Consider the following 57,671-nt stretch of genomic DNA (forward strand, 5'->3'; position numbering starts at 1 on the left):
GCCTTGTAGTATTCCAATTCTTCTTCCATACTATCGAACTTCGTACGAGGACGACCTTTTAAGAGGTTTTTTAAGCCGTTATTACCACCATTTTGCCCCCGCAAGTCTGAAATATCACCTGTTTTTTGATATTTCCGGACCCAATTCATTAACTGTGTTCTACTTCTAAGCTTATATTTCTTCGCTATAGCTGATTGGCTACCCTCACCATTTAAATAACTTTTTACAACTTGTATCTTTAATTTATCTGAATAAGTTTGAAATTTATCCCTTTTTTAACCATAATAAAATCCCCTCCAAGTAAAAGTGTAACATCCATGTGTATTCATGGTCTTTTTACACTGTCTACCTTAAGGGGATAATATCAAGGATAAGTTAACCCTTTTCCAGCTTCTTTATAAGTATCATTCCAAAGAGCAAGAAAATGGTTAAATACAAAGCGACTGCAACCGATTGTTTTAGCAATTAATATTTCTTGTTTCTTATTCGGGTAGATACGAAATTTATATGCTTTATTTACTAACATAGGTTGCACCTCACTTTTTCATTGTATATCTACAGTATACAAAAAAACGTAGTCTTACGCCTACTGACATTCATCTCCTACCTAAAATTGGTGTTTCACACCTTCACATTTTTTGAAGAAGGAGTCTTCTGTCAGAAAACGATAAAAAACCGAACCAATGATACAGTTCATTTTCTACCATGCTAATCCTGATAATGCTTCATTAACATTTTCTTCAATTTTTTGGTGATAAGCTTTTTTTACATCTGTAATCATAGCTTCATAACCTTGTTTGAATCGATAGATGAAACAAAGACAAAGCATTATGAGGTGCTAGAGGCATTTGATTTGAATTACACAATTCATAAGTATTATTGGCACAGTGATTACAAAGGACTCATTCAGTACTTTTATATAAGAACAGACGACGATACAATTATTGATTTGTGTATCTCTGAATTTCCGGAAGTATTTGCGATACACAAGGGGCTTAATAGCAATGCAATTAAAAATATATTTAAAGGGAATTTGTAGCGAAGTATACAATCAAATAAATGGGGGAATTTAAAATGAAAATTGCTGTATCGGAAGGGAAAGCGTTAAAAAGAGAAACAAGCCTGAAATTATTACGTTATGCGATGCTGGAAAGCAAGTATAAGTACGCAAAATAAAAGCTCTTCATTTGTAAAAGCAAACAAAGAGCAAAGTCATGAGTGACCGTCTGGGAAAGAAATTGGCACATTTCTTTCCTCTTTATTTTAACATATAAAAAAATGTAGAGAAAAGGGGCATGTAGAATGGAAGAAGGTCGTATTTCCTTTCAGCAAAGGTTTAAAGAAATTCTTGTTATGTTCGTCAGTTTTTGGATCATTATGTTTCTCATGTATGGTGAAAGCCTGCTACAATAGAACTAAGTCAAATATGAAATACCCTTAGGCAGCTCTCATAGGTATAAGATCTATGGGGGCTTTTTCATTACAATACAAAATAATTTCACGTACCGTAATGATTACTAAAAACAACACCCTACATCAATAGTCTACATTTATTTTTATGCCGAATTTATCTGCTAAGTGGATCATGTATTATTTGTTTTAGATATTACCTCATGTTAAATGGACTTTTTATCTATATTTTGGATAGATTTCTTGCGAAATATGTCCCTAAAGCAGTATTTTAATTTAAACGTGATAAGATAGTTATATATGCATTCAGATGGTAAAAGGGGATGAGTGCTGGTTAAAAACCATATAAAAGTAAATGGAAAACTCCTTCAAACAAATAAAAAGTGGTCACATCTCAAGCAAATGTGGATTTGAAATAAAGTTTAATCGTTTATAACAAAGTTTAACCTTTTTATCCCTAATGTGCTAATATAGTGATAAAAAGGAGGGAAAAGGAAAGAAAAGGAATACATCTCCATATCTGCTTTCAATATTTGGATTGTTTTTTTCAGTTAGGCACGGTTTATTAATATTTTTAGCATATTGGAAAGATGAAGTAATTTTGTCAAATAACCTAATTTTATTTGCAATAGGAGTATTATTATTAATTGTTTCAATGTTTTTTAATAAGCAACGTAGTAAAGCAAAACAAGTATAAATTTATTTAGAATCTAAAAACCTACTTGTTTAAAGGAAAGGAAACAGGGGTAAAGGATTTGTCATCTACCTTATTCAATGTTTTATAATTACAGTTCTTCTTACTTGTTTTTTTATAAAAAATCCAGTTTCAAATCATATTGGAAATAAAAGTAAGTCTATGACCTGTTTTTACACGTATCTCGGCTGTACCCCAGCATGATATAAAATATAGGGATTTGGTTATTTCGTTTTATCATGAAAAAATGATGGAGGAAATTCTGGAGTATCTTGTTAAAATGTAATTGCCTTTCAATAATGATCTTTTCTATGTGTTTTTTTGTTTTACTTAAATGTAAATGACACTATTGTTTCATCTATCAGCGAAAAATACATAGGTTCTGGTGCAAAATTATTCTATAAAGTGATTATTATCCACCACCACATAGTAACAACTCCTCTCATTGCTTATTAAAAAATAATAATAAGAGAAAGGTAATTTTTTTGAATGTGTAGCGTAATAAGTGATTTTTATAAAAATACGACACATATTAGTCGGATAAGAATCATTCGGAAGGGCGAGATGTTTTATGGAGATCGGAGAACTTATTGATTATACGAGAAAACAAAAGGGACTAACTATTAAAGATGTTTGTGGTGATTTTGTTAGTAGATCTGTTTACAACAGATTTGTAAATAATCGTGCAGATACTAGTGTCACAAATCTAACTTATATGCTTTCTAGAATTAATGTATACTTTGATGAATTAAAAGCTTTTGATTACCCAAAGGATGTAAATGTAATCAGTCAGATTATGGGTGAAATAAGAAATGCTTTTATGAAGAAAGATGTAGAAGAGTTAATAAGACTAGAAAGTCTTTGTAATCTAGTTAAAGGGCGAGATGGAATTAAGTATGAACATCTTTCGAGTTTATGTCAGTTGCTCATTGCTAGATTAAAAAATGAAACTCTTGAAACAAGAGAAACTAAAATTTATCAATATTTAATAAACATGCAGACATGGACTCGCTATGAACTAGTTTTATTCAACAACTGTATGTTTGCATTTACGCCTGAATTTATAGAAATCACCCTTGAAAAAGCACTTTTGGGAATCAATCATTACAAAGAATTTAGAGATGGAAAAAGTGAATGCTTTAGGATGTTAACAAATGCAATTATTTTCTTTATCCAGCACGATAGGATGAACCTTATATGGAAATATATGGATAAAATAAATTCATTTTCACTCGAAGAAGAAATGTTTTTTGAAAAAAACCTAAAATTGGTGATTAATGGTATTTGGGAGTGTTTGAGAGGAAATAAAGAAGGTGAAGAAATGCTAAAAAAGGCACAGTTGGTCTGTAAATATATAGGTGCCGATAATTATTACAAGATGAATGAAGAATTAATTGAATTTATAAAACAGAAGTACGAAATTAAAATTTCTACATAAGGTTTATATTTTTGGGGAGGTTGTAATTATTAAATTATGACCTTCCTTTTTCTATTTTCTATTTCATTTATTTTTTTATGTTTATAATATTGCTCCTTCTTTCGGTGTGTCATATAAGACACGTGTGTATATAATGAGAGGCAAAGAAAGAAGCTCGCTTGCTCCAAGATTTAAAATAATTTTGAATTATATTATATTATCCGTAAGGATAGTTAGAAAACAAGGAGATGATATTATGGCAGGAGCTATTACGGTCACACCCGAACAACTGAAATCTCAGGCGAAAATATATCAAACGGCCTCTTCACAAATTGAAGACGCTATTCGCAAAGTGAATTCTATGAATTCAACGATTGCCCAAGAATGGCAGGGGGAAGCTTTTCGAGCTTACTTGGAGCAATACAAACAGCTTGAAGGTAATGTGAAACAAATGGAAAATTTATTACAAAGTATTCATATGCAGTTGACCAAATATGCAGATACAGTCGCAGACCGTGACCGTCAGGATGCAGGTTCGTTTGGCTTAAATTAAGTGTTTAAAAAAGGGGTCAGTGCAACTCATTGTGCTGACACCTTTTTTAATTTATCTGAAAGGAAGAAATGTATTTTGATAAAAAAATATCAGAGTTATTTTCCATTACTCATCATTATACTTGGTGGATTATTTCTTATTTTGACTTTCACTTATTTTGGTTTTAAAGATGATAATGTGTACCGGTCTACAAATCAAAAAGTATCCAAGGTTCAATATGTTCTAGTGAATGAAGATAAAGGGGCTGTTTTTGAGGGGAGGAAGTATGAACTAGGTGCAGACTTTGTTACTCTGATTAATCAAGATTCCAAAAATAGTTGGCAGACGGTCAGTAGGAATATTGCTAATGCAGGAATTGAGAATGGTCAATTTGATGCAGAAATTATTATTCCTCAAGATTTCTCTGAACGTCTTTTGTCCCTTCAAAGTATAGCACCAGAACAGGCGACCATTAATTATCGTGTACGTAAAGGGCAAAATGAGATATCCAATCAAGCCGTTCAAACACAAGTAAATGATATTTTGAAAAATTTCAATCAACGAGTTGTACAGATGTATTTCTCAAGTATTGTAGGAAATTTATCAGAAGCCCAACTAAATGTTAATAAAATTGTTGGAGCAGAAACTGATGCTAAGAAATATCTGATGACAAATATTCAAGATCCATTTAAGGAGTTGTCGGGAGGATTTAATAATTTATCAAATGTTTCGAGTATTCTTGATGAAGATAATAAAGGTTTTCTCTCGGAACAACAAGCATTTGTATCATCCGTAAAAACTCTAATGGATGATAATAATAAGAGCTTAGAAGCAGGCAGTACCTCGACAAAAGAAGCCAAAAAATCAGTTAACGAAAATATCGATAAAACAAATGAAAAGTTAAAAGATTCCTTAAAGCAATTTGAGGATCAATTTAACCTACAAAAAAAGCAATTTGAGGATCAATTTAACCTACAGAAAACGCAATTAGAAAACCAACGGCAATCTGATTTATCGGGATATAAAGCAAAATATGATGGTTTGAACCAATCAATGTTTAAACAACTAGGAAACTTTTATACATCGGCAGCAGGTGAAGTGAATTCATCTGGGGTTTATACGGAATTCTTGCTAAATGCCAAGCTATTTCAAGAAACACAAACTGCTCGAATTGATGAACTAAATGATGAAATTAAGCAATTGCAATCGCAAGTTGAAACTCTTACTGATTTAAGAAAACAGATTGCACAAACTTATTATGGAAGTGCAGAAAAAAATCCGGATACAGCTTCTGAGGAGGATATTAAACAGGCGATTGTGAAACTAATGGCTGATTCAAAAGAAAATAAAGTTAATTTAGATAATCGTTATCGTCAAATGATAGAAGAAAGTCTACCACAAATTCCAGCAGACACTTTAGAAAATCTTTTACAAAAGTTAATTGCTGAGAATATTATAACTGATTCTCAATCTAAAAAATTCCAAGATGAGCTAACTATAGTTCGGCGTTATGCGAAAAATTTTGAAAAAGAAATAGGAAAGGAAGGAAACTTTTCCTATCTAGAAGGTAATTCTGAACATAACTCTATAATTCCTATAAATGGTAGGGAGGTCACTATATCTATTGATCCAACAAAAGATAATAGAATCTCTTTGAAGACAGACCATACAGAACAAGGAAGTTTAGGAATAAGAAATTTGACGGATCTTTTACCGGTGTTAAAAACAGAATTGGATCAAAAACTCAAATCATATGGGTACATTTCTGAGTGGAGTGAAGTTTCTAATCATGAATTCAGTATTTCATTGAAAAAGAACCCCACAGAACCAGAGAAACCAAAACCGCCGGTAGATCCGCCAACGGATCCAGARAAACCAAAACCGCCGGTAGATCCGCCAACGGAWCCAGARAARCCRAAACCGCCRGTAGATCCGCCAACGGATCCAGARAARCCRAAACCGCCRGTAGATCCGCTTAATATCTGACTTACCTGAGTTATTGAAACAATTTCAAATGCTTGATAGCACTGCACAGCAAATTGTTACCTTATTTGGAAATCCAGAAGATTCCATATCTATTGATAGCTATACAGATATGATTAACAAAACTGAAAATCAAGAGAAGACTCTCGAAGAGTTGGCAAACTCAAACTCTGTTTATCGTATGTATAACAATATCACAGGTGAACAAAAGATAGATGCTATTACAGAGAAAATTTATGAAGAATTTAAGAATAAAGGAAATCAACTCTATACAGATATTGAAGGCCAAATAAAAAATTTACAAGAAACAATTGGATCAACAACGGATAAAAATCATGATGGAACAAAAAATACATTATATGGAACTTTAAATCTAATGACTGAACCTCAGAAGTTTCTGAATGAAGCAGAAAAGTTAAATAATTGGTTTGTACAAGCCAATCAACAGATTAATGAAACGTATCAATCATGGAAAGAAAATGAAAAAATCCAAGAAGAATCTGTAAAAAGTGCAGAAAATCAACATCCTGCAGAAAATCAACATCCTGTAGAAAATCAACATCCTGCAGAGAACGATACAATACCAATTACTTCAGAAACAGATAGCTTAGTAAAAGAAATGGAAGATTTAGTTCAGAGTTCAAAGAGCTCGGCTGAAAGTATAGAAAAATCTGCAGCGAAAGCTCATGACATTTCTCCAAAAATTCAGGAGTTGAAAGAAAATACAGATAATGTTCAGAAAAATGCAGATACTGTTTTGAATAATTTAAATACTTCAGTCACTAAAATTCAAAAGAATACAAGTAAAAATGAAAAATACTCAGAAGAGTTTAGCAAAGTGCTTTCTAATACCAAACGAGGTGGAGCAGATAATTATAAAGTATTCAATTTTCTATCAGCCCCAATTGCTACAAAAGGAAGTTTTGAAGCTACTCGCCAAACGTCTATTATTCCTTACTATATGACGCTTGTTGGTGCTGTTCTTTCAGTGATTACCGGCATTTCCTTATGTCGTACTATTCAACGTAGAGAAATTACGAAAGATATGGTTTTTATTACACCTACAAGGGCATGGCTAAATGTTCCTAATGTTATGAAGGTAACAGGTGTCAGTCTATTTATCTCACTATTCTTTGCTGGAATAACTACTTTTAGTATTTGGAGAGTGTTTAATATCTCTTGGTTTAGTTACACGTTCCTAACTATTTTAGGTGGAACTTTATTAATAACAGGTTTTTCTCGTCAGTTTAAAAATATAACACTCTATGTTTGTGCTTCAATTTTAGGATTATATCTCATGTTAACACCATTATTAGGAATGCATACTCGTCCGGGTAGTATTGTCGATTTATTTTATCGTTTTTCACCGCTTCAAAACATAGAAAATGGTTATACAGCACTAAGCAATGCTATTCATGTTGGATGGGAAAGTTACTTGTTATTGGTAATTATTATTGTTGTGGGAATTGGTACGAATTTCATTGCTTTTCCAGGTGTGAAAAAGTCAGAGAAAGCTGAACAAAAGCAATAGCTTATGTTGTTAGGAGAAAGGATGTACGAATTTGGAAAAAATGATAAAACCAAAATTTCTCGTTTTTTCTCTTCTAATTTCTTTTTGTGTGACAAATCTTTTTACTAGTTTTAGCAGTCTAGCTTACGCTGAAGATGGAAAACTAACGATTCATAACGACGTGATTTATGAAAAAGAAAATCATAAAAATAATTATTCTGTTACAGGGATAGAAGATTTGTTTTTAAAAGACAAAAACACAAAAAATAAGGAACTTGAGAAAGAAAATAGAAAGAGTACTTCAGGTATAAAAGAAAAATTATTTCTTACCGCTGAGAGTGTAGAAAAAAAACCACAGGATACAATTACCAAGCAGCTGTTTTCTAAAGACTACCAAGCTTCTAATGAAAATGAAGCAACTGTGGAAGATACCAATTATGAAATTCCTAGATGGACCTTCTGGATACTGTTAAGCATGGGTGTGATTGGAATATTAATTTTAGGCTGGTTATTAGGTAAAAGATTTTCAAACCTATTTATACGGAAAAAGGAGTAAACAATGGCAGAAAGAACAATGATTAATATCGAACTTCATGTTAATGAGCAAATACTTGATTTAACAATACCTAATCAGGTTTCTTCTAATAGATTGAAAGAACTATTGGTTGATTCATTATCTTTAGTAAATATAGAATTGCCCACTCATTTTTCATTGGAAGTAAAAAATAAGCCAATTCATTTAGATGAAAATGTTATATTGGCGAAATATCCATTGGCGGATGGTGATCAATTAGCCGTAAAAGAAATTATAGGGAGTTTGGAGGAACACTAGAGTATGGGGGAAATGAAAAATAGTTTGATAGTTATTAAAGAGGAAACTACATCTACTTTTATTAAAGTGCACTTAACAGCTAATCAATATTCTTTGTCAGGTGTAAAGCAATTCCAGTTATTTTTAAATAAAGCACCACACTTTTTGACTGGAAAGATAGAAGTGGCGAATGAAGAAAAGGTCATTATCACTTATGAAAAAGATGAATTATCTTTTTCGCTTGAACAATATGTTAAAAAATTAGATGCATTTGATCGCCTTCTTTTAGCACAAAAAGTAAATTTCTTAAAAGAATATCTTAACCAACCAGTAACGCCATTTATCCATCCTAAAAATATCTTTATTTTTGGGGAAGAGTTGTTTATTGGTCATCGTGGCGTAATGAATACCGTTATTCCTTATCTTTCAAAAGAAGAAGTATATCTAAAACAATACAAGGCATTACTTCTTTATATTTTAAATCCAAAACTGGATTTTGAGAATCTTATTGATGGGGCCGGTGCAGTCCGAGATCCTTTTTCCGAAAAAATTCAAGAATCTTCTTCGTTTGAAGAGATAGACAAGTTACTAATGGAAACAGTTGCGATTCAAAAGGAAAAAAGAAATGCTACAAGTATACTGGTGAAAAGTAGAAATCACACTGTTTTTAAGTGGGGAACAATTATTCTTGGTCTTGCAACATTAGGTCTTTCAATAGGGGTAGGGATATATTCATTAAATATTGTACCTCAGCAAAAACGAATCATAAGTGCCGAATCAAAGTTTATTTCAAATAATTATTCAGATGTTCTAGATACTTTAAAGGAAGACAAACCAGAGAATCTTCCTAAAAGCGCACAATATGTGTTAGCAGTGAGCTCGATTCAACTAGATAGCTTGTCTAAAGAGCAGAAAGAATCTGTATTAGGGACTATCTCCCAAAAATCTAATGATAACTCATTACTTTATTGGATCTATATAGGAAAAGGAGACTTTGAAAAGGCCTTAAATATTGCTAAAAATATTGGAGATAATCAATATATTCTTCACGCCTATACAAAAGTTTATGATGTAACAAATGCAGATAACAAGATGAATGGTTCGAAGAAACAAGAATTACTTTCGAAATATAAGGAAGAGATGGAAAAGTACATGAAGTTATTGGAGGGGAAGACGGATGATCAGAAACCTAAACAATAGATTATCTAGTGAAGGTGTACCAATTGATGATCAAATTGTAAATAAAGCGTCTGTACTCTATGATATTTTTTCATTTGGTCATATATTTTCGCATCACGAACTAACAATGTCAAAGCCATCAATTAAGATTGGTAACCATGAAATTTCTTTTGATGGCACGCATTTGTTCTTAGATCAAGATCCATGGACAGGTGATATGAAGGACGGAATTCTCGCGTTACCTCATGAAAAATTAGAGGTTTTAACAACTATCAAGCCGAAAACAAATTTGGTGATTTCTTCTTCAAAGGACTCAGGAATCACCATTCCGACTAAGGCTTTTGCTCTGGTCACATTTAATGAAAAGAATGAAACTTACCAGTTAAATCTGTTTTCAAATGGGGTGTTAGTTTACTTTAATGGAGAGAAAGTAGCTCGATTAGAAAAAGTTTTGTCTGTAGGGGATCAACTTGTTATTGATGGTGTGCTTATTGAATTGAGAGAAAAACAATTTAAGTTGTGTAAGATAACCAATGAATTTTCACTAAATTCTTGGGAGATTATTAACGAGATATTTATTCCAGAATACCCAAAAAATTTCCCTGAATTTAGACGTAGTCCAAGAATTCATTTACGAGAGCCTAAAGAAGAGATAGCAATTCAACCTCCAAGAGCTGAGGAAACTGATGGGAGAAATGAATTATTGCGTACAATTGTTCCGCCATTGGCAATGGTTGTTTTAAGTGGTGCAACGAGCGTATTAAGTAATGGAAACCCTATTATGATGTTAAGCATGGGAGGAGTAAGTTTACTCACGGCAGGGTTCTCTGTTTCAAGTTATATTACGAATAAGAAAGAAGTGAAACAAAAGAATCTTAAGCGAAGTGAGTACTATGAAAAGTATCTTATTCAAAAGGAAAAAGAATTGTCGTTGCTCTCTCAAAAGCAATTTGAAGCTTTAACGTATAACTTCCCTGATATGGATTCATTGTCTTTGATGACAAAAGAATACAGTCCACGAATTTATGAAAAAACTATGACAAATGCTGATTTTATAAGTATTCGTTTGGGTCATGGAGAGATTCAAAGTAGTTATAAAGTCAGTTATCATTCAAGAGAAGAAGATGATGCTTTAAGTAAATTTGCAGAAGAAAAAATTGTTTGGCCACATCAAACGTTAAAAGATGCACCTATTGCCATCTCGATGTTAAATCAAACGTTAGGACTTGCAGGAACAAAAACAGTACTACGAATAGCTGTACAGACCATATTATTTCAGCTTTCCGTTTTACACTCTTATAGAGATGTAGAATTTGTAGCATTAGTTCCAGAAGAAGATTATCAAGATTGTTGGCATGCATGGCGTTGGTTGCCACATTTTCAAATACGGAGCTTAAATTTACGAGGAATTATTCATAATTCACAGACACGTGACATGGTTTTAAATTCGTTCTATCAGTTGTTAACAAAACGCCGGCAACAAGTCAAAGAGGCGGGCAATGAGAAAGTAACCTTTGCTCCGCATTATATGTTTACGATTTTAGACGAGAGCTGGCTCTCTGGGCATGGATTAAATGAATTTTTAGCTGAAGATATGAGTCAATACGGTGTTACGGTCATTTGGGGGAAAGACGCGTTAAACATGTTGCCAGAGACAGCAACCACAGTTATTGATTATCAAAGTAACGAATCCGCGGTATTAATTAATAATAATAATGAGTACGTGAATCAACTTTTTGTTCCCAACCATTTACCTAAAAGTTATCCAATTGAGCAAGCAATACAACGCTTAGCTAATTTAGAACATGTTGAGGTAGAGAAAAATGCGATTCCAGAATCGATTGACTTTCTAGAATTATATGATGTAAAAAATGTTGGAGAGTTAAATATTAGTACTCGTTGGCAAAAAGCAGACACTTCAAAGTCATTAGCAGTTCCCTTGGGTGTTCGAGGAAAAGATGACATTGTTTATTTAAATTTACACGAACGAGCACATGGCCCACATGGACTCGTGGCAGGTACAACTGGATCTGGTAAATCAGAAATTGTCCAAAGTTATATTTTATCTTTAGCAGTAAATTTTGCACCAGAAGACGTTGGCTTTTTACCGATTGATTTTAAGGGTGGAGGTATGGCGAATTTATTTAAGAATTTACCACATCTTTTAGGATCGATTACAAACTTAGACGGTGCAAGTTCTGCAAGAGCATTACAAAGTATTCGAGCAGAATTGCAAAAGAGACAACGGAAATTTGGTGAATTTGGTGTTAATCATATTAATGGGTATACCAAGTTGTACAAACAGGGAAAAGAAATTACTGATCCTGTAGAAAAGAAAAAATATCCATCAGAACCATTGCCGCACCTTTTCTTAATCAGTGATGAATTTGCAGAATTAAAAGCAAATGAACCAGACTTTATGGCTGAGCTAGTATCAACTGCACGTATTGGTCGTTCGTTAGGAGTTCATTTGATTTTAGCTACTCAAAAGCCAAGTGGAGTAGTGGACGACCAGATTTGGTCAAACTCACGATTCAAATTAGCATTAAAAGTAGCCGATCCAAGTGATTCAAATGAAATTATTAAAACACCTGATGCAGCAACGATTACTCAACCAGGACGAGCGTATTTACAGGTCGGAAACAATGAAATTTATGAACTGTTTCAATCTGCGTGGAGTGGAGCGTATTATAATCCAGATGCACAATATGAAGAAAAAGTAGATGAAAGAATTTGGCTAATTAATCAATTGGGTCAGCATGAATTGTTAACTACAGATTTATCTCAAGATGATGAAGTGTCCATGAAAAAGGAAGAAAAACAAACACAATTGGACGCGATTGTAGAAGCTATTGTGATTCATGCTGAAAAAACAAATGCAGTTCTTCCTGAAAAACCTTGGTTACCTCCATTACAAACAGAAATTGATAGTCCAAAGATTAATGTAGTAACTTCAGGGGATTCGAAAAGAAATCTTTCAGTTCCATTTGGTTTGATGGATATTCCATCAAGACAAGAACAAATTGACTTTTTACTTGATTTAGAAGAGTTGAGTCACCTTGCAATCTATGGATCTCCAGGCTTTGGGAAATCCACTGCATTACAAACTCTTGTAATGAATTTATCAAGAATTAACAATCCTGAACAGGTCCAGTTTAACCTATTTGATTTTGGTACGAATGGTTTACTTCCAATAAAAGATTTACCGCATGTGGTGGATATTGTTCGGTTAGAGGAAGAAGAAAAACTGATGAAGTTCCTCAAACGAATTCGCAAAGAAATTCAAAGTCGAAAAGACGCATTTACAGAGTATGGTGTCGCAAGTCTGTCTCAATATGAAGAGAAATCAGGAAAGCAGTTGCCAGGGATTGTTACCATTGTTGATGGTTTTGACTCAATTAAGGAGAGTCCTTTAGAGGAAGCTATAGAATCTGTGTTAAATCAGCTTTTACGAGAAGGAGCAAGTTTGGGACTCTATGTAGTTATGACGGTTCTTCGTACGAACAGCTTCAGAATGAGTATGGCGAGTAATATTCCATCACATATTGGGCTATTCCTTGTGGAAGAAGGTGCAATTCGAGATGTTGTAGGACGCGATGCTTTGATTTCGCAAGAAATTGTTGGACGAGCGCAAATCAAACTAGACGAGCCACATGAAGTTCAAATTTATTTACCAACTCATGGAAAAAATGATATTGATCGATTGAATAATTTAGAGCAAGAGATTGCACAGATGAATCAGCAATGGAAGGGCACACGTCCTACCAAGATTCCGATGTTATCTAAAACGATCTCTATGCATGATTTTTATACAAATCCACAGGTACAAGAGATGTTGGATAATCTACAACTACCACTTGCTCTAAGTAAAGAAACCACAAATGTCGTTGGTTTTGTACCAGAAAAACATGGTTACTTTGTGATTGGAGACGATACGCCACAGCAAACGGAATATATTGAGCGTATAATCGTTCAAAACTTTAAACATTTTGAAGGGAAAGCACAAAGAATTGTGTTTAATGGGAGCGAACGATTTGGCAGATTCAAAGAAAGCTTCGATGTGATTGTATCAGATATGGAGTACAGTACTTTTGTTAATGATCTAATGAGTGAAATTGAAGAAAGAGAGACACAAAGTGAAAATCAACCGATGTTTGTGTATATTCCAGATGCGCAAATATTTGGAGATAAAACATTTATTTCGGATGAAACATTCAATAAATACTTAAAAAATGGTTCTAAAGTAGGTGTTTATTTCATTTTCCACGGCAATCAAAAACAAATTGAGAACAGTTATGATGAATTTAATAAACGATTACGAGCAAATATTCCAGCAGGGATGATTGGAACGCGTTTAGCTGATCAAGGATTTATAAATGTGAAATCTAGTTATAGTGAACCAACAGTGGAATTAGATGAGTCTCATTTCTTTGTTGGACGAAATGCAGGACGAGTGAAATTAGTTAGTGAGTAGATCAATTTTATGAGCGATGATAAACGCAAGCAAAGGCTGCAGCAAAGCTATCAGAAGCAAGTGAAATGAATAGAAATTGGACAAGAATTACATTTTTAAAATGTAGTAAGTCGTTACTACTAGACTAATTAAAAAGAAATTAGTAGTTGCTTTGAAGATGCGTTAGTAACAGTCCTTGCAGTTAATTATTTCTATACTGATAGTTTCTTTTATTCGATGAACTCTGATGTAAAACAAAAAGATAGTCTTGATGGGGAAACTAGATTTTGAGGAGGGAAAACATTATGGCTCAAGAGGAAGATAAAGCCAAAGAAGCTGCACGAAAAGCGGATATCCATGCACGTGTTGATCGATTTAACGCAAGTTATGATAGTAAAATGGCTAGTCACAGGGCAAATGCCCAAAAGTTAGAGCGCTTAAAGGCCGCAAAGAGATCTTTACAGGGAGAACTTCATCATTTTGATTCTTATAAGAAAGAGTTTACCAATTTAGGCAGGAGTCTAACAACAAGCCAGTTTAAAGGAACACGTCGTGATAAATTCGATAAAAAATTAGAAGAAATCACAAGAGCGCTTGATGCAGATAAAGAGAAGCACAATGAAAAGCTAAACGCGATGAATAATAAAATCATTCTATTAGAAATGGATCAGTCTATAATAGGTGACGCTATTGCGAGCATTTCAGCAAGTATTAGCGGTTTGCGTGCTATGTTATAGAAAAAGGAGAAAATACCAATGGGGAAAATAGGTATAGATAAAGGGAAATTTAAAAGTGCAGTCACAAATGCAGAGAGCGCAGTTAGTCAGATAGAGAAAGTTCCCTCACCGAACATTACCAAGAATAATCTATCTCGGTTGACGGGTTTTCAAAATTTAGTAGAGAAAGCCGGAACAACTTTAGAAGCATTTAAAGGAGTATCTTCTGCTGACACAGGCAAAATGAAAGCCGTCGCGGACAAAATTGTCGATGAAGATGCTAAAATGGCGAATGTAATCCAACAAAACACAGTGAGGTTCAAATAATATGGTCGAATATAACAAACGAGAACTTTTAGAAGTTGTTTTACAAAATGACAAAACATTAGATTTAGAGATTACTGACGAACTATTACAAATGGGTAACTTGCTGGGGAATCAGCCTTCCCTTTTTCGTGAGGTTTACAAGGCGTTTCGAAATCAAGAAGATGTCTTTGAGAACAAACCAAAAATCGGTGCAAAATTCTCAGTGACATTTGATTATCCGAATGAGACAATTCGTTTTGAACGATTAGAAACGCAATTAGTCATTCCATTTTCTCAATTTTTACGTTTGATGGGTTTGATTGATGCGTGTTATAGCGAAATTTTACCGCTGGGTACCGTTGTGGAATTGGACGTAGACATGATGCCAGAAGTAATTCAAAATATGTTCAAGAATAGTGAACTCGGAGAACTCGTGATTTTAACAGGGCGCAAAGTACCGTTAAGAGAGGGATTTAACGATTATGTGGTAGATTATCTTGGTTACTTGTGGCCGTTTGGTGAAATGAGCAACACACCAGCGATTTATGTGTCCAATATGATGATTAAGCGAGTTGTTTCACCTGGGATGACGAATGAATGGGAAGAACAATTTGCTTTTACTTTCTTACGAAGTATGCAAGTAGCAAATGGCAAGTTATCCAGTGCCTTTTTACCACTAGATAAAGCGCTCGCTTTCTATGAAGCTGTTCATACTTCAACAGAAAGCGAGGCCGATTAAATGGGCTTTCAAGTAGATTTAAAGGAATTCAATGAAATACTGGCAAAACTCCAAAAAGACACCAGTAAAACCAATGAACAACTTGAACAAGCCAAAAACGCATTGAATGGCATTATCCAGGCCGATGCCATGCAGGGTGCAACAGGAAATGCGATAGTCAACGACATCAACAATAACCAAAATACAGTTGTGATTGGGTTGAAAAATACCAATGAATTACTCATTGCGGAAATGTCGACAACTTTACAAGATTTTCAGTCAACAACGGGAGAAAGTGATGAGAATGCGGTTATTCTAGAAGATGCATTGCTTCAAGCGCAGAACAAACTTTCCAATCTTCAACCCAAGAAACATGAAATGGATAGTCGCATCTCTAATATTTACAACAGCGTAAGTGATTTGATTTCACTGAGTATGCCGAACAGCCAGTTTGATGAAAAACTGGTTGCAGCCAGCAAAGAACTAGAGGATACGATTCAAAAAGTACAGCAATTTGAAAGCAAAAAAGAAAAAAGCGATGCGGAAAACATCCTCAATGCCTTAAACAACCAAGTTCAAATTGCAGGGAAGATGGGTAGTTTATCTTATACTGATCCGCATCTGCAAGCTTTCTTTGCGCTAGATGATTTGGCAAAAGGCATTCATGAAATGGATACACAAATCACGAAGGCGAAAAAAGAAGCGCAACTGCAAGCTGAAAGAGAAATGAAGAAAAAGCAAGAGGAATGGGCGGACAATCATCCAGTGGAGGCTTGGCTTCAAAACTTTTCCAAGAGTGCTGGTGAGAAATGGGATGTATTGAGAAAAGGCACAGAATGGGTAGGGGAGAACATTCCTTTCCTGAAAGGACTTGCTGATGATGCCTTGGTGTTGGAAGGTTTTTTAGGGGCGGCAGGTTCCGCTATTAGTGGGATTGCGATAGGTGCGACGAAATTAGTTCACCTAGCCTGGGAGCTTGGTGAGTGGGGCTTTAACTCGATACGTGGCGTAGAAACAGAACAATGGAAACTGGACGATATATATGGAGCAGGTAATACGATAAAAAGTCTTGGACAAGCCATCATCAGCTGGCAAGATTATCCTAAGTATGGTAAGGCACTAGTTAACTCCGTAAAAGGTTATGTAGAAAAAGCATTGACCGATCCTTATGCTCTTGGTGGCGCGATATTTGATATTGGCAGTTGTTTTGTCGGCGTTGGTGAAGTAACCGCCGCAGTGAAAGGAACAGCTGCATTCGGAAAATTCGCAGAGGGTACAAAAGTCTTTCAGGTAGCCGCGAAAAATAGTAAAATAGTTGGTAAGTTGGAAGAAGTAACTGCATTAATGAATAAGTTGCCGGATAGTATCGTGGAGAAGATTAAAAATATTGAGATCCCGAATTTATTCCCTGAACCTGTGCTAGCAGGTGGAGGGAATATAGGAGAAAGAAAGACACTTGGAGAGTTATTTTCTGCTGGAACTGAGGGTACGGTAAATAGGACAGTAAATAGGACAGTAAATGGTACTGATGGAGCAAGTGGCGTTAAAACATTAGTTGGAGCAGGAGAACATTTTACAAACGGAAGAAAAAATAGATTAAAGCCTGATATTAGGTATAAAACAGGAGAGTTTGACTATTTTTATGAAACCGATAGTCTTGGAAGAATTGAAAAATTTGAAACAGATAAGCTACAATTAACTGAAAGAGAGAAGAGATTATCACATAGTAAAAATACACTAGGAAAAGTAAAGGGAGAAGATAATGCGGGGCACGTAGCAGGTGATAGATTTGGTGGTTCACCTAAACTTGATAATTTAGTTTCTCAATTAGAGAAAGTTAACAAAAGTATATATAAGAGAATAGAAAATCAATGGGCAACAGCGTTAGAAGAAGGGAAGCATGTCAAAGTAAATGTTGAAATTAAATATGATGGAGTTAATTTACGACCATCAGAATTTAATATACAATACGAAATAGATGGAAAATATTTTGAGCGTGATATTTTAAATTCAAAAGGAGATTATGATGAATAAAGTATTTGAAGATTATTTTAGTGAATTACAGGCAGATATGGTTTCTATATGTTTAGAATACGTAGAGGATAGAGCAAATAAAATATATATTTATTGCTCTTTTGAAGATAATGTTATAGCAAGTGACTATTTCTATAATATAAATGGAGAAATAGTAGAGCGCCATAAAATAAATGACATTATAAGTAGTAATGAAGAAAAATATGATACCTCTATAGAACGACAAAAAGGTGTTGTTAGAATATTAAATAATGACATGAAGAATATGATTAGGCTATGTAAAGAATATAAAAGAGAAATGCCAACAGAAATGAAATTAGTATATGATGTATTAAAAACTAGCTTGAAAGCAGAATATAAATATGATTTGGTATATTCTAATGATCCAATTAAAGAAGCAGATGATATAGCTATGGAATGGTTTAATGAGTTAAAAAAAGGAAATTAGATATTATTTAAAAAGTAAAGGATGCTTAATTCAAGAGTATAAAGTCTTGAATAGCATCTTTTTATTTTTTTGTTACTAGGGGTTTGAAAATGTTAGTCTATTTGAATAGTATAGTTAATTTGAGTCAATATCGTGGACACAAAAAAGTTAAATCTAAGCGATTTCTTTAACCAAATTTTTTATTGCTTGAGAAGTTTTATAACGGGTGTTAATATAGCTTCGCTTACAGTTATAAAATCTCTCAATGTATTGCAATAATGCTAGAGTTGCTTGCTTAAACGTGACATATTGTGTGAAGTGTACTTCTTTTTTAGAATGGCGTGAAACGACTTGATACAAGTGTTATCATACGGACACTTCCTCTTTGAAATCTATTGTAAAAGGTAAGAACTTCATGAAATTGCGTCCATATAATCATACGAATATACATGAACTTAAAACGCTTGATTGTCTACAATAGACGATGAGTGATTTTTTGCGTTTTAGCATAGAAATGATATATTATATTTTTATAAATTCATGAAGTGATTTATAGATTATAATGGCTATGTATAAAGTAAGACCGTAGTAGAGAAATATTATAAAAAGTGTCAAAGCAACAACCAACCATGGATTAGTAGCAAAATTGCAATTGGTAAGCAAGACTCTTCAGTTCTAAAGAATTAATCTAAGGAGTGAAAAAGTAGTATGAGAGAATTTGAAGATAAATTTAGTGAATTGCAAGCAGATATGATATCTATATGTATGGAATATATTGAGGATAGAGCAGATAAATTATATGTTTATGCTTCTTGTGAAGGAAATATTATTTCGAGTAAGTTCTTTTATTTAATTAACAATAAGTACGTAAAATGTCATAAAGTGAATGATGTATTGAAGGATGGAGACGAAAGATACGATGTGTCTCCGAACAGAATGCTCATGGTTTTGAACATAATAAATGAAGATATTGAAAAAGTAGAAGCATTATGTAAAGAATATGAGAGAGAGATGCCGACCGAGATGAAATTAATCTATAATGTTCAAAGCGGCAACTTTAAAGCTGAATACAATTATGATTTGGTATATACGAATGATGATGTTAAAACAGCGAATCATATTGCTGATGAGTGGTTTGAAGAAGTGAAAAATAATAACCTTTAAAAGGTTTACAGTAATAGTTATATCTAAGTTGAATGGATAACTCATGGTGGTTGTACCATCATGGGGTACTATATGCAATTCTAGAATAGAAAACGAAGTACGAGATTAAGCGAGATGACATTTTAAGCACATGGAATGTATATGAAACTAATGAACTCGTACAAACTCGTAAGTTTTAACGTAGTAGTTGTTATGGCATATAAAAGGTGTCATACTTTCATTATAAAACTTACAAATGTAATATTACTTAAAAACATATGAACTTAAAGCACTTGATTGTCAACTAAAGACAACAAGTGCTTTTTATTTTGGGATTATAACATAGGGTACGGGTAAAAGTAGTGCTGAAGTAAGTGAAGTTAAAACATTAGTGGACAAAGGAAACATTTTACAAACGGAAGAAAAAATAGGTTAAAATCGAATATTAGGTATAAAACAGGGGAGTACGACTATTTTTATGAAACCGATAGTCTTGGAAGAATTGAAAAATTTGAAACAGATAAGCTAGAATTAACTGAAAGAGAAAAGAGATTATCACATAGTAAAAATACACCCGGTAAAGTAAAAGGGCAAGACCATGCAGGGCTTTTAGCAGGTGATAGATTTGGAGGATCACCTAAAATTGATAATTTGGTTTCGCAATTATCTGATGTTAATTTGAAGCAATATAAGAAGATTGAAGAAGAATGGGCTGCAGCTTTGAAAGCAGAACCCCCTAAAGAAGTAACAGTTAATGTTGATATAATTTACTCTGGAAGCGATATGCGTCCTGAGAAATTTAAAGTTCTGTATACCATTGATGGTAAAAGAAACTTAAGAGTTCTTGAAAATTAATTTAAGGAGTGAAAAAGTAATATGAAAGAATTTGAAGATAAGTTTAGTGAATTACAAGCAGATATGATATCCATATGTATGGAATATGTTGAAAATAGGGCTGATAAAGTGTATGTTTATGCTTCACGTGAAGAAGGAGTTACTGCAAGCGACTTTTTTTATTTGATTAATAATAAGTACGTAGAGCCTCATAAATTGAATGATGCGTTGGAAGATGGGGATGAAAGATATGATACATCAGCAGAACGAAATTTTATGGTACTAGATATCCTGAGTGAGGATATCGGAAAAATTAAAGCATTGTGCCAAGAATATAAAAGAGATATGCCTACTGAGATGAAATTAATATATGATGTTAAGAGTGGCAAGTTTAAAGCTGAGTATAAGTATGATTTAGTATATACAAATGACGATGTTAAAACGGCTGGGCATATTGCTAATGAGTGGTTTGAGGAAGTGAAAAATAATAACCTTTAAAAGGTTTACAGTAATAGTTATATCTAAGTTGAATGGATAACTCATGGTGGTTGTACCATCATGGGGCACTATGTGTAATGATAGAATAGAAAACGAGGTTCGAGATTAGGTAAGATGACGAATTACTAGGCGATGAATATAAACGGATGGAATGAACATAAAACCAACGAACTCGTACAAACTCGTAAGTTTTAATGCAATACTTGTCCCGATATATATAAGGTGTCATACTGTTACTACAAGACTTACAAAATTAACAATACTTAAAAACAAATGAACTTAAAGCACTTGATTGTCTATGATAGGCAACAAGTGCTTTTTTAATTGATTGGTATGCTTTAACTTCATAAATAGTTGGTAAGTTGGAAGAAGTAGCGACATTCATGAATAAGTTGCCGGGTAGTATGAAGAATGTCGTGGAGGAGATTAAAAATATTGAGATCCCGAATTTATTCCATGAACCTTCCCTAGCAGGCATTGGGAATGGAGGAGAAAGAAACGTACTTGGTGGATAGTTATTTTCTGTTGCTAAGAGTGAAACTAAGGGTACGGGAAAAGTGTATCCAACAAGACAAATAGATTCAGTAGCGGAAGCACATATAATTGATAGAGTGAAAGAGCTAAGAGGGAATTTATCAAGTAAATATAAAAAAGCTGGTAATTTTGCCCTTGCAGAAGTGGATGTTAATAGTTTAAACAAAAAGGAGTTTTATGCTTCAAGTAAAATAGATGAATTTAAAGGGAATTTAGAAGAAAAAGTTCCTGAAATTTCATTAAAACCAAATGAGCCAATTTTTGAGGCATCTCTAGCACCTGGTAAAGATGGAAAACCTTATATGCGAGATTCTGACACTGAGTATAAGATTTTGAATGAAATTGCTTTAAAACTGGGTGATGATGCAAATGCCACTGGTAAAATTAAGTTATTCACAGAACTAGATACGTGTGATAGTTGTAGCAAAGTAATAGCTGAATTTGCTAATAAATATAAGAATATTGAATTGGAAGTTATTCACAATAACGGTGAAAGACTTAAACCATAAAAGAGGAGTGATATCATGGAAGACTGGGAATATAATGAAATATTTGAGGCGATTAACGAAGACTATAATGATTATTTAAAATTAAATAGGGGACATGAATATGCAATAGCAAGAACTGTTAATGAATATATAAATCTTGGAAAGGTAGAAGACTTTATTGTTGATACTGCTGTAGGTGAAACGTTGTTATCCAAAAATAAGGTCTTTATTGGATATGTTGAAGGGATAACAAAGAGATTAAGTATGTTTAAAAATTTAGATGTTACAAACGAACTGACACAAGAAGAAATAGCAGACTTGACTAATAGGATAGAGAAAGTATTAGATGGTCTTAGTAAGGTTGAGATAGATTATAACCCTTATTCCGAGTAGTTATTTGCGAAATTGAATAAGAATATTTTTAAATTATGAATTGATGATGTAATTAACTAAAAAGCACTTGATTTCCTTTTAGGGCATTAGGTGCTTTTTATGAGATATTTATGCTTTGGACAACATGAATGATGATATGCTGAAATTCAGAGCCCATGAAGGTAGTACCATCATGGAGTAAAATGTGCAATGATAGAATAGAAAACAAAGTACGAGCTTAGGCGAGATGACACTTTACCGGGCGATAAATATAAACACATGGAATGCATATTAAACTAACGAACTCGTACAAACTCGTAAGTTTTAACATAGTATTTGTCATGGTGTACAAAAGGTGTCATACTGTTACTACAAAACTTATAAATTTATGCTACTTAAAAACATATGAACTCAAAGCACTTGATTGTCTACGATAGGCAAAGAGTGCTTTTTGTGTTTTAGCATGAAGAGTGAAAAGAGCGTTATAATTTTATAAGTGCACTAAGGGTACGGGTAATATTGGTAAGGGATCCAGTGGGGCTAATGAATTCGATGATATCTTAGTTGATTCATACAAAAATCTGAGGAAAAATAAAGAAAATTCAGGTCAAGCACATCATTTGAATCAAGATGCTGCTTTTAGGGACTATATTCTAAGAAATGACGGACTTTCTGTAAAATTGGAAGGAAATATATTTAAAAATATAGATAGCCCCCATTACAATGCTCATAAAAGTTTAGAAGATTTTTGGAATATTTACAGGAAAAATGGAGATCTAGCAGGGCTTAAACCTAATTTAACAGACTATAACAATGCATTGAGAGATTCTTTAATTAATGCAGGGTTATCAGAAGCACAAGTAAACAAAGCAGTTTCAGAACCGATCAAGCAACAAATAAATGCTGGTCTTTTGGCTGATGATTTCGTACCTAGAATACCGGGGAGAATTAATTTACCAAAACCAAAACCTTGATGGAGGAAGTAAAGTGAGATTAGAAAATGAAGTCGTGAAGTCTTTATGTAGAATTGATTTTTTATCACACACTAGAAAATTAGAAATTGATTTTGAGATAGTACCAACTTTAAAATTGGCTAGTAAAAGTATTAATCAATTAAAGTGGGAGAACCTTTGTTTAGATAGAATAGGAGATGTTACTTCACATTTATCAAAGAATTATAAAGAAATGTATAATAAAAATTGGAATAATTTAGCGATGGATATAAAAAAAGAAATTATTCCCATTGTTGATGAAAAATTGTCTGTTCTGATTAGTGAAGGACAACTTTTAGAAAACATGAAAAGTCAAATTTTATTTGATATAATGAATATCGCACTATATAAAAGTTATTCTTTAGTATGCGAGTCTGAATTTTATAATTGTTTATACGAAATATATATAAATGGTTATATTCCATGTGGGTGGACTAGAGAATATCCTAAAGGAAATATAAAAGTTATATGATAAGGAGTGAAGTTTTTTGGAAGAAAATAAAGATTTCCTTAATGAATGTATGAATATTATAAATACTACCATATATAAGGTTTTTAAAATAGACATCAATGATGAACAAGAAAAGCAAATCTTAGGTGCATACCTTTTTGGAATGTTTAATGGATTAGGACACGAAAAAAATATTAAACCTGTTGACATACAAGGTGCTATGATTCAGATTTTAAACGAAAAACTAAATTATTCTTTAGAGTCTTCTGTTCAATTTAGCCAGTTTCTTATTAATTCCACAGATAAAAATTTCCATCCTACTATGTTTGCTATTATTCATAGAGGATTGGAAGGATATTTCATGTATAAAGATGGTAGAAATGAAGAATTATCACGAGATTTTCATGATATTATTGAAGTTGTTAAAACAGCAACTTAAATTAGAATTAAGATAGTATGTGCGATTTCACTAGATTCTATGAGCGAAGGAGAAAGATTTTTAAAGAATAAAGTGAAATGGCTAAAGCAAGTGATGGGCATGTTAAACTAGAAAGAGGTCGAGATAATTCAAAGCCAATTATTATAGTGAAAGTTTCTTGAGAACTTATTCGGAAACAGGGTACGATGCACATGAAAATAAAAATGACATTTATAGTGGTTACTGGAGTTTTGAAAGTGAAGCAATCGTAAAAATTTTAAAATTAGATGACTCAACTTTGAAAGATACTTCGTACTACCCTTATGATATGGTGCATTACCAAGAAAAATAAGTGTAAGAATCCACAGTGATAAACTTTTACACTGTGGATTTTTTTGTCCATTTAATCGTTTTATTAAGGGTGAAAAAAGTTCATTTTGTTAATCCAATAGGTAAACATGGTGTCAATCACTTAGGTGGAAATAAATTATGGGGAGATGGTATTAGATGAGTCATATAGAATGGGATAATCCAGATAAACTTGTTAGTCGGGACTATGTACTAGAGGTAGCCCAAAAAATGAGTGTTCATTTTCCGCAAGACTATATTGAATGTGTACTTGAAAATAATGGCGCAAGTGTGGAGCCAGAAGCTTTTGATGTAAAAGGAATAGAGAGGGTATTTGGTTCATTTCTTTCTTATGATGAAAACCGAATTGAGAATATATTAAAGGTTTATGAAAATTATAAAGGAACGATTCCTAGTAATGTTATTCCTTTTGCAATTGACCCTTCAGGAAATTTAATCTGTTTTGATTATCAAAATCATGAAGAAAATCCAATTGTTGTCTTTTGGGAACATGAAGATGCATGGGAAAAGGAAGCGCTGATGGAGAGCGAAGGGATTACGGCAGAAGAAGCAGAGGAAGTCGCAAGAGAAAATGTATTTTTTGTTGCTAATACTTTCACAGAGTTCTTAAGTAAATTACATGATTAATAGAGAGTTAAAATTAAAGGGCTATCTCATAAGTGGTGGGTTTCACTTGCTTATGAGGTACCCCTTTTTATTTTAGAATAGAAGGATTATTTTCACAGAGAGGTTCAACATACTACCTATACTTTTGCAAATTTGTATGTTTAAGTATGAAGAAATCCAGAATTTATAAGGGGATAAGCTCGGCGGAAAAATAGCAAAAAGCATAGATGATATGACAGCCAAATCGAAAAGCTTTGAAGGTGACGACTAAGGTTTAATAACATCTAAACAATGCTGTACAGATTTACATAGCTGGGTGAATAAGCATCATACAGCAAGTAGTAAGATTATAGATGATGAGATAAAGGGTGTAGAGGCTTCTCTTGCTAGTAAGGGTACGGGGAATGCCGTAAGTGATTATCTTGATGATATAATTGTGAACGGGAATGTCGATGCCGCTAAGATGAATAAGCTTAAAAATGCCATTCAAAATAATACTTTTAGTGTAGATGAGCTGTCTGAGATTAGTAAAAAGATGTCTAATTTAGGCATTACTAAAGAATATAATGAAGCATTAATTAAAATTGATTTTGGTAAGTATCTTAGAGGACTAATAGGTGACCCACCTGCTGCTATGAAAAATCCACATGCACATCATATTCTATTTAAAAAAGTTCTTGGTCAGAAGCAACAAGAACTGGTTCGAGAAGGTCAAGAAATATTAAGAAGGTATGGGATAGACCCAATAATTGGTGAAGAAAACCTTGTTTGGGCACCAAATGCTGTAATAGGACAACATAGTCTTGATGCTTTGGAGGAAGTAGTGAATCGGTTAAGAGCTGTTGAAGAAATGGACGGTGACTTTGATGATATTGTTGAAGCTCTTGAAGATTTAGGAGACATAGCTAGTACAAGATAGTAGAGATACAGGAGGTAATGTTATGGATGAAAAAAGTCTAAATAAAACAATAAGAAATGCTATTAAGCTTGGTGATATTAACGAAGTAAAACGTTTAATAGGAGATAATCCAGAATCTTTACATTCAATGACACCATTTGGTACGTGGTTACATGTTGCAGCAAAGAAAGGGCATTTTGGAATAGTGGAATATTTAATCCATAAAGGAATTGATGTTAATACAAAAGGTGATATATTTGATGCTTCCCCTTTAAGATTGGCAGCAGGAGCGGGGCATTTGGAGCTGGTAAAGTATTTAATTGAAGCTGGCACAGAATTAGATGTGAGCTTAGCAAAAAGAAATCCATTATTTGGTGCGATTTATGGTGGACATAAAGAAGTAGCTGAGTTTCTAGTTGAAAAAGGAATAGATATTTCAATTAGATACACTGGAGAAAATATTAAGAATATGGATGCTTATGAATATGCTAGAGAATTTGGGCAAACAGAAATTGCTGAATATTTAAAGCAGAAGATGGATGAAAAAGAATAGGCTGTTAAAAAGTACATACTCCATGATGGTTGTACCATCATAGAGTATTATGTGTAATGATAGAATAGAAAAAGAGGTACGACCTTAGGTGAGATGACATTTTATTGGGCGATGAATAAAACACATAGAATGTATATGAAACTAACGAACTCGTACAAAATTGTAAGGTTTAACGTAGTAGTTGTCACGATATATTAAAGGTGTCATACTGTTACTACAAAACTTACAAATTTATGCTACTTAAAAACAAATGAACTTAAAGCACTTGATTGTCTATGACAGGCAACAAGTGCTTTTTTTATTGATTGGTATGCTTTAACTTCATAAATAGTTGGTAAGTTGGAAGAAGTAGCGGCATTCATGAATAAGTTGCCGGGTAGTATGAAGAATGCCTTGGAGAAGATTAAAAATATTGAGATCCCGAATTTATTCCCTGAACCTGCGCTAGCAGGTGGAGGGAAAGTCGGAGAAAGAAAGACACTTGGAGAGTTATTTTCTACTGGAACTCAGGGTACGGTAAATAGGACAGTAAATGGTACTGCTGGAGCAAGTGGCGTTAAAACAGTAGTTGGAGCAGGAGAACACTTTACAAACGGAAGAAAAAATAGATTAAAGCCTGATATTAGGTATAAAACAGGAGAGTATGACTATTTTTATGAAACCGATAGTCTTGGAAGAATTGAAAAATTTGAAACAGACAAGTTACAATTAACTGAAAGAGAGAAGAGATTATCACATAGTAAAAATACACTTGGTAAAGTAAAAGGACAAGACCATGCAGGACATTTGATAGGTGATAGATTTGGAGGATCACCTAAAATTGATAATTTGGTTTCGCAATTATCTGATGTTAATTTGAAGGAATATAAGAAGATTGAAGAAGAATGGGCTAAAGCTTTGAAAGCAGAACCCCCTAAAGAAGTAACAGTTGATGTTGAAATAATTTATTCTGGAAATGATATGCGCCCAGATAAATTTATAGTTAATTACTCTATTGATGGTATGGCGGACTTCCGAGTTATTAAAAATTAATTTAAGGAGTGAAAAAGTAGTATGAGAGAATTTGAAGATAAATTTAGTGATTTGCAAGCAGATATGATATCTATATGTATGGAATATGTTGAAGATAGGGCCGATAAAGTGTATGTTTATGCTTCACGTGAGGCAGGAATTATTTCGGGAGGTTTCTTTTATTGCATTAACAATAAGTATGTAAAACGTCATAAAGTAAATGATGCATTGGAAGATGGAGACGAAAGATACGATGTGTCCACAAAACGACAGTCTATGGTATTGCGTATCATATGTGAAGATATTGAAAAAATTGAAGAATTATGCAAAGAATATGAAAGAGACATGCCAACGGAGATGAAATTAATATATGATGTTCATAGTGGCAACTTTAAAGCTAAATATAAGTATGATTTAGTATATACGAATGATGATGTTAAAACAGCTAGCCATATTGCTGATGAGTGGTTTGAGGAAGTGAAAAATAATAACCTTTAAAAGGTTCATAGTAATAGTTATATCTAAGTTGAATGAATAACTTATGATGGTTGTACCATCATAGAGTACTATGTGCAATAATAGAATAGAAAACGAAGTACAAGCTTAGGCGAGATGATATTTTATTGTGCGGCGGGTACAAAGACATGGAGTGTATAGTAAACTAACGAACTCGTACAAACTCGTAAATTCTAACGTATTACTTGTCATGACATATGAAGGGTTTCATACTGTTACTAGAAAAATTACAAAGTTATGCTACATAAAACCAGTTGAATTTAAAGCACTTGATTGTCGATTAAAGACAACAAGTGCTTTTTTATTAATAGGGGGCCTATAGATTCATAAAAGTATTTTTTATAAATTAAGGAAAATACAAATTGCTAGTATAATTAAAATAGTAAAAGCAGCAGACAACGTATCCGCCACCTTTAAAGGTGTGGATTTATTTTTTAGTATTAAGGGAGGATATAAATGAAACCTAATTATTTTTCAATTTCAATGTACCCCACAGTATCTTTTAACGAGGAAGAGATACTAGGGCGTCTTTTGGATGTGTTTGAGTCAAATGAGAAATTTGCTCCTACTCATTGGGGCAACTGTGAAACGGTACGGGTAGAATATAACCGTCAGGAAATTCTAGAAAAAGTAATTTCGGAGCGTAGGGTATCTGAAGTTCACCTGTATCGTGATAAATCTGTGAACTATAGAGGGAGTTTTCAAGTTAATTGGAGCCATCGTTCATTTTTGAAGTTTGAGTTTCATAAATCTATACCACAAAAATTATGGCCAGATTTTTTTGCATTATCTGATCAAATCTCGGAAATTGCGAAACCTCGTTTTGGAGTAGCTCAAATTTGTTGGCCAGTACCCAATCCTTGGAACACCGAACGTGAACGCTTACAGAAGTGGATGAATATTTCGTCTCTACCTATACCGGTTAGATTTCTTCCTAACGGTCCCTTAGGACTAGGGGCTAGAACATATTTTAGTGGTAATATTTTAGAAATGTTTGATAAGGAATTATTACTAAATAGTCCAGCTGTCGTATCAGAACTGGATTGGGGTGGGATTTGTATAGATCTTTTACAAAATCCATTAGAAGCTGATAATGATACATTGCTTGATAGTTGGTTACATGTAATGAAATATTTGGAACCAGCTCAAGTAATGGCTATACCGAGTTTTCATGAAAGTCGGATGGTTGTAACCTATTCTCCAAATGTCGTTTGGAAGGACTATCTGGAAAGTTAAATGAAAGGAATTCGTAATCATGAATGAGAAAAGTAATGATAGAATAAGAGTCATGGAAATATTAAATCGATCTCAATACAATGATGAGGTTATAGATGGGCTAGATATGAGTGATTTGGACCTTACTTTTTCAGACCTGTCAGAGGTAATGGGAGATCGTATTATGGCAAAACGGGTTATGTTAAGGGCTTCTTCATTAATGAGAGCATCGTTTCATGATTGTGATTTTGAGTTGGCTGATTTCAGAAGTTGTAATTTAGAGGAAATACACATTGCAGATTGTAGGTTTGGTGAAGCGAATTTCTCTAAAGCGAATATGAAATATGCGAAATTGAATATAAGTAGTTGTTTTGAAACATGTTTTGACGAAGTTGATTTTTCATATGGAGAACTAGTTGGAACAATTTTAAATCATGCTACTTTTCGCCATGCGAATTTATCTGGAATTGATGCTACACAGGCGTATTGCACTGGAACGGATTTTAGCAGTGCCAATCTTACAAATGGTAAATTTGAAAAGACGGATTTGGAAAATGCAAATTTATCAGAAGTAGATGCTAGAAATGCAGATTTTACAAATGCAGATTTAACAGGAGCAATCCTTTTAAATGGGAATTTTACGGAAGCGGATTTTACCGGTGCTAAACTTGACAATGTGGTTTGGACAGGAGCAAATGTAGAAGGAGCTAAGTTTGACGAAAATGTGAAGGAACAAGTGTTGAAAATGATATAGAAGTTGATTTTGAATCGTATGTAAACTTGGCAAATAAGTTTTAATGTATTATTTGTCACAACATGTAAAGGGTGTCACACTGTCACTATAAAACTTGCAAACATTCATAGGGAGGATACAATGATAAACCAAAAAAAGTTAGAAATGGCTTTTAAAAGTTATAGCAAAAATTTTGTGGATGGAATCAAATTTGAAGATGTGAAAGATAAATATAATGTCAGTAGAAGAAAGATTGAGAAAATCGTTGAGCAAAATGAAACAGATAAAGATCACATACTATTAATAAATCTAAGTAAAATTTCCTCATATCACTTGTCATTATGGAAAAACGATGTATTGATCAGCGGTGGAAACAATGCAGAAGGATTAAAGAACATGCAGAAGGTTTTATTTTACCAGTGCATGGGACAGGATCTCTATACAAGCAGGTATCCAGGGATGATCTTGGGATATACGTTTAGAGAAGTCGTCCTCACATTAGTTCATTTTGCAATGTATGGATGGGAGAAAGAAGAAAATATATTATATGATTTTATGACTCATCACTTCGGTGAACATTTAATAGATGCCAATGAAGAGGATAGACATATTTGGTTTTTGCTAGAGCTGTACTTGCAGTATAGAAATAAAACCATCATGGGAACGAATAAAAAATTGCATCTAGCTGTGAAAAATAAGTTTAAGGAAGCTGAACTGCGATGCGGCTCAATCCCTGAAGACCTGAACATTTATGATGAAGTGCTGGAACGTTGGTCGACTGGTGATTTAGAAGAAATAGAACATCTAATTTCGATAATGTCACAGTATCATTCTGCATTAGCTTCTGAAATCGGACAGCTAGGTGAATTTGGCGATTTCGGATACGGATTTTATCCTTTTGAAATTTTATTCTTGATCCATGTAAGAAAACAACTAGGGTTGCCAGTACCTACTCAATTCGATAATTTTCTGATGAATACTCCAGAAGCGAAAATGGTATTTAGAGAACGTGAGCCATACCCTGAGTGGGACCCAGTGCTTCAGATGATCGATCAATTTTATCGTAAAAACTACCCAGAATATATTCCTAACAAGCATGGAGAATTATTTCAATAAAAGGGAGGAAGCTAATATGCCGGATAAAGGGATAGCACAGATTATATTTCCTGATAGCAAGGATTTGGAAACGTTTTTGAAGGAGCAAGGAAGTTATGACTTACATGAAGACCTATTAAAATATGGATTGACGACGAAACAGTTTTTATACGTTGACTATAAAGGTGAGCAATACCAAGAAATTGTCAATTTTATTCTTGATTACGAATTTTCCCACCAAATCGAATTAGCAACACAAGAAGAACTCGAGAAATTAGAAGCATTTCATTATGAATTTTTACCTGAAAAGATCCAGGAGGTCAACAAAATACTGTCACCAAAGGGGTATGGACTATTTTCATATCCAAATTCGGGCGACTTCTTCGCACTATTCATTGTAAAAATAGAGACTATAACAAAATTGCTGCAAGAAGAAGTGCTGCTCGATGATAGAATCCCTTTTCAAGAAAGGTGTATCAAGTATTATAGATAGACCTAAGATTGTATGTTTTCAACCTTGACTCCGGTCAAGGTTTCTTTATAAGTTAATATCAAGATTGCATAGCTATTTAGAATGTGCTATTTTTGGCCATGTACGATTGTAATAACGCCATGTGTTACGGTAATCGTTCATGTTCTTGCAAATCTATTTAAAACTTTTCGCATGAACATTAGTCAAAATAATAAAGATGTTTTGAATTTGGAAGGCTTGATACTAGAAATAGAAAAATAAGTTGAAAAATGTGCCTATTTTGTGAGTTACTTGGACACTGACAAAGGTACATGCTCAATAAAGGAAGTCAATAGCAACGTTAGGAGAACGTAGTGGCTATTGACTTTTTTATTTTTACAATTGGGTTAGAATGAGGGTAAAACAATGCAACTCGTGCCAACAATCATAAATGCTGAATTTGGACATCTGGGTGGTGTAGGAGAGAGAAACGCAGGAGCGTTTAAACCCGGAGGATTTGCTAATAGACATAAGGAGGAGCTTGTAAAATGATTTTAAATGATTCAGTTTTCGGTAAACTCGAATATGATTTTATATGGTCTAAGGATACTACCATTAGTTTTTTGGGAAATGAAGTCGAAATAGCATTGATAGTGAAGGGTGATGAGTCTGGTCAATTTGATGAAGAACAATATGTAGCATACACCTCGCTTATGCAAAATTGGGAACACTTGCAACAAAGTTTTTTGCAACCGATTTTAGAGTATTATAAACAAGAGCGACATGAACTAGGTTATGATATTGAAGTAAATGAAAGTTATCCATTAGTTGAAACAACTGATCAAATATTAGAAATGATAGATTTAGACGGGATTGTTGTTCCTTATGGGGATTTGTGTGAAGGTAGAGACATTAGATTTACACTTAATTGTACATGGGATACAGAGAATGGGCTAGGAATTCGTATGTTAAATGAGAGAGTAACTGAAGTGGGTTACCAGGATATTGCGATTTAAGTGTAACTATTAATCAATAATACACATGGATTGGAACTTATCAGCATAGGGAAATATAGACAGATAAAACAAACTTTAAATGAAGATAAAAATATATATGAGTACATTGTAGATTATTGCAATAGACATATATAGGATAGGAGAAAAGATGGCAGTTATAGATTTGGATCAGATAGATGCAATTGGAGTAGAAGATAAAAAGCTAAAGTTGTTAATAATAGACTATCTAGACTGGGAATATGAAGACATGCATCTAGACGTACTACAAGAAAAAATTAATAATTACTTAGTATATCTTGAAGATAAGCAGTATATTAAAGATTATGGAGATAACTTTGAGAAAAAAATAATTGATATACATTTTCAACATGGTGTTTCGGAAAATGGCTTGAAATTTCTGAACGTAATTTCCAGTCAACTAAATGATACTGACATATTCATCAATATTCACTTACCAGAAGAATAATTTTTTATTACTTGTATACGTTCTAATTTATTTTGCTAGATTTTTGGATTAAGGAAAGAACTTTTCGAAGAAGAAGTTTTTTAGAATTGTATATCTTAATGAACCATGTAACCTGGCTTTGAGTAAGTGAAGAGAAAGTTATAGATGGAGTAGAATCAACAAAAGGGACCTCATATTTGAGGTCTCTTTTGTTGACTCTATTAAAGAAATTTCTAATTAAATATTGGTATAAAAAACCAGTTATTAATGCTTTTGAGTATATAAATGGTGTTTTTGGATTGCCTCAAGGCACAAGCAATGCATTTGTTGTAAGTTATCCGAAAATAATGAATTAGAAGACGAAAACAACCTATCTATTTGAAAGACTTGTAGGAGATGGAATATCGGCAGTAGGATCTATGGTTGCAATTTTTGAAGGTACTTCGTTAAAAGGTACTTTGAATTTCTTATCCGCTGTAACAACAGTGGGAACAGCTGGGTTAGCAACACCAATCGTTATCCTAGCTAATATAGCAGCAACTGCAGCAGGAGCAACTATAGCTTCATAAGGGGATATTTTTGGTATAATAAAGTACAAAATAGTGCGGAGACTCTCCTGAAATTTCAATTTACTTCGTCCTCTGATGGACGTGTGAATAAAGGAAAAGAGATTGATAATGAAGGAGTGGTACTAAGGGTACGGGTAATATAAAGAAGGTTTTCCTCTATTCAACTCTAAGGAAGAACTGCTTTTAGATAAATCGTTTTATTTAGAACCAGATACAATACAATTTCGAGAGTTATCGTTAAGGCTATACGAAAAGATACAAAGAGATCAAGATTTGGCATTGAAATTTACTCCAGGTGAAATAGAGTATTTAAAAAGAGGGAAAGTACCCGGAACATTGACTTGGCATCACCATCAAGATCCAGGAAGAATGCAAATTGTTGATTTCTTTAAACATGATGCAGCACCACATACAGGTGGGAGAGCAATCTGGGGTGGTGGCGTTCGAGGAAGGAAAGGTCATTTAGTAAAACAGATTTTGGAGGGAATTATGACATGGAAAAAGTAAATTGGCTATTTACAGAAGAATTAATTGATGAAAAAATAATATCTAAGGTAGAGAAATCTTTTGGAGTAATCTTTCCACAAGATTATAAGGAATGTGTAATGAAGTATAATGGTGGATGTCCGGAACCAGATAACTTTAATTTTGAAAATGGAGGAGAAGGTGTAATAAATAATCTATTAAGTTTCACAAGTCAAGATATGAATATAGAGATGTTTTACGATCCAATACAGCCTGAGATAGAGGGGACTGTTCCTTTTGCAAGAGATCCTTTTGGAAATCTAATATGTTTTGACTATCGTGCGGATAAACTATCACCGACAATTGTATTTTGGGATCATGAGGAACAAGGAGAAGCAGCTATAGAGATAATTTGTAATACATTTTCAGAGCTATTAGATGGATTATATGATGAGTGAAAACCTATTTATAAAAAGTGAAGGAGAAATAAATATGAACTTTGAATATACGTTTCCTCCAACAGACCAGAGAGAAATTGAAAACTTAGAGGAGAAATATAATATTAAGTTGCCAGATGAGTATAGACAATTTTTATTATTGAATAATGGGGGGAAAGCGGAGAAAAGAAGATTTGTTACAAATGATGACGGGAAAGAAGGTACTGTCGAGTCTTCTATTGTACTGTTTTTTCCTTTAACTACTGAAACGAATCTTAATTTAGAAGAAATGTTTAACAAATATAACTTAGGGGAAGTAGTTCCTTCTCATTTTTTCCCAATTGGTTATAGCCTAGGTGAAAGTTTAGTTTGTTTATTGCTCGAAGGAGAGGAGAAAGGTAATCTTTACTATTGCGATATGGATTATTTTGAACAAGATAATGAATTATTAGATGAAGATATAAAATTTATTGCAAAAGATTTTACAACATTTATAAAAGAACTTAAAGCACCACCGAAAAGTTAATGTGTTATATGATGGGAATTTTGTGTTAAAAAAGGATGAAAAAATATTGTGAAAATGAGCGGGAAATGTATAATTATATATTGAAAATATATCTATAAAAAATAATATAAAAGAGTACATCAACAAATAAAACTGTTGATGTACTCTTTTTATGGATTTGAGAACCAAATCGATAGCTTATAAGACAATATATTTCCAATGATTAAGAAAAAGCATATTTGAATTTATAGCTCATCTTAGTAAGTAGACACATGATATTGAATACTTTACTTATATTCATTTACCAGAATGACAAAGCTCATGATGCTAAAGTTAAAGATGCACAGACATCTAAAACAAGTGAACGAAACAGAAAGGATTTTTGACGGGGGAGTAGGAGCACTTATTTGGTGTCCTATTATTATTCTATTAATACAAAAAATGTCTTTAACTATTAAAAAAAGACATCCATAATTTTTCTACGTGATTGAAATGTATTATAAAATTCAAGTGAGGGCAATTAAATGGAGTGGTGATTGTAATCATGAATGAGAATAGTAATGATAGAATAAGAGTCATGGAAATATTAAATAGATCCCAATACAATGATGAGATTATAGATCTGTTAGATATGAGTGATTTAGACCTTACTTTTTCAGATTTGTCAGAGGTAATGGGAGATCGTATTATGGCAAAACGAGTCATGTTAAGGGCTTCTTCATTAATGAGAGCAGCGTTTCGTGATTGTGATTTTGAGCTGGCTGACCTTAGAAGTTGTAATTTAGGGGAAATCAACATTGCAGATTGTAGGTTTGGCGAAGCGGATTTCTCTAAAGCAAATATGAAATATGCAAAAATAAATATAAGTTATTGCTACGAAACATGTTTTGACGAAAATGTGAAGGAATTAGTGTTGAAAATGGTATAGAAGTTTATTTTGAATCGTATGTAAACTTGGCAAATAAGTTTTAATGTATTATTTGTCACAACATGTACAGGGTGTCACACTGTCACTATAAAACTTGCAAACTTAAAGCACTTGATTGTCAACTAAAGACAACAAGTGCTTTTTATTTTGAGATTATAACATAGGGTACGAGTAAAAGTAGTGCTGAAGTAAGTGAAGTTAAAACATTAGTGGACAAAGGTAAACAGTTTACAAACAGTAGAAAAAAAGGTTGAAACCGAATATTAGGTATAAAACAGGAGAGTTTGACTATTTTTATGAAACCGATAGTCTTGGAAGAATTGAAAAATTTGAAACAGATAAGCTACAATTAACTGAAAGAGAGAAGGGATTATCACATAGTAAAAATACCCCCGGTAAAGTAAAAAGATAAGACCATGCAGGGCATTTAGCGGGTGATAGATTTGGAGGCTCGCCTAAAATTGACAATTTAGTTTCGCAATTATCTGATGTTAATTTGAAGCAATATAAGAAGATTGAAGAAGAATGGGCTGCAGCTTTGAAAGCAGCCCCCCCCTAAAGAAGTAAATGTTGATGTTGAAATAGTTTATTCTGGAAATGATATGCGCCCAAAGGAATTTATAATTAATTATTCTATTGATGGTAAATGGGCATTTGAAGTTATTGAGAATTAATCTAAGGAGTGAAAAAGTAATATGAAAGAATTTGAAGATAAGTTTAGTGAATTGCAATCAGATATGATAGCTATATGTATGGAATTTGTTGAAGATAGAGCCGATAAAGTATATGTTTATGCTTCACGTGAAGAAGGTATTACTTCAGGTAGATTCTTTTATTTAATTAATAATAAGTATGTAGAGCCTCATAAAGTGAATGATGCATTGGAGAATGGGGATGAAAGATATGATGTATCTCCAAAACGAGGGTTTACGGTATTGCGTATAATATGTGAAGACATCAAAAAAATAAAAGAATTGTGCAAAGAATATGAACGAGACATGCCAACAGAGATGAAATTAATATATGATGTTAAGAGTGGCGAGTTTAAAGCTGAGTATAAGTATGATTTAGTATATACAAATGACGATGTTAAAACGGCTGGGCATATTGCTGATGAGTGGTTTGAGGAAGTGAAAAATAATAACCTTTAAAAGGTTCACAGTAATAGTTATATCTAAGTTGAATTAATAACTTATGATGGTTGTACCATCATAGAGTACTATGTGCAATGATAGAATAGAAAACGAAGTACAAGCTTAGGCGAGATGATATTTTATTGTGCGGCGGGTACAAAGACATGGAGTGTATAGTAAACTAACGAACTCGTAAGTTCTAACGTATTACTTGTCATGACATATGAAGGGTTTCATACTGTTACTAGAAAAATTACAAAGTTATGCTACATAAAACCAGTTGAATTTAAAGCACTTGATTGTCGATTAAAGACAACAAGTGCTTTTTTATTAATAGGGGACCTATAGCTTCATAAAAGTATTTTTTATAAATTAAGGAAAATACAAATTGCTAGTATAATTGAAATTAAAATAGTAAAAACAGCAGACAACGTATCCGCCACCTTTAAAGGTGTAGAAATATTACCAGACGGGACAGAACGAACTTCAGCGGAAAAGTAAAAAAGCCATGATATATAGTTGGTAAGTTGGAAGAAGTAACGGCATTCATGAATAAGTTGCCGAACAGTATGAAGAATGTTAGGGGGAAGATTAAAAATATTGAGATCCCGAATTTATTCCCTGAACCTTTGTTAGCTGGTGTTGGGAATGGAGGAGGAAGAAACGCACTTGGTGGAGAGTTATTTTCTGTTGCTAAGAGTGAAACTAAGGGGCGAGCGCACAATGCGAACCGATTATCTGGGGAGAAAGTTCCTGAAGAGGGGATAAGAAAAGCTGGAGTAGGTAAAACTGGTGAAGGAATACCCTTAGAAGAAGTAAAGCCAGATGTACTTAAGCAGATACACCCTGATGATAATGGAGCATATGGGTATTTACCAAATGAAGGTACTGCATACCATAAACCAGAATATGATTTTACTGATGTTGATTGGGTAAAAGGAATGTAAAATGTTGGGAAGGATTATCTTGAAGCATCTAAACAATTAGAAATTGATATTAAAAGAATGACTTCGGAAGGATTTTCTAAAGAAGACATAGCAAAACATGTTGTTGATGCACGTAATCAACAGAAAGTTACAGCTAGAGCAGACATGACAGCAGAAGAAAGAGCAGGATTAGAAGCGAGGGATATGGAAAAATATGATAATCCAATAGGTCCAGATTCACAATGGTTATTTAGTAAAACTAAGAAGAAATTAATTAAAGAAGGCACATAAATAAATGACGACGGAATTTGGAGTAGTATTATTAAAAAATCCATGAAAAAAGATGATGTAATAAATACACTATTAGGGTTAATTCATTAGGAGGAGTTAGTTATGATATTTTTAGATAATTATTCTAAAAAGAACACATATATTAATATAACACCAGAAGGATATTCACTAGTTGATGCAAATAGTATAAATGATATAGAAAATGGAGAAGGTGGATTTAGTGAAGATGGTGAGCTATTAGGGCTATATATTGACGATGGCAAATTATATTTCCAATATAATGATAAAAGGTATGAAACTAAGTCAGATGAAATAAATTGCACAAATGAAATACTGGATGATGGTAAGCGTAATTTCAGAATGAAAATAAAAGAAGTCCTTGTCTGTAATATTATATACAAATCATATATAAGCCCATTCGTTTTAACCTTCGGAGATGATGAAGATGAATTTGATTTTTCACTTTATTTAAGTAATTTAATGGCAGATGAAAATTCTATTAAAAATTTTATTAAGGGCATAAATAAGTTAAAGCAATATTATTCCTAAGAAAGAGAAATTCTATTTTACAAATAGTTTTTTACTGCAAAATTAAGTAGTACCTAGATGCATAAACTAACAGAATTAATAAATGGTATAAAAACTAGGAGAATACTATATATAAATGAATTCATAATTGTAATAATGCAGTGAAAAGATTAAATGAATCAGCTGAAATTTAAGTAGGCTGATTTATTGTTTTTTTAGTAGTTAACATATGCTATAAATATGGACAGTTTCATAAAAGAGTTTTTAGAATATGAATAAAAAATGACTTTGGATTATTGTCCCAAAGTCACTTTTACATTTATGCACTTGAGAAATGACTAGTTAAAAGTTATTAGATTATAACTCCAATTTTAGAATGCTAACAGATAAAAAATTGGCATAGAAATCATATGAGATTTAACGATTGATAAATATAAAACTGGAAATATCATCGGCATGAAAGAAACAATTGCTGTTCCTATGTCCAAACGACAGAGCGCGTCAAAGACAAAATCACTATGAATGATATCTTCATTTCCAACAATGTGTTTAACCGCCATTATGATAATTTTATGATTAGAACGGAAAACCTACAAGGTGGTTTTGCTGAACCTTGTGATAATTGTAGTAGAACGTTTTTTGATTTCTATAACATTGATTACTAGGAGGAATGAAAATGGAAATATCAAATAAGACAATAGAAGAATTAAAAAAAGCGGGATGGTATGAGGGTAGAAAAATAGATATATCAGAAAATGTAAAGTTTCTGGAAGAAAGGGGATTTGAGGTTTTTGAAAGTGCCAAAAAATTTATGGAGGAGTTTGGAGAATTACGATTCAATGTTGAAAGGGTTTGGCCAGATGGGGTTACTAAGGACATATCTAAACATACTACTTGCATTAAGAAAGTGATAGGTGTGTTAGATAGTTCGTGTTTTGGTTTAGAAGATTATATTGATGATAAAGTTATTCCTATAGGTTCACTATATGATTTCGGGCTAAATTTATACATATCGGAATCAGGAAGAATATTTAAAGCAACAGGTTGGGCAGGAGATACTGTTTTAGAGGCATTTGATAATATTATTCTTGAAAAAGGAGCAATGATTTGGGGTAAATTTAAAGGGTAATAATGTTTTTTTAATGCAAAATTATGTCTTAACCTACTGCATAATTGTTATGAAGCAGTGCGTAGGTGGAGGAGCAACAATAGACTTATGGGAAAGGTGGTTTAATAAATTATGAAGTATGGAATTCATACTAAATTAGTTGAAGACGTTATTCGATTTGCAAATTCTATGCAAGATATTCAAAAGACAGTGGTCCCTGAAGATGTTGCTATTATTAATGATTTTATTGAGGCGAAAAAATTTGCTTTTTATGAGATTTTTGGTGAGGATGAATACACATGGTCAGATATTAGGCAAATTGAAATGGGGAAAGTTATGGGGAAATTGTATAAACTAGACCCTAGTCAAAAACCTAATGGTTTAGAGGAAGTGACAGAAGAAATTGCTAATGGACTCAGAAACCAAATTCCGGACTCGTATAGTGATTTTTTTGAGAATGTTGTGGTAGATTTAAGAAATTGCGCGATAAATCGTCAAAGTGAAAATTTTTACGAACAAATTTTCAATATTTACAAAGCTGGTGGTTTTCCTTGTGGCTGGAAAGGCGATTATCCAGACAACGGAAAAATAATTGCTTATTTTGTATAAATTTGTTATCTAAAGTAGCTTTGTTAAAAATACAAATATTTATAAAATACTAAATTAATAAACTTAAAGTACTTGTTTCCTACGAGCAACAAGTGCTTTTTATTTTAAAATTACAACAAAGGGTACGGGTAATCCTCCTAAAATAACGGAAATAAAAGAGGAGGATCTTGGTAAGCATATTATTAAAGGGAAAAATGGAAGGAAAGAACTTGCACCAAACGTGCGCTATATCACTGAGGATGGTTATAAATATACAACAGATGAGCTTGGTAGAATAGTAGATGTTGAGGCAGAAGAACTAATACTTCAAAAAGGAAAACGAAATACAGGAATGCAAGTGGCTACAGGACGAGAAGATAGGTTGCCTGATGATGATGGGGGTTACTTGATAGGAACACAATTTCACGGATCCGGTGACATTGATAATTTAGTCGCTCAAAATAAACAAATTAATCGTTCGGGTGGAGAATGGTATAATATGGAGAAGGAGTGTGCTAATGCATTAGGTGGAAAGCCCCCTAAAAAAATGTCAGTAAAAATTGAACCAGTATATACAGGTGATTTACTAAGACCAAGTTATTTTGAGATAGTGTATAAGATCGAAGTGAAAAGGCTAATTAAGAAAACTATTAAAAATCAGTTAGGAGGTTGCTTATATTGAGTATGGAAAAAGAAATGAATCAAATATATAGAGAGATTGCTGAAACAGTTAATGAAATGATTCCAGAAGAATGGAGAAAGTTTTGTTTTTACGCTCAAATATCAGAAACAGGTGGAGGAACTTACTTTTTCTATAATACACTCGAGGATGAACAGAGCTATAAGTATAGTTTAGAAATTCCTTATGGATACGAGATTGATAAAGAATACTATAAACTGAAGATTAGAACTTTATTTGAGTTAAGTGATAAACTAAGAAAGGTTTTTAAAGATAATCAACAAGAACTTTGGTACTCTTTTACGCTATCTCTTGATAGCGATGGAAAGCTGAAGGTGCATTATGATTATACCAATTGGTTCGATACTGATTATAGTTTTGGTGACCAGTTAGTTATTTGGGAGTATAAATACTTAGGAACAGAACCAGATGATAGTGAAAGTAAGGATTTAATTAGTAGGTATTTAGATGAGTATCCGAATAATCCAATTTAGTTAAATAGAGCAGGAAAGGAATACTCAGTTGACCAGAGACAAAGAGGTAAGACTACAGAAAAAGACAGAAAAAAGAATAGACTGTTAAAAAAGTAAGTACTCCATGATGGTTGTACCATCATAGAGTATTACGTGCAAAGATAAAATAGAAAAAGAAGTACGAGCTTAGGCGATATGACATTTTACTGGGTGATGAATATAATCACATGGAATGTATATTAAACTAGAGAACACGTACAAGCTCGTAAGTTTTAAAGTAGTAGTTGTCACGACATATAAAAGGTGTCATATCGTTACTATAAAACTTACAAATTTATGCTACTTAAAAACAGATGAACTTAAAGCATTTGATTGTCATTTATGGCAACAAATGCTTTTTTCATAGATATATTAAGACTCGATAAACAAATAAAATATAGGTTGTATATACGGATTGATAAATGAAATAAAATAAGTCGTGAATATTATATAATTGAAATTAGACTAGCAAAAATTGTGGACAACATATTCCCCTTCATTAAAGGTGTAGAAATATTACCCGATGGAAGCGTAAGTAGGTACGGGGGAACAAATTCTAGGGAAAAGTAAAAGAAGCACCGTGGCATCTCTAAAGCGAGTATTCAGAGTAGAATTCCGATAGTGGTGTTAAGGGTACGGGTAATAGTAGTAAAGTAGATGTCCCTTATGGAACACAATTTCGTAAGACTGGTAACAAAAAAGAACTAAAACAAAATGTGAAGTACAAAACAAAAGAAGGATATACCTATGAAACCAACAACTTTGGTCGGATTGATAGTGTCGAAGCGGAATTACAACTCGGCAAAGGAAAGAGAAATCAATACAACTTGTACCATCAGAAATAAATGGCAAACTTGGGCATCTTGGCGGCGTAGGAGAGATAAATGCAGGAGCGTTTAAGTCAGGAGAATTTGCCAATAAATAGAAAGGAGAAAATTCAAAATGAAAATAAATGATGCAGTTTTTGGCGAACTTGAGTTTAATAATTATGATTGGATTGGATATAAAAACATTGAGTTTTTTGGGAACGAAGTTAAGGTGGCGTTAATAGTCAGGGGAGAAGATGATGGTCAGTTTGAGGAAGAACAATATATGGCATATAATTTTTTAATAGAAAGATGGCAACAATTACAACAAAGTATTTTGGAGCCTATATTAGATTATTATAAACAAAAAAGATATGAACTTGGTTACGATGTTGAATCTAACGAAAATTATCCTTTAATAGAAACAGCTACTCAAATTCTCGAAAAAATAACCTTAGTTGGAATTTTTGTTCCAGATAATGACCTTATCGACTTTCTTGATATCGGACTTACGTTTGACTGTACATGGGATATGGAAAATGGATTAGGCCTTTGTCTTGTGAAAGGTGAAGTAACTGAGGTAGGTTATCAGGACGTTGCAATTTAAGCATTACTATTTGTAAGGGATACACATAATAGAATATAAAAAATTGGCTTTTTGGAAATTGATAGCAAAGACAGCAGAGATAGATACTAGAAATCTCTGCTGTTTTTTATGCAAATGGAAAAATTAATCTTGAAAGTTATTTCTATCGTACATACTATTGAGGTCTTTTACTAAAGATATTGAATTTGTAAATCCATCTGGTACGGGTAACACTGTTCATAGATCTGAAATTGATGAAGTAATTAAAAACGACTACGATATAGACGGGAATTTGGTTAATAGGTCAATTGTGCCTAAAGGTTATGATAGTGTTGAAGACTTTTTAACAAAAGTAGATGATACTACTATTAAAGAGTTTGGGTATGATAGTGTTGAGGAATTTAAAGCGGTAGTAGGGTATGTTGATGCTCATTTAAATGCTTCACCAAAACATAATATAATTAATAAAGGGCTAGCAGGTGGCACACATATGAAAGGTATAGATTACGATGTTTTAGGTTTTCCGATTTTTAAAGGTGATGATGTTAAGTTTACTCATAAGTTAGATGAAAGTTTATTTATAGCTAAGGATGATGCACAATTTGAAGAGTGTACAAGGCAATTGAAGGCAGCGATAAACAAAGGAGAGATACCGAGAGATATTTTTACACCTAAGCAATTAAAGATGATAGAGTTGGAATTGCCACGAATTGTAGATTTAACATGGCATCATCATCGGGTGCCTGGAAAAATGCAATTAGTTGTTTCAGCAAAGCACAGTGTAAATCATTTAGGTGGTAATAAATTATGGGGAGGCGGAATTAGATGAGAAAAAATTTAACATGGCCAGTTCCAGATGAGCCGGTTTCAGCAGAATATATATATGAAGTGGGTAAGCAGATGGATTTTATATTTCCAAGTGATTATGTAGAGTGTGCTACTACTAATAATGGTTCAGCGGTATTACCATATAAATTTGAGGTGGATGGAGTAACAAGAGTATTTGGGACATTGCTCTCTTATGATACGGATAGTAGCGAATATATTGTTAAAGTATATCGCACTTATGCCCCTACTATACCTAAAGAGTTAGTTCCTTTTGCTTTTGACCCAGCAGGAAATTTAATATGTTTTGACTATAAAAATGACAAAAATAACCCTGTTGTGGTATTTTGGGAACATGAGAATGCTGGCGAAAAAGAAATGTTAATGCGTCAAGAAGGTTTAACAGAAGCACAAGTAGAAGAACTGGCAAGAGAAAATGTATTTTACATTGCAGATACATTTACTGATTTTTTAAGTAAATTACACGATTAAAAAATATAATGATGAATGAAAAATAAAGTTTATGTGAAGTGGATAGAAAAAATAATAGGGTGTTTGAAAATATATACTCCATGATGGTTGTACCATCATGGAGTACTGTGTGCAATGATAGAATAGAAAACGAAGTACGAGCTTAGGCGAAATGACATTTTACATGGCGGTGAATATAAACACATGGAATGGGCATGAAACTAACGAACTCGTACAAACTCGTAAGTTTTAACGTAGTAGTTGTCATGATATACAAAAGGTGTCATACTGTTACTACAAAACTTACAAATTTATGCTACTTAAAAACATATGAACTTAAAGCACTTGATTGTCAATTATGGCAACGAGTGCTTTTTTGTATTTTAGCGTAGAAATAAGTCGGTACACGTATAATTTTATAAATATACTAAGGGTACGGGTAATAGTAGTAAAGTAGATGTCCCTTATGGAACGCATTTTCGTAAGACTGGTAACAAAAAAGAACTAAAACCAAATGTGAAGTACAAAACAAAAGAAGGATATACCTATGAAACCAACAACTTTGGCCGGATTGATAGTGTCGAAGCGGAATTACAACTCGGCAAAGGAAAGAGAAATCAATATGCTCAAAGTAATGTAGGTGAAACAGACAGAATTAGAGGTAATTATCCAGGGAGAGATGATGGTGGTCATTTAATTGGTAGTCAATTTAAAGGATCTGGAGATATTGATAACTTAGTTCCAATGAATTCCTAAATAAATGAAGCTGGTGGGAAATGGCATCAGATGGAACAATAGTGGGCAGCAGCATTAGAAAGAAAAGAAAATGTAAAAGTAAAAATCAAACCGCAATACACTGGAAATTCAGCTAGACCTGATAGTTTTATAGTTAATTACTCGATCGATGGCGGTAGGATGAAAAAAGTTACAAAACTAAATCAAATAGGAGGTTAGTGACATTATGGAGCAACAGATGAATCAGATGTATCCCTTAATTGCGGAGAATATTATAGATATGATACCTGATGGTGATTGGAATGAAATTTACTTGTATGCTGAAATATTGGATGGTTCTAGAGAGGTGTACTTTTATTTCAATACTTCTGACAACGAGGATTTTCTGTATTCTCATGATATTCCTGAAAAATATGATGTGAGTGAAGAAATCTACGATAACCTGTTATTGGAATTACAAACTAAATTTAATGATTTAAGACAAATATTTATTGACCATGATCAAGAGCCATGGACGAATTTAACTTTAATATTGAAGTATCCTGGAAAGATAAAACTTCATTATGATTATGTAGATATAATAAATTCAAAAATATCCCCGACTCAACGACAAATGATTTTTGAATATCAACATTTGGGTTTGTTACCTCAAAGTGAGAAAAACAGACTGTTTGTACAAAATTATGTAAATAATCAAAATGACTAAAAATAAAAGTAACACCAATAACTTAAATCTTGATTAGCCATATGACTTACAAGGTTTGAGTTGGTTTATACTAAAAAATGCATAGTCCGTGATGGTACCACCATCACGGAGCTTTGTAACAATTTGAACTATGGTAAATAAGAATAATTAGGTGAGATGACATTATACTGGGCGATGAATATAAGTACATTGTAATGACATACAAAAGGTGTCATACTGTTACTATAAAACGTACAAACCTAAAGCTAACCGTGAAAATCTAGAAAATACATGAACTTAAAGCACTTTATTGTCTATGATAGGCAACAAGTGCTTTTTTAATTGATTGGTATGCTTTAACGTTATAAATAGTTGGTAAGTTGGAAGAAGTAACGGCATTCATGAATAAGTTGCCGTATAGTATGAAGAATGTCGGGGAGAAGATTAAAAATATTCATATCCCGAATGTATTCCCGGAACCTTTGGCAGCTGGTGTTGGGAGTGTAGGAGAAAGAAAAACACTTGGAGAGTTATTTTCTGTTGTTAAGAGTGGAACTAAGGGTACGGGTGAAGGTAGTAGGATAAAAGATATATCTAAATTAACTACAGAAGATATTCCGACTGCAAAAAGTGGTAAATTTAATGATTTCTTTAACTCTCTTTCTAGTAATGAATTGGATGAATTATGGCAAGATAAAAAGATTAGAAAGAAAATTGAGCGTCAGCTTAGAGAGCCTGGTGGTTTGCATGAATGGCATTTAGTATCAAGAGCTCCACAATTCAAATTTTGGGATATTAGTGCTGAAAAAATTAAGGATTTAAGAACGGCAATATCTGATGTTAAATTTATAAATCCTAAAGGCGTTCATGAAGGATTAGGTTCTACAAAAGCACATAATGAATTATTGGCAATTATTGATACATCAAATGACTATAACACATTTATTAGAAGACTTAATAATTGGGCTTACTATAGATTAGAGAGTGGAATTTCATCATTGCCAGAAGGATTAAGATTAAAATAGGAGTGTGTTATTTATGGAAAAGCAAGGAAGTGTTTCAATATGGTTAGGTAATATTAAAACACAAAACCAGTTAGAGAAATACGTCAATTTAACATACGATGAAGACGGAGAGTCTGTATCTTCTAAATTTTTTGTGGATTTTAATATTGATATGGATGAAACAGATGAGGATTTTATTGAAAAAGCGGTATTAGAAGAAAAGAGTGATAATATCTCTGCTTTATTAGAGGGCTGTTCATATGAGGAGATTATACTACCTAAAATTAGAGGATATGTTAACTTAAATAAGTTGTATAACGCTGTTATTTTAATTTACAATTTTGAGTACGAGAACATAGTTAATTCTTTTGAGGATTTTGATTATATTACTTCTACTAGTTACCTACAATAGTAATCTCTAGATTGAAATTTGAATAAACTGTTGAATAGTGAAGAGCGTTAATCTTATATTAATTTGAAACCTTGATGGGCTATATGCCTCTCAAGGTTTTTATAATTTATGTTTAAATTAAAAGTTTATAGTAAAAAGTAAAGCACACGAGAGTTGTTACAATGAATTTATAAGTATTACAATTACACTTATTACTTGCTTTATACTTTACACATGAGAATGAAAAAGATTGTGGTGTTAAACTTAAATATACATAAGCATATATACGAATGGGAAGTAAAGTATATGTGAAGTGGATAGAAAAATGATAGGGTGTTTGAAAGTACAGACCTCACGATGGTTGTACCATCATGGAGTACTATGTGCAATGATAGAATAGAAAAAGAAGTACGAGCTTAGGAGAGATGCCATTTTACTAGGCGACGAATAATGTCATGAGTGTAATATAAGTCATGCGTTTGAAGGAGTAGAAGGAACATATAAAGGAGCTATAAAAGAATGATTAACTATGGAGAAATTTATTATGACCATTATAGCAAATATTTAAGTGAGCCAATAGACCGAGAGGTGTTTAAAAATAACGAAGAGCTTCCGAGTATACAAATCTTAAAATATGAAAATGTATTTGAAGAATGTTTAGTTTTTAATACACTTGGATTCAGTAAGTATGAGGAAATAGTAGGGGATAATATTGAAATTTCAATGGTAGTGGATGGAGCGTTTAATAGTACAGGTTATATTCTTGCAAGTGCTCTATTTTATTGTATTGGTAATGGAATAGAAATAGGACGAGGAACAGCAATTAGTGGTATTGAAACTATTGATAAAGCATTTGTTCAAAAATATAATAAAAGTGCAGTTTACTTTACTGAACCCTTCGCGTTTCCGGAAGAATATAGTCATGTACGTACTGAAAATGAAGATAAAGATGGTAAAATGCTGTTAGCATTTTTCATTACTCAATCGGAATATGAATGTTTTGTAAAATGTGGGACGGAAAAATTTGAAGATTTGTTAGAGGAACATGACGTAGATCCTTTTAATGTTAGTAGAAAATCTATAATTTGAGGGTTAACTAGTACTGAAAGGTATAGAAAATTAGGGTTAGAAATTAAAGAATTCACATAAGACAAGCAAAAGAAAAAGAATTTATTTTTGAAGTGGAAAGAAAAAGAATAGGCTGTTAAAAAGTACATACTCCATGATGGTTGTACCATCATAAAGTATTACGTGCAATGATAGAACTGAAAACGAAGTACGACCTTAGATGAGATGATATTTTATTGGGCGATGAATATAAACACATGGAATGTATATGAAACTAACGAACTCGTACAAAATTGTAAGGTTTAACGTAGTAGTTGTCACGACATATTAAAGGTGTCATACCGCTACAGTACAACTTACAAATTTAATGCTACTTAAAAATAGATGAACTTAAAGCACTTGATTGTCTATGGTAGGCAACAAGTGCTTTTTTAATTGATTGGTATGCTTTAACTTCATAAATAGTTGGTAAGTTGGAAGAAGTAGCGGCATTCATGAATAAGTTGCCGAATAGTATGAAGAATGTCGCGGAGAAGATTAAAAATATTGAGATCCCGAATTTATTCCCTGAACCTTCGCTAGCTGACATTGGGAATGTAGGAGAAAGAAAGACACTTGGAGCGTTATTTTCTGCTGTTAAGAGTGAAACTAAGGGTACGGTAAACACTGTTCATAAATCAGAAATTGACGAAGTAATTAAAAATGACTACGATATAGACGGAAATGTGGTTAATAGGTCAATTGTGCCTAAAGGTTATGATAGCGTTGAAGAATTTAAAGCAGTAGTAGGGCATGTTGATGAATATTTAAATACCTCACCTAAAAATAATATTTTAAACAAAGCACTAGCGGGAGGTACACACGTGAAAGGTGTAGATTATGACATATTAGGTTTTCCGATTTTTAAAGGAGATGCTGTTAAATTTCAAACGACATTGGATAAAGAAATGTATATAGCGAAAGATTTAAAGCAATTTAAAGAGTGTACTAGGGCGTTACAAAAAGCTATCGGAGCCGGCAAGGTTTCAAAAGACATATTTACTCCAAAGCAACTGGATCAAATAAATGCTGGAAAAGAAAGAATACAAGGATTAACTTGGCATCATCATCAGGTACCAGGAAAGATGCAGTTGGTTGTATCAAAAGTACATGGTGTAAATCATTTAGGTGGAAACAAATTATGGGGAGATGGTATTAGGTGAGTAAAATTAAATGGGAATTTGCAGATGAGCCTGTAAGTCAAAAGGTGGTACAAACAGTTGGTGATAATTTAGGTGTTAGGTTTCCAAGTGATTATATAGAGTGTGCGGCTATAAATAATGGGGCGAATGCAGAACCAAGATTATTTGATGTAGTCAATCGAGAAAAAGTATTTGGTACGCTGCTATCATTTGATGAAAACAATGATGAGTTTATAGTATCTGTTTACAACGATTATAAGTTAACTTTACCAAAAGAATTAGTTCCAATTGCTTTTGATCCGGCAGGGAATTTAATATGCTTTGATTATAAAGATGATAAAAACAAGCCTACGGTAGTATTTTGGGAACATGAAAATGCTGGTGAAAAAGAAATGTTAATGCGAGAAGAAGGATTAACAGAAGAACAAGTAGAAGAATTAGCAAGAGAAAATGTATTTTATATCGCAGATACATTCAGTGACTTTTTAGATAAGTTACGTGATTGAAAAACAAAGCATATGTGAAGTGTACAGAAAAAGAAAAGGTCATTTTGAAGAATGCACTCTATGACGGTTGTACCATCATAAGCTACTGTTTGTACCCTCGCCTTTTGATACAATAAAATACGACACACGAGCTTAGGCGAGATGACATTTTACTATGCAACGAATATAAAGACATGGAATGGGCATGAAACTAAAGAACTCGTAAACTTGTAAGTTTTAACGTAGTAGTTGTCACGACATATAAAAGGTGTCATACTATTACCATAAAACTTACAAATTTAATGCTACTTAAAAATAGATGAAATTAAAGCACTTGATTGTCAATTATGACAACGAGTGCTTTTTTGCATTTTAGCGTAGAAATAAGTCGGTACACGTATAATTTTATAAGTATACTAAGGGTACGGGTAATGGTAGTAAAGTAGATGTCCCTTATGGAACACAATTTCGTAAGACTGGTAACGAAAAAGAACTAAAACCAAATGTGAAGTACAAAACAAAAGAAGGATATACCTATGAAACCAACAACTTTGGTCGGATTGATAGTGTCGAGGAAAAAGCATACTACTATTCTTTAGAGCCGCGTGACGCTCTTGCTTTTGATTTGTTGAATTTGAGAAAAATATACATAGAAGATAATGTGTATAAAGAGATACTCCCAAATTTGAGAGAGTATGCTAGACAAGCAAGAGAGGATTATTATAAAAAAGAATTAAAGAAAGAATGATGATTTACTTTACTAGTCTAATAGTAGGAACATTATAGTTTTCAATTTTATTTGTCTTATGTTTTTCAACAATATCTAATTTTATGTAACTACTCAGCCACCCTATAAAAAATCGACTGAAAAGCATTTTTAAAATGGTCGAGAGGGACTGGCCATGCATAGAAGCGGTCAGGGCTTATTTCTGCCACGCGCAAAGTTTTAAAACAAAGAAAGACAGCGAAGTGTATGTCCATTTTTATCTTCATGGCAGAAATCTATATGATGAAAAATGAGTACCCTTTACCAAACTTGTAAATGAAATATATGGCTGAGTAGTTACAATTTTATTAATTCTTTTAAAAGGAGAAGTTTATATGGACAGCAAATCTGAGATCAAGAGATTATATAGTTGTAGATTTTTAAAAAATCAATCGGAATGTGAAGAGTTTGACAATTTATTAGAAAACTTAGCAGATTGTGATGATGAAAAGCTTATTAAAGATTTGTGTATGGTATTTGAGGATGAAACACAAGAGGAAGAAGTTATGTTTGGTCTAGTTCACTTTATTGAAAGTTTTGAAATGGAAAAATATCTAACAGAGATGCCTAAAGCTTTACCAAAAATGGTTGAGAGTGCAAAAGAGTGGGCAATGCTACTAAACATAAGAATTTTAAATAATGATTTATATAGAAGTGAGTATGCTAAAATTTTTGTAGGAATGAATAGTGATATAAAATTAACAGTAATCAATTTGCTTAATGAAATTATTTCTGACGATCCTAAAAGATTCGAGGGCGTTGCTAATGAAATTCTTAGCGAGCTAAAAGAAGTTGATAGAAAATAACTAATGATGAGGAAGGGTTACTATGGAAGGCTCAAAAATAATTTTATGTATACCAGGGTTATGGAAAAACAGAAGTGAAATTGTTGAATCAGTGGCAAGACAAAGTGAAGGATATATTTTTGCAGGAAATAGTATTGGTAAGCTTGGTGAACCAATAGGATTTTTTGAAGCCGAGATTTATGGGTATGATGAACATTTGGCGGAAGCTTTCGAGATTGCAGGGAATGGTAAATTTACAGAAGAGCAACTTGATTGTATTAAAAACCATTTCTTAACTGTATATTTAGTTGGAGAAGGCGGATCTATTGATAAAGTAGTAAAGATACTTGAAGTTGCGAATGTACTTTTAAAGGCTGGTGGACTTGGGGTTAAAGTTGAATCATCAGGTACTGCAAATACAATTGAAGAGTGGGCTAATATATATAATACAAATGATACAGTAGATTTATTTCAGGCTTTTGTAACAGTAGTAGAAGAAACAGATTTTTACTACACATGTGGAATGCATTGTTTTGGATTACCTGATGTTATTGCTTTTAAAAATCAAGTAACAACACAATACGCTCAAGAGTTGATGCGGATTTTTTGCTTATACAATCTTATTGAGCAGCCTAAGTTAGAAAATGGTTCTACGTTTACTATAGATGAGACCAGCCCGAGTTTTATTTTAAGGTATGCTGAGTGTAGGCATTTTCCAGAAGATCATGTATTTTATAATAAATATGGTATATGGGCATTAGTTAAAAAAAGTATTTAAGTTTATTATGAAATTATTTCTCTTCAAAAGGAGAAGTAAATGAAAAAGTACCTGTTCACATTTCATAATAAAAATACATTAAGCGGCTTGAGCTCTGAATTCTAAAGGGCTCAGGCCGTTTAATCGTTTCTGGTAGCGATGGTGATTATAAAAATGAATATAGTCATCAATCGCTTGTTTTAACCCTTCATTTAAATTGTACTTATGTAAATAATATCTCTCACACTTCAATGTGCCCCAAAATGCTTCAATCGGTCCATTATCAATACATCAATCAACACGTGACATACTCTGCGTCATATTTGCTTAAATCCTTTTGATTGTTGTAAAGCGGTTAAGAGATTAAGAGATGTTGAAGCTGAGGGCGGTGACCTTGACGATATTGTTGACGCTCTTAAAGAATTAGGTGGATTAGCTAGTAGAAGATAATTGAATTTAAGGAGGATATGTTTTGGATAAAAAAATTTTAAACAAAGCAATAAGAAATGCAATTAAAATTGGTGATATTAATGAAGTAAAACAATTAATAGGTAATGATAAAGAAATTTTGAACACAATGACTACATTTGGAACATGGTTACATGTAGCTGCCAAGAAAGGACACCTTGAAATGGTTGAGTATCTAATTAATAAAGGTATAGATATTGATGCTAGAGGTGGTACATTTGATGCTTCTGCATTAAATTTGGCAGCAGGAGCGGGGCATTTGGAGATGGTAAAGTATTTAATTGAGGCTGGCGCAGAATTAGATGTGAGCTTAGCAAAAAGAAATCCATTATTTGGTGCGATTTATGGTGGACATAAAGAAGTAGCTGAGTTTCTAGTTGAAAAAGGAATAGATATTTCAATTAGATACACTGGAGAAAATATTAAGAATATGAATGCTTATGAATATACTAGAGAATTTGGGCAAACAGAAATTGCTGAATATTTAAAGCAGAAGATGGATGAAAAAGAATAGAGTACATACTCCATGATGGTTGTACCATCAGAAATAAATGAAAAATTCGGGCATCTTGGCGGTGTGGGAGAGATAAATGCAGGAGCGTTTAAGATGGGAGAATTCGCCAATAAATAGAAAGGGGAAAATTCAAAATGAAAATAAATGATGCAGTTTTTGGTGAGCTTGAATATGATTATGTCTGGAGTAGAGATACTACCATTGAGTTTTGCGGAAAAGAAGCCGAAATTACTTTGATGATAGATGGTGAAGAAGATGGAGAATTTAGTGAAAAACAGTATGCTTCGTATAATTCTTTAATACAAAATTGGGGACATCTTCAACAAAATATTTTGCAACCAATTCTAGATTATTACAAACAAAAACGACATGAGCTTGGGTATGATGTTTCATATAATGAAAATTATCCTTTAATTGAAACGATTGATCAGCTTCTTGAAAAGATCAGGCTAGTGGGGATTTATGTCCCATCTGCTAGACGCTTTGAAGGCAGATATATTGGACTAACATTTGACTGTACATGGGACATGGAAAATGGGGTAGGCATTCGTCTAATAAATGAAGAAGTAGCTAGGGTAGGATACCAAGATGTTGCAATTTAAGCATTACTATTTGTAAGGGATACACATAACAGAATATAAAAAATTGTTTTTTGGGGGAATTGATAGTAAAGACAGCAGAGATAGATACTAGAAATCTCTGCTGTTTGTTTATGCAAATGGAAAAATTAATCTTGGAGGTTATTTCTATCGTACATACTATTGAGGTCTTTTACTAAAGATATTGAATTTGTAAATCCATCTGGTAAGGGTACGGGTAATAGTAAAATCCAATTGGGTAAAGAATATTTGGATGCTTTACGGAAAAAGTGGAATGTTCCAGAGACTAATACAATAGCAGTTGGTAAAACAGATGTAAAAGGCCTTAGGGATTTGGCTTTTGAAGGAGGGTCTACAGAAGTTAGAAAAGAAGCTGGACTGCCTTCATTGGATACAATCTTACCAAATAGAGAGAGTAGGGCCCCATATGACCATATAAAAAATCCTAAGTTAGCGCAGTTTACAAGACATGCTGAAGAAGGAGTTTTAAATGAGTTTGATTATGCTATAAAAAAAGCAGGAATCGAACCAACGGAAGTAACGGGTACACTTAGAATTCATCAATCTAACCCAAGAGGTGTATGTAATAAGTGTAGCAAAGGATTACTGAAACCTTATCCTATTGAAAAGAGTGGTATATTTTATCAAGCTAGCAAAAAATATCCTAACTTAACAATAGAAGTAACATCGGAGATTGATGACAGTGTTAAAACAAATGGATTGTTATCTTTTGTTTTAAAAGATGGAAAGATTATTGAATAATTTAAGGAGGAAATCATGGGTAATATATTAATCGAGAATTTACAAAAAGAAGTTAAAGTAGGCTTTGTTTTAGCAGTTGCTGAAAGAGTATTTTCTATAATCAGCAAGGATGATGAAAGATATCCAGATGGAAGAGAAGCCTTGGAAAAATGTTGGCTATGGGTTGAATCTCATGCTGTTACTGGGGATGAATTATATGAGCTTATTGATAACGCAGACTTTACAGGAATTTCAGAATTTGCAGAGGAAGAAGAAGATTTGAATATTGCTAGGATCTGGTCACTATTAGTTGATGCTGTCGCTTATACTTCTTGGGAAGCCTATAAAAATGAAAAAGTAAAATATTTACCACAGTCATTAGAAAGTATTACTACCGATAGTATTACAATTTTCTTAAATAGTGCAGTGGAAACCAGCTTTATTACTGTAGAGGAAATCAAAGAAATGGAAACAGTTATTAATAATAATTGGAGTACAAATACTGAAATTCCAACAAAAAGAGAAGATTTTATAAATATATTTTAAGTAAGTAATAAATTTGGGGAGCTTCCAGAAGTAAAAGGTGACAACATTACAGGACATCCTATGCCATCTAATAAATATATGAATGATAAATATGGTATTGAGGCAGATGAAAGTTATGCTAGCAACTTAGAGCATCCACACCCGAGAAGGGGTGGAAGACATAGACGGACTTTTACTTATGGGTTGGGTTCAAGAACAAGACCAGAAGATTTTAAACTGTATATGTCTTTGAAATCACGAGATGCTTTTCCCTTTTTTATGATTTTTGATGTTAATTCATCCAACGAATAGCAATTATTTTGTATAATTCTAAAAAATTTGACCATTTATTGATATTCCCTTAACATTACCTTATGCATATATACGATATAGTAAGTAATCCTCTTTATCTTGACTCTATATATTTATTGTTTCCTTTTGCAAAATCCTTATGATAAGGGTTCTTTTTTGTTTCATTTGGCTTGGGATCTATTCAGAAATCTGTGGCCTTTTTCTTATTTCATTTTGGACGGATATTTCCAATCATGTTTTTTCTTAGAAACAGTTGAAGAAACTACCCGGGGATCAGTCGGGATACGTGTCATTTAGAGTCAGCCATTATTTTATCAGAACTATGTGGGATATATTTTTTTAAAAGTATTGATGAAATAGTTAAGAATTCGCTGTTTTTTTTCGCATAAAAAAAAGAACCCACTATAAGATGAGTTCTTTAGGGGATTGTTTCGTTTAAAGAGTGATATGTCTAATAAACATATAAAAGAAGATATAGGTTACTACATATATGTACATTAAGAATTTCAATAATGGATTTAGGGCGATGTTGCCGTACCCCAGAAAGAGAGGCGGATTAAATGGGCTTTCATGTAGATTTAAAGGAATTCCATGAAGTACTGGAAAAACTTCAAAAAGACACCAGTAAAACAAATAATCAACTTGAACAAGCCAAACAAGCATTGAATGGCATTATCCAGGCCGATGCCATGCAGGGTGCAACAGGGAAAGCGATTGTCAACGACATCAATAATAACCAAAATACAGTTGTGATTGGATTGAAAGATACCAATGAATTACTTAGTATCGAAATGGCGCAAACCTTACAGGATTTTCAGTCAACAACTGGAGAAACTGATGAGAATGCGATTATTCTGGAAGATGCGTTACTGCAAGCACAAAACAAACTTTCCAATCTCCAACCCAAGAAACATGAAATGGATAGCCGCATCTCTAATATTTACAACAGCGTAAGTGATTTGATTTCACTGAGTATGCCGAACAGCCAGTTTGATGAAAAACTGGTTGCAGCCAGCAAAGAACTAGAGGATACGATTCAAAAAGTACAGCAATTTGAAAGCAAAAAAGAAAAAAGTGATGCGGAAAACATCCTCAATGCTCTAAACAACCAAGTTCAAATTGCAGGGAAGATGGGTAGTTTATCTTATACTGATCCGCAACTGCAAGCTTTCTTTGCGCTAGATGATTTGGCAAAAGGCATTCATGAAATGGATACACAAATCACGAAGGCGAAAAAAGAAGCGCAACTGCAAGCTGAAAGAGAAATGAAGAAAAAGCAAGAGGAATGGGCGGAACATCACCCAGTGGAGGCTTGGCTTCAAAACTTTTCCAGTAGTGCCGGTGAGAAATGGGATGTATTGAGAAAAGGCACAAAATGGGTAGGGGAGAACATTCCTTTCCTAAAAGGGCTTGCCGATGATGCCTTGGTGTTGGAAGGTTTTTTAGGCGCGGCGGGATCCGCTATTAGTGGGATAGCGATAGGTGCGACGAAGCTAGGGAGCCTAGTCTTAGAGCTTGGTGAGTGGGGCTTTAACTCGATACGCGGCGTAGAAACAGAACAGTGGAAACTGGACGATATTTATGGAGCTGGTAATACGCTAAAAAATCTTGGACAAGCCATCATCAGTTGGCAGGATTATCCTAAGTATGGTAAGACACTATTTAACTCTGTAAAAGGCTATGTAGAAAAAGCATTGACCGATCCTTATGCTCTTGGTGGCGCGATATTTGATATTGGTAGTTGTTTTGTCGGCGTCGGTGAAGTAACCGCCGCAGTGAAAGGATCAGCTGCATTAGGAAAAGTCGCAGAGGGTGTAAAAGTCTTTCAAGTAGCAGAGAAAAGCGGTAAAATAGGTGGTAAGTTGGAAGAAGTAGCGGCATTCATGAATAAGTTGCCGGGTAGTATGAAGAATGTCGTGGAGAAGATTAAAAATATTGAGATCCCGAATTTATCCCCTAAACCTTCATTAGCCGGCGTTGGGAATGTAGGAGAAGGAAATACACTTGGTAGAGGGTTATTTTCTGTTGCTAAGAGTGAAACTAAGGGGCAAACGCAAAACGCGAATCGGTTATCTGGAGAGAAATTCGATAATCTTTCTCTTAATATAGAGAAGAAAACATCTGTAGGGAATGAACCTGTGTTTGAGAAAAAGCCAGCGCAGTTTTTGGATGGGTTGAATTTAAAGAGTGGTCAGAAAGTTTCTCCAGAGGGGTTAAGTAATGCTGAGCTAAATACCAGTGATAGTGTTAAAAAATTTATTAATAATAGTGGGTATTCAGTAGATGAATTTGTTGGGTTATTACATCCAGATAGGGTGTTAAATGCTAGTGAAAAGACAGTAGTTGATAATATAAGAAATGAAATTGGAGTACCTGATGTTGGTACAAAGATGAAAAAAGTAATCCCACAAAGTGATATATATAAGTATTTATATGATGAAAACTATACAGGTGTAAGAGGATTTACTGC

65 protein-coding genes and 11 pseudogenes (1 of these 76 running past the window's edge) are annotated in these 57,671 nt (G+C 33.2%); 73 read left to right on the plus strand and 3 right to left on the minus strand.

The annotated features are described in order from the left end of the window. The coding region (locus AC1DKZ_RS28085) for a helix-turn-helix domain-containing protein (protein WP_476997565.1) at positions 1-236 on the minus strand (236 nt) is incomplete at its 3' end. 134 nt (positions 237-370) lie between these two features. Further along, a pseudogene (locus AC1DKZ_RS28090) lies at positions 371-526 on the minus strand (helix-turn-helix domain-containing protein); the annotation flags it as partial. 261 nt (positions 527-787) lie between these two features. Between AC1DKZ_RS28090 and AC1DKZ_RS28095 the strand changes: the two are divergent. The 67 genes and pseudogenes from AC1DKZ_RS28095 to AC1DKZ_RS28425 all read left to right on the plus strand — a co-directional run bounded on the left by AC1DKZ_RS28095 (position 788) and on the right by AC1DKZ_RS28425 (position 52,063). Further along, positions 788-1,039, plus strand: coding sequence for a hypothetical protein (locus AC1DKZ_RS28095; protein ID WP_080029300.1), 252 nt, complete (start codon positions 788-790; stop codon positions 1,037-1,039). Between the two features lie 698 nt (positions 1,040-1,737). Next, positions 1,738-1,812: pseudogene (locus AC1DKZ_RS28100) on the plus strand (transposase); the annotation flags it as partial. Between the two features lie 863 nt (positions 1,813-2,675). Further along, positions 2,676-3,542 (plus strand): Rgg/GadR/MutR family transcriptional regulator, encoded by an 867-nt coding sequence (locus tag AC1DKZ_RS28105; protein WP_002186997.1) that lies wholly within the window; start codon positions 2,676-2,678, stop codon positions 3,540-3,542. Between the two features lie 235 nt (positions 3,543-3,777). Then, the gene (locus AC1DKZ_RS28110) at positions 3,778-4,074 is read left to right on the plus strand and encodes a WXG100 family type VII secretion target (RefSeq protein WP_002186998.1); all 297 of its coding nucleotides are present in this window, start codon (positions 3,778-3,780) and stop codon (positions 4,072-4,074) included. A gap of 75 nt (positions 4,075-4,149) precedes the next feature. Then, positions 4,150-6,039, plus strand: coding sequence for a type VII secretion protein EsaA (gene esaA, locus AC1DKZ_RS28115; protein ID WP_476997529.1), 1,890 nt, complete (start codon positions 4,150-4,152; stop codon positions 6,037-6,039). Positions 6,040-6,052: 13 nt separating this feature from the next. Further along, the gene (locus AC1DKZ_RS28120) at positions 6,053-7,567 is read left to right on the plus strand and encodes an ABC transporter permease (protein ID WP_476997530.1); all 1,515 of its coding nucleotides are present in this window, start codon (positions 6,053-6,055) and stop codon (positions 7,565-7,567) included. A gap of 40 nt (positions 7,568-7,607) precedes the next feature. After that, on the plus strand, positions 7,608-8,102 hold the full coding sequence (essA, locus tag AC1DKZ_RS28125; protein ID WP_231348361.1) for a type VII secretion protein EssA: 495 nt from the start codon (positions 7,608-7,610) through the stop codon (positions 8,100-8,102). A 3-nt stretch (positions 8,103-8,105) separates the two neighbouring features. Beyond that, the gene (locus AC1DKZ_RS28130) at positions 8,106-8,378 is read left to right on the plus strand and encodes an EsaB/YukD family protein (RefSeq protein ID WP_016128393.1); all 273 of its coding nucleotides are present in this window, start codon (positions 8,106-8,108) and stop codon (positions 8,376-8,378) included. Between the two features lie 3 nt (positions 8,379-8,381). After that, positions 8,382-9,557 (plus strand): type VII secretion protein EssB, encoded by a 1,176-nt coding sequence (essB, locus tag AC1DKZ_RS28135; RefSeq protein WP_044441015.1) that lies wholly within the window; start codon positions 8,382-8,384, stop codon positions 9,555-9,557. Next, complete coding sequence (essC, locus tag AC1DKZ_RS28140; RefSeq protein ID WP_476997531.1) at positions 9,535-14,010, plus strand: type VII secretion protein EssC; 4,476 nt, start codon at positions 9,535-9,537, stop codon at positions 14,008-14,010. The genes essB and essC overlap by 23 nt, the downstream gene beginning before the upstream one ends. A gap of 284 nt (positions 14,011-14,294) precedes the next feature. Then, on the plus strand, positions 14,295-14,726 hold the full coding sequence (locus AC1DKZ_RS28145; RefSeq protein WP_044441013.1) for a DUF5082 family protein: 432 nt from the start codon (positions 14,295-14,297) through the stop codon (positions 14,724-14,726). Positions 14,727-14,744: 18 nt separating this feature from the next. Beyond that, on the plus strand, positions 14,745-15,032 hold the full coding sequence (locus AC1DKZ_RS28150; RefSeq protein ID WP_016128389.1) for a TIGR04197 family type VII secretion effector: 288 nt from the start codon (positions 14,745-14,747) through the stop codon (positions 15,030-15,032). Between the two features lies 1 nt (position 15,033). Beyond that, positions 15,034-15,750: a DUF4176 domain-containing protein gene (locus tag AC1DKZ_RS28155; protein WP_044441008.1), complete on the plus strand. Its 717-nt coding sequence runs from the start codon at positions 15,034-15,036 to the stop codon at positions 15,748-15,750. Next, a complete protein-coding gene (locus AC1DKZ_RS28160; RefSeq protein WP_476997532.1) occupies positions 15,751-17,763 on the plus strand; it encodes a DNA/RNA non-specific endonuclease in 2,013 nt (670 codons plus the stop codon). Next, positions 17,756-18,211: a DUF600 domain-containing protein gene (locus tag AC1DKZ_RS28165; protein WP_070140257.1), complete on the plus strand. Its 456-nt coding sequence runs from the start codon at positions 17,756-17,758 to the stop codon at positions 18,209-18,211. The genes AC1DKZ_RS28160 and AC1DKZ_RS28165 overlap by 8 nt, the downstream gene beginning before the upstream one ends. A gap of 687 nt (positions 18,212-18,898) precedes the next feature. Continuing rightward, on the plus strand, positions 18,899-19,354 hold the full coding sequence (locus tag AC1DKZ_RS28170) for an immunity protein YezG family protein (RefSeq protein WP_070140256.1): 456 nt from the start codon (positions 18,899-18,901) through the stop codon (positions 19,352-19,354). Positions 19,355-19,495: 141 nt separating this feature from the next. Then, positions 19,496-19,679: pseudogene (locus tag AC1DKZ_RS28175) on the plus strand (hypothetical protein). 155 nt (positions 19,680-19,834) lie between these two features. Continuing rightward, on the plus strand, positions 19,835-20,188 hold the full coding sequence (locus tag AC1DKZ_RS28180; protein WP_476997566.1) for a DNA/RNA non-specific endonuclease: 354 nt from the start codon (positions 19,835-19,837) through the stop codon (positions 20,186-20,188). Positions 20,189-20,209: 21 nt separating this feature from the next. Beyond that, positions 20,210-20,665: an immunity protein YezG family protein gene (locus tag AC1DKZ_RS28185; protein WP_327818791.1), complete on the plus strand. Its 456-nt coding sequence runs from the start codon at positions 20,210-20,212 to the stop codon at positions 20,663-20,665. 383 nt (positions 20,666-21,048) lie between these two features. Further along, entirely contained in the window at positions 21,049-21,180 is a 132-nt protein-coding gene (locus AC1DKZ_RS28190; RefSeq protein ID WP_257150148.1) for a hypothetical protein, read from the plus strand. A 42-nt stretch (positions 21,181-21,222) separates the two neighbouring features. Continuing rightward, positions 21,223-21,708 (plus strand): deaminase domain-containing protein, encoded by a 486-nt coding sequence (locus tag AC1DKZ_RS28195; protein WP_476997533.1) that lies wholly within the window; start codon positions 21,223-21,225, stop codon positions 21,706-21,708. Between the two features lie 15 nt (positions 21,709-21,723). Continuing rightward, a complete protein-coding gene (locus tag AC1DKZ_RS28200; RefSeq protein WP_087996834.1) occupies positions 21,724-22,080 on the plus strand; it encodes an Imm3 family immunity protein in 357 nt (118 codons plus the stop codon). 599 nt (positions 22,081-22,679) lie between these two features. After that, positions 22,680-23,033: a type IV secretion protein Rhs gene (locus AC1DKZ_RS28205; protein WP_234705730.1), complete on the plus strand. Its 354-nt coding sequence runs from the start codon at positions 22,680-22,682 to the stop codon at positions 23,031-23,033. A 13-nt stretch (positions 23,034-23,046) separates the two neighbouring features. Next, positions 23,047-23,523 (plus strand): hypothetical protein, encoded by a 477-nt coding sequence (locus tag AC1DKZ_RS28210; RefSeq protein WP_476997534.1) that lies wholly within the window; start codon positions 23,047-23,049, stop codon positions 23,521-23,523. 16 nt (positions 23,524-23,539) lie between these two features. After that, positions 23,540-23,941 carry an Imm48 family immunity protein gene (imm48, locus tag AC1DKZ_RS28215; RefSeq protein WP_476997535.1) on the plus strand — a complete coding sequence of 134 codons (402 nt, stop codon included), beginning with the start codon at positions 23,540-23,542 and terminating at the stop codon, positions 23,939-23,941. A gap of 157 nt (positions 23,942-24,098) precedes the next feature. Continuing rightward, a complete protein-coding gene (locus AC1DKZ_RS28220) occupies positions 24,099-24,272 on the plus strand; it encodes a PoNe immunity protein domain-containing protein (RefSeq protein ID WP_080784521.1) in 174 nt (57 codons plus the stop codon). A 155-nt stretch (positions 24,273-24,427) separates the two neighbouring features. Beyond that, the gene (locus AC1DKZ_RS28225) at positions 24,428-24,916 is read left to right on the plus strand and encodes an SMI1/KNR4 family protein (RefSeq protein ID WP_476997536.1); all 489 of its coding nucleotides are present in this window, start codon (positions 24,428-24,430) and stop codon (positions 24,914-24,916) included. A 175-nt stretch (positions 24,917-25,091) separates the two neighbouring features. Beyond that, positions 25,092-25,298 (plus strand): annotated as a pseudogene (locus tag AC1DKZ_RS28230) (hypothetical protein); the annotation flags it as partial. A 60-nt stretch (positions 25,299-25,358) separates the two neighbouring features. Continuing rightward, complete coding sequence (locus tag AC1DKZ_RS28235; RefSeq protein WP_044441128.1) at positions 25,359-25,814, plus strand: AHH domain-containing protein; 456 nt, start codon at positions 25,359-25,361, stop codon at positions 25,812-25,814. 22 nt (positions 25,815-25,836) lie between these two features. After that, entirely contained in the window at positions 25,837-26,346 is a 510-nt protein-coding gene (locus AC1DKZ_RS28240) for an ankyrin repeat domain-containing protein (protein WP_476997537.1), read from the plus strand. A 360-nt stretch (positions 26,347-26,706) separates the two neighbouring features. Then, positions 26,707-27,378: a DNA/RNA non-specific endonuclease gene (locus tag AC1DKZ_RS28245; RefSeq protein ID WP_476997538.1), complete on the plus strand. Its 672-nt coding sequence runs from the start codon at positions 26,707-26,709 to the stop codon at positions 27,376-27,378. A 21-nt stretch (positions 27,379-27,399) separates the two neighbouring features. Next, positions 27,400-27,855: a DUF600 domain-containing protein gene (locus tag AC1DKZ_RS28250; RefSeq protein ID WP_476997539.1), complete on the plus strand. Its 456-nt coding sequence runs from the start codon at positions 27,400-27,402 to the stop codon at positions 27,853-27,855. Between the two features lie 474 nt (positions 27,856-28,329). Then, the gene (locus AC1DKZ_RS28255; protein WP_476997540.1) at positions 28,330-29,109 is read left to right on the plus strand and encodes a hypothetical protein; all 780 of its coding nucleotides are present in this window, start codon (positions 28,330-28,332) and stop codon (positions 29,107-29,109) included. Between the two features lie 19 nt (positions 29,110-29,128). Further along, entirely contained in the window at positions 29,129-29,842 is a 714-nt protein-coding gene (locus tag AC1DKZ_RS28260; RefSeq protein ID WP_231348514.1) for a pentapeptide repeat-containing protein, read from the plus strand. 120 nt (positions 29,843-29,962) lie between these two features. After that, positions 29,963-30,937: a hypothetical protein gene (locus AC1DKZ_RS28265; protein WP_476997541.1), complete on the plus strand. Its 975-nt coding sequence runs from the start codon at positions 29,963-29,965 to the stop codon at positions 30,935-30,937. Between the two features lie 16 nt (positions 30,938-30,953). Then, positions 30,954-31,409 (plus strand): DUF6630 family protein, encoded by a 456-nt coding sequence (locus AC1DKZ_RS28270; protein ID WP_476997542.1) that lies wholly within the window; start codon positions 30,954-30,956, stop codon positions 31,407-31,409. Positions 31,410-31,793: 384 nt separating this feature from the next. Next, on the plus strand, positions 31,794-31,919 hold the full coding sequence (locus AC1DKZ_RS28275; RefSeq protein ID WP_002162014.1) for a hypothetical protein: 126 nt from the start codon (positions 31,794-31,796) through the stop codon (positions 31,917-31,919). Further along, entirely contained in the window at positions 31,916-32,383 is a 468-nt protein-coding gene (locus AC1DKZ_RS28280; RefSeq protein WP_476997543.1) for a DUF6985 domain-containing protein, read from the plus strand. Before AC1DKZ_RS28275 ends, AC1DKZ_RS28280 begins: the two co-directional genes overlap by 4 nt. A 148-nt stretch (positions 32,384-32,531) precedes the next feature. Further along, on the plus strand, positions 32,532-32,849 hold the full coding sequence (locus AC1DKZ_RS28285; protein WP_476997544.1) for a DUF6572 domain-containing protein: 318 nt from the start codon (positions 32,532-32,534) through the stop codon (positions 32,847-32,849). Positions 32,850-33,247: 398 nt separating this feature from the next. Continuing rightward, positions 33,248-33,397: a hypothetical protein gene (locus AC1DKZ_RS28290; RefSeq protein ID WP_476997545.1), complete on the plus strand. Its 150-nt coding sequence runs from the start codon at positions 33,248-33,250 to the stop codon at positions 33,395-33,397. Positions 33,398-33,547: 150 nt separating this feature from the next. Next, a pseudogene (locus AC1DKZ_RS28295) lies at positions 33,548-33,904 on the plus strand (HNH endonuclease); the annotation flags it as partial. Next, entirely contained in the window at positions 33,892-34,320 is a 429-nt protein-coding gene (locus AC1DKZ_RS28300; protein WP_476997546.1) for an SMI1/KNR4 family protein, read from the plus strand. The pseudogene AC1DKZ_RS28295 and the gene AC1DKZ_RS28300, both read left to right, overlap by 13 nt. Before the next feature lie 34 nt (positions 34,321-34,354). Further along, the gene (locus AC1DKZ_RS28305) at positions 34,355-34,825 is read left to right on the plus strand and encodes an SMI1/KNR4 family protein (RefSeq protein ID WP_340826937.1); all 471 of its coding nucleotides are present in this window, start codon (positions 34,355-34,357) and stop codon (positions 34,823-34,825) included. A gap of 523 nt (positions 34,826-35,348) precedes the next feature. Beyond that, positions 35,349-35,699: pseudogene (locus AC1DKZ_RS28310) on the plus strand (pentapeptide repeat-containing protein); the annotation flags it as partial. 283 nt (positions 35,700-35,982) lie between these two features. Then, positions 35,983-36,144 carry a hypothetical protein gene (locus AC1DKZ_RS28315; protein ID WP_476997547.1) on the plus strand — a complete coding sequence of 54 codons (162 nt, stop codon included), beginning with the start codon at positions 35,983-35,985 and terminating at the stop codon, positions 36,142-36,144. Between the two features lie 48 nt (positions 36,145-36,192). Next, positions 36,193-36,291, plus strand: coding sequence for a hypothetical protein (locus tag AC1DKZ_RS28320; protein WP_476997567.1), 99 nt, complete (start codon positions 36,193-36,195; stop codon positions 36,289-36,291). Positions 36,292-36,427: 136 nt separating this feature from the next. Beyond that, positions 36,428-36,883, plus strand: a complete 456-nt coding sequence (locus AC1DKZ_RS28325) for an immunity protein YezG family protein (protein WP_016128620.1) — start codon at positions 36,428-36,430, stop codon at positions 36,881-36,883. A 497-nt stretch (positions 36,884-37,380) separates the two neighbouring features. Next, a pseudogene (locus tag AC1DKZ_RS28330) lies at positions 37,381-38,082 on the plus strand (hypothetical protein); the annotation flags it as partial. A gap of 102 nt (positions 38,083-38,184) precedes the next feature. Next, positions 38,185-38,631, plus strand: coding sequence for a hypothetical protein (locus AC1DKZ_RS28335; protein WP_476997548.1), 447 nt, complete (start codon positions 38,185-38,187; stop codon positions 38,629-38,631). A 655-nt stretch (positions 38,632-39,286) separates the two neighbouring features. After that, positions 39,287-39,739, plus strand: coding sequence for an SUKH-3 domain-containing protein (locus AC1DKZ_RS28340; protein ID WP_476997549.1), 453 nt, complete (start codon positions 39,287-39,289; stop codon positions 39,737-39,739). A 111-nt stretch (positions 39,740-39,850) separates the two neighbouring features. Then, positions 39,851-40,327: a hypothetical protein gene (locus AC1DKZ_RS28345; RefSeq protein ID WP_476997550.1), complete on the plus strand. Its 477-nt coding sequence runs from the start codon at positions 39,851-39,853 to the stop codon at positions 40,325-40,327. Positions 40,328-40,436: 109 nt separating this feature from the next. Then, complete coding sequence (locus AC1DKZ_RS28350) at positions 40,437-40,988, plus strand: DNA/RNA non-specific endonuclease (protein WP_476997568.1); 552 nt, start codon at positions 40,437-40,439, stop codon at positions 40,986-40,988. Between the two features lie 2 nt (positions 40,989-40,990). Beyond that, positions 40,991-41,479, plus strand: a complete 489-nt coding sequence (locus AC1DKZ_RS28355) for an immunity protein YezG family protein (RefSeq protein ID WP_476997569.1) — start codon at positions 40,991-40,993, stop codon at positions 41,477-41,479. 671 nt (positions 41,480-42,150) lie between these two features. Then, positions 42,151-42,321 (plus strand): annotated as a pseudogene (locus tag AC1DKZ_RS28360) (hypothetical protein); the annotation flags it as partial. Positions 42,322-42,439: 118 nt separating this feature from the next. Further along, positions 42,440-42,910, plus strand: coding sequence for a DUF6985 domain-containing protein (locus AC1DKZ_RS28365; RefSeq protein WP_048371685.1), 471 nt, complete (start codon positions 42,440-42,442; stop codon positions 42,908-42,910). Between the two features lie 157 nt (positions 42,911-43,067). Beyond that, positions 43,068-43,718 (plus strand): HNH endonuclease, encoded by a 651-nt coding sequence (locus AC1DKZ_RS28370; RefSeq protein ID WP_476997551.1) that lies wholly within the window; start codon positions 43,068-43,070, stop codon positions 43,716-43,718. Further along, positions 43,715-44,206 (plus strand): SMI1/KNR4 family protein, encoded by a 492-nt coding sequence (locus AC1DKZ_RS28375; protein ID WP_476997552.1) that lies wholly within the window; start codon positions 43,715-43,717, stop codon positions 44,204-44,206. The genes AC1DKZ_RS28370 and AC1DKZ_RS28375 overlap by 4 nt, the downstream gene beginning before the upstream one ends. 495 nt (positions 44,207-44,701) lie before the next feature. After that, a pseudogene (locus AC1DKZ_RS28380) lies at positions 44,702-45,139 on the plus strand (DNA/RNA non-specific endonuclease). 7 nt (positions 45,140-45,146) lie between these two features. After that, entirely contained in the window at positions 45,147-45,626 is a 480-nt protein-coding gene (locus AC1DKZ_RS28385; protein ID WP_002187027.1) for an antitoxin YezG family protein, read from the plus strand. Between the two features lie 380 nt (positions 45,627-46,006). Continuing rightward, positions 46,007-46,630 carry a hypothetical protein gene (locus AC1DKZ_RS28390; protein WP_476997553.1) on the plus strand — a complete coding sequence of 208 codons (624 nt, stop codon included), beginning with the start codon at positions 46,007-46,009 and terminating at the stop codon, positions 46,628-46,630. A gap of 13 nt (positions 46,631-46,643) precedes the next feature. Further along, entirely contained in the window at positions 46,644-47,021 is a 378-nt protein-coding gene (locus AC1DKZ_RS28395) for an immunity 22 family protein (protein ID WP_476997554.1), read from the plus strand. A gap of 498 nt (positions 47,022-47,519) precedes the next feature. Then, positions 47,520-48,089, plus strand: coding sequence for a suppressor of fused domain protein (locus tag AC1DKZ_RS28400; RefSeq protein WP_476997555.1), 570 nt, complete (start codon positions 47,520-47,522; stop codon positions 48,087-48,089). A gap of 473 nt (positions 48,090-48,562) precedes the next feature. Further along, positions 48,563-49,270, plus strand: a complete 708-nt coding sequence (locus AC1DKZ_RS28405) for an HNH endonuclease (protein WP_476997556.1) — start codon at positions 48,563-48,565, stop codon at positions 49,268-49,270. Beyond that, the gene (locus tag AC1DKZ_RS28410) at positions 49,267-49,755 is read left to right on the plus strand and encodes an SMI1/KNR4 family protein (RefSeq protein ID WP_476997557.1); all 489 of its coding nucleotides are present in this window, start codon (positions 49,267-49,269) and stop codon (positions 49,753-49,755) included. Before AC1DKZ_RS28405 ends, AC1DKZ_RS28410 begins: the two co-directional genes overlap by 4 nt. A gap of 484 nt (positions 49,756-50,239) precedes the next feature. After that, positions 50,240-50,482, plus strand: a complete 243-nt coding sequence (locus tag AC1DKZ_RS28415) for a hypothetical protein (RefSeq protein WP_476997558.1) — start codon at positions 50,240-50,242, stop codon at positions 50,480-50,482. A 353-nt stretch (positions 50,483-50,835) separates the two neighbouring features. Next, a complete protein-coding gene (locus AC1DKZ_RS28420; RefSeq protein ID WP_476997559.1) occupies positions 50,836-51,306 on the plus strand; it encodes an Imm30 family immunity protein in 471 nt (156 codons plus the stop codon). 22 nt (positions 51,307-51,328) lie between these two features. Then, positions 51,329-52,063: a DUF4261 domain-containing protein gene (locus AC1DKZ_RS28425; RefSeq protein WP_476997560.1), complete on the plus strand. Its 735-nt coding sequence runs from the start codon at positions 51,329-51,331 to the stop codon at positions 52,061-52,063. A gap of 78 nt (positions 52,064-52,141) precedes the next feature. Here AC1DKZ_RS28425 and AC1DKZ_RS28430 read toward each other — a convergent pair. Continuing rightward, positions 52,142-52,369: pseudogene (locus AC1DKZ_RS28430) on the minus strand (IS3 family transposase); the annotation flags it as partial. Positions 52,370-52,514: 145 nt separating this feature from the next. Between AC1DKZ_RS28430 and AC1DKZ_RS28435 the strand changes: the two are divergent. The 6 genes and pseudogenes from AC1DKZ_RS28435 to AC1DKZ_RS28460 form a co-directional block, all read left to right on the plus strand. Then, complete coding sequence (locus AC1DKZ_RS28435) at positions 52,515-53,024, plus strand: ankyrin repeat domain-containing protein (RefSeq protein WP_476997561.1); 510 nt, start codon at positions 52,515-52,517, stop codon at positions 53,022-53,024. Positions 53,025-53,033: 9 nt separating this feature from the next. Next, a pseudogene (locus tag AC1DKZ_RS28440) lies at positions 53,034-53,141 on the plus strand (HNH endonuclease); the annotation flags it as partial. Between the two features lie 17 nt (positions 53,142-53,158). Then, positions 53,159-53,626, plus strand: coding sequence for a DUF6985 domain-containing protein (locus AC1DKZ_RS28445; protein WP_098308845.1), 468 nt, complete (start codon positions 53,159-53,161; stop codon positions 53,624-53,626). A 231-nt stretch (positions 53,627-53,857) separates the two neighbouring features. Continuing rightward, the gene (locus AC1DKZ_RS28450) at positions 53,858-54,385 is read left to right on the plus strand and encodes a hypothetical protein (protein ID WP_476997562.1); all 528 of its coding nucleotides are present in this window, start codon (positions 53,858-53,860) and stop codon (positions 54,383-54,385) included. A 15-nt stretch (positions 54,386-54,400) separates the two neighbouring features. Further along, on the plus strand, positions 54,401-54,910 hold the full coding sequence (locus tag AC1DKZ_RS28455; RefSeq protein WP_476997563.1) for an Imm6 family immunity protein: 510 nt from the start codon (positions 54,401-54,403) through the stop codon (positions 54,908-54,910). An 851-nt stretch (positions 54,911-55,761) separates the two neighbouring features. Further along, the coding region annotated (locus AC1DKZ_RS28460) for a T7SS effector LXG polymorphic toxin (protein ID WP_476997564.1) crosses the window boundary (this coding region is incomplete at its 3' end): on the plus strand, positions 55,762-57,671 show 1,910 of its 1,918 nt. The annotated region continues 8 nt past the right edge of the window.

This window comes from Bacillus sp. 05T21 (assembly GCF_056396785.1).

Bases quoted from the DNA above. Each gene is read 5' to 3' on its own strand.
- AC1DKZ_RS28265 (WP_476997541.1), top strand. From the start codon at position 29,963: ATGATAAACCAAAAAAAGTTAGAAATGGCTTTTAAAAGTTATAGCAAA.
- AC1DKZ_RS28355 (WP_476997569.1), top strand. From the start codon at position 40,991: ATGGAAAAAGAAATGAATCAAATATATAGAGAGATTGCTGAAACAGTT.
- AC1DKZ_RS28155 (WP_044441008.1), top strand. From the start codon at position 15,034: ATGGTCGAATATAACAAACGAGAACTTTTAGAAGTTGTTTTACAAAAT.
- AC1DKZ_RS28160 (WP_476997532.1), top strand. From the start codon at position 15,751: ATGGGCTTTCAAGTAGATTTAAAGGAATTCAATGAAATACTGGCAAAA.
- AC1DKZ_RS28390 (WP_476997553.1), top strand. From the start codon at position 46,007: ATGAATAAGTTGCCGTATAGTATGAAGAATGTCGGGGAGAAGATTAAA.
- AC1DKZ_RS28275 (WP_002162014.1), top strand. From the start codon at position 31,794: ATGCAACTCGTGCCAACAATCATAAATGCTGAATTTGGACATCTGGGT.
- AC1DKZ_RS28300 (WP_476997546.1), top strand. From the start codon at position 33,892: ATGGAAAAAGTAAATTGGCTATTTACAGAAGAATTAATTGATGAAAAA.
- AC1DKZ_RS28280 (WP_476997543.1), top strand. From the start codon at position 31,916: ATGATTTTAAATGATTCAGTTTTCGGTAAACTCGAATATGATTTTATA.
- AC1DKZ_RS28345 (WP_476997550.1), top strand. From the start codon at position 39,851: ATGAAGTATGGAATTCATACTAAATTAGTTGAAGACGTTATTCGATTT.
- AC1DKZ_RS28285 (WP_476997544.1), top strand. From the start codon at position 32,532: ATGGCAGTTATAGATTTGGATCAGATAGATGCAATTGGAGTAGAAGAT.
- AC1DKZ_RS28255 (WP_476997540.1), top strand. From the start codon at position 28,330: ATGAAACCTAATTATTTTTCAATTTCAATGTACCCCACAGTATCTTTT.
- AC1DKZ_RS28445 (WP_098308845.1), top strand. From the start codon at position 53,159: ATGAAAATAAATGATGCAGTTTTTGGTGAGCTTGAATATGATTATGTC.
- AC1DKZ_RS28245 (WP_476997538.1), top strand. From the start codon at position 26,707: ATGAATAAGTTGCCGGGTAGTATGAAGAATGCCTTGGAGAAGATTAAA.
- essC (WP_476997531.1), top strand. From the start codon at position 9,535: ATGATCAGAAACCTAAACAATAGATTATCTAGTGAAGGTGTACCAATT.
- AC1DKZ_RS28250 (WP_476997539.1), top strand. From the start codon at position 27,400: ATGAGAGAATTTGAAGATAAATTTAGTGATTTGCAAGCAGATATGATA.
- AC1DKZ_RS28170 (WP_070140256.1), top strand. From the start codon at position 18,899: ATGAGAGAATTTGAAGATAAATTTAGTGAATTGCAAGCAGATATGATA.
- AC1DKZ_RS28240 (WP_476997537.1), top strand. From the start codon at position 25,837: ATGGATGAAAAAAGTCTAAATAAAACAATAAGAAATGCTATTAAGCTT.
- AC1DKZ_RS28335 (WP_476997548.1), top strand. From the start codon at position 38,185: ATGATATTTTTAGATAATTATTCTAAAAAGAACACATATATTAATATA.
- AC1DKZ_RS28290 (WP_476997545.1), top strand. From the start codon at position 33,248: ATGGTTGCAATTTTTGAAGGTACTTCGTTAAAAGGTACTTTGAATTTC.
- AC1DKZ_RS28325 (WP_016128620.1), top strand. From the start codon at position 36,428: ATGAAAGAATTTGAAGATAAGTTTAGTGAATTGCAATCAGATATGATA.
- AC1DKZ_RS28305 (WP_340826937.1), top strand. From the start codon at position 34,355: ATGAACTTTGAATATACGTTTCCTCCAACAGACCAGAGAGAAATTGAA.
- AC1DKZ_RS28365 (WP_048371685.1), top strand. From the start codon at position 42,440: ATGAAAATAAATGATGCAGTTTTTGGCGAACTTGAGTTTAATAATTAT.
- essB (WP_044441015.1), top strand. From the start codon at position 8,382: ATGGGGGAAATGAAAAATAGTTTGATAGTTATTAAAGAGGAAACTACA.
- AC1DKZ_RS28260 (WP_231348514.1), top strand. From the start codon at position 29,129: ATGAATGAGAAAAGTAATGATAGAATAAGAGTCATGGAAATATTAAAT.
- AC1DKZ_RS28200 (WP_087996834.1), top strand. From the start codon at position 21,724: ATGGAAGACTGGGAATATAATGAAATATTTGAGGCGATTAACGAAGAC.
- AC1DKZ_RS28225 (WP_476997536.1), top strand. From the start codon at position 24,428: ATGAGTCATATAGAATGGGATAATCCAGATAAACTTGTTAGTCGGGAC.
- essA (WP_231348361.1), top strand. From the start codon at position 7,608: ATGATAAAACCAAAATTTCTCGTTTTTTCTCTTCTAATTTCTTTTTGT.
- AC1DKZ_RS28340 (WP_476997549.1), top strand. From the start codon at position 39,287: ATGGAAATATCAAATAAGACAATAGAAGAATTAAAAAAAGCGGGATGG.
- AC1DKZ_RS28130 (WP_016128393.1), top strand. From the start codon at position 8,106: ATGGCAGAAAGAACAATGATTAATATCGAACTTCATGTTAATGAGCAA.
- AC1DKZ_RS28165 (WP_070140257.1), top strand. From the start codon at position 17,756: ATGAATAAAGTATTTGAAGATTATTTTAGTGAATTACAGGCAGATATG.
- AC1DKZ_RS28105 (WP_002186997.1), top strand. From the start codon at position 2,676: ATGGAGATCGGAGAACTTATTGATTATACGAGAAAACAAAAGGGACTA.
- AC1DKZ_RS28190 (WP_257150148.1), top strand. From the start codon at position 21,049: ATGAATAAGTTGCCGGGTAGTATGAAGAATGTCGTGGAGGAGATTAAA.
- AC1DKZ_RS28145 (WP_044441013.1), top strand. From the start codon at position 14,295: ATGGCTCAAGAGGAAGATAAAGCCAAAGAAGCTGCACGAAAAGCGGAT.
- AC1DKZ_RS28235 (WP_044441128.1), top strand. From the start codon at position 25,359: ATGAATAAGCTTAAAAATGCCATTCAAAATAATACTTTTAGTGTAGAT.
- AC1DKZ_RS28395 (WP_476997554.1), top strand. From the start codon at position 46,644: ATGGAAAAGCAAGGAAGTGTTTCAATATGGTTAGGTAATATTAAAACA.
- AC1DKZ_RS28405 (WP_476997556.1), top strand. From the start codon at position 48,563: ATGAATAAGTTGCCGAATAGTATGAAGAATGTCGCGGAGAAGATTAAA.
- AC1DKZ_RS28425 (WP_476997560.1), top strand. From the start codon at position 51,329: ATGGAAGGCTCAAAAATAATTTTATGTATACCAGGGTTATGGAAAAAC.
- AC1DKZ_RS28270 (WP_476997542.1), top strand. From the start codon at position 30,954: ATGCCGGATAAAGGGATAGCACAGATTATATTTCCTGATAGCAAGGAT.
- AC1DKZ_RS28385 (WP_002187027.1), top strand. From the start codon at position 45,147: ATGGAGCAACAGATGAATCAGATGTATCCCTTAATTGCGGAGAATATT.
- AC1DKZ_RS28110 (WP_002186998.1), top strand. From the start codon at position 3,778: ATGGCAGGAGCTATTACGGTCACACCCGAACAACTGAAATCTCAGGCG.
- AC1DKZ_RS28455 (WP_476997563.1), top strand. From the start codon at position 54,401: ATGGGTAATATATTAATCGAGAATTTACAAAAAGAAGTTAAAGTAGGC.
- AC1DKZ_RS28420 (WP_476997559.1), top strand. From the start codon at position 50,836: ATGGACAGCAAATCTGAGATCAAGAGATTATATAGTTGTAGATTTTTA.
- AC1DKZ_RS28400 (WP_476997555.1), top strand. From the start codon at position 47,520: ATGATTAACTATGGAGAAATTTATTATGACCATTATAGCAAATATTTA.
- AC1DKZ_RS28185 (WP_327818791.1), top strand. From the start codon at position 20,210: ATGAAAGAATTTGAAGATAAGTTTAGTGAATTACAAGCAGATATGATA.
- AC1DKZ_RS28375 (WP_476997552.1), top strand. From the start codon at position 43,715: ATGAGAAAAAATTTAACATGGCCAGTTCCAGATGAGCCGGTTTCAGCA.
- AC1DKZ_RS28150 (WP_016128389.1), top strand. From the start codon at position 14,745: ATGGGGAAAATAGGTATAGATAAAGGGAAATTTAAAAGTGCAGTCACA.